The organism is Bifidobacterium sp. CP2 (genome assembly GCF_018555635.1).
GTDB classification, from domain to species: Bacteria; Actinomycetota; Actinomycetes; order Actinomycetales; family Bifidobacteriaceae; genus Bifidobacterium; species Bifidobacterium saguinibicoloris.
Genome location: NZ_JAFEJX010000006.1, coordinates 114596 through 170767, shown reverse-complemented (window position 1 = coordinate 170767; position 56172 = coordinate 114596). Strand labels below are relative to the sequence as shown.

Below are 56172 nucleotides of genomic sequence, written 5' to 3'. Positions count from 1 at the left end.
CAGCCGACGAACGGCGCCACCTGCCCGACGAGCACATCCGACCAATAAGGACTGATCGGATACCAGAAGTAGTACACGTACCGGGTCACCTCGCCCGTCAACGGCAGCAGCATCCAATTCGCCAACAGCAGGATGGCAATCAGCACCGGCAGCGTCCGCGAGAACGGCAGCCCGCAGTTCGCCAGCAGCAGCACCAGCAGCGACACGGCCACGCACATCATCACCGTCTGCACCGTCAGCATCGCCGTCAGCGACAGCGAGCCCGGCTCGAACGGCCGGCCGAGCAGGACGAACTCGGTCAGTGCGAACACCACACCCGAGCACGCCCCTGTCAACAGGCCCATCAGAGTCAGCCACGCGAGGTTGTGCCGCAACTCGTTCCTCGGATCGCGGCGCACCCGTTCGAACGCGCCATACCTCGCACTGCCCGCGCCCACCGCGATCAGACACGGCGGCAACGAGCACAAAGTGGCGCCCACACGCATGAACCCGATGTAATCGTCGTGCAGGGATGGGGCCAAGCCCCCGTATAGCAGACTCACGGCGCATACGGCGCCGATCAGGGACACCAGCCCCACTGCGATACGCATCACCCGTGGCGCGGTCCGGAACGGATGGAACAGATCAGAGCACATCGCGGGCCTCCTTCACCCGCGCGAGCACCAGCGAGCAGACCGTCATCCCGACCGTCATCAGGAGCATCCCCAAGTAATTGCGCCACGCGGTGCCAGGCGCATCCCAATGCGAGAAATTCAGGAAGATGATCTGGCTCCACTCGTCGGGAACCAGGCCACCGGTCAGCGCGGGCAGCATCCACCACACCAGACTCGCCACGAACGGGACCAGCAGCTCCACATGCCTGCGACGGATGAACAGGGACGAGCCCAACGCCAACAGGGCGAACGCACCCGACAAGACAAACACCAACAACAGGATCACCGCAATCAGCAACGGCTGACTCATCCTGTACAACGGATACGCCCACGACGACGAATCAATCAGTACATATTTAGGCAGCATCATGCCATTCTCATCCGCCGATGTACCTTCGATGAACGACAACTGTGGTGTCCGAACAGCCGAAACCAACAGGTTGACGATCAACGGCAACACCCCACCCAAGCCACCCAGCACAAAACCGGACAGCATGCTTGTATGCAAAAGCGCGGAACGTCCCTCGCGCGGAAGCATGTTCAGCAGGCGACCGCTACGCTCCTCCACCGCCCACACGCTCCCACCCATCAGGGCCGCGAAGAACGGCAGCAAATACAGATACAATGTGGATGCCGAACCATACTGGTTGAATAGCATCACATCCTTCAGGAGCGATGGCGCACTTTCCCTGATTCGATACCCCGCGTGGTACGTGGTCCAATACTGCACCGCCATCAGCATTACAGACATAGCCACGACAACCAGCAAACGAACACTGCACACGTTTCGCGCCAACTGCCGACGGAATACAAATCTATTCATGCTTTACTCCCTACTCCCATATCGTTCTAATGACGATGTGGGTGACGCCGAATATGTGGCACCACCCACATCGTTATTAGTCGTTATCAGTTAGAGTCCGGACTCCAGACACCATACGCAGACGTTGCAGAGATGTAGTTCTCTACATTCTGCATACGCAAATGAATTTGCTTGGGGCCGTTCTTGAAAGCGTTATTTGATACAAGAGCACTCTTATTGCTGCGCAGGAATTCAACGCTGGATGACACGTCATCATTGCTGTATCCAAGGGCCCATACCCTAATGGTACGATTCCCAGATACATTATCAGCTCGCACGAAGGAAGCTGAGCTATTCTGCTTCTGCCGGTTAGGGGTATCGAAGGTAGACCAGTTCTTGGCATATCCGCTCCAGCTGCTGCTGCTCACGTTGCCGGCGATTGCCGGTGTTGCGAAGCAGGCCATAGCCAGCATCGGTATGAAAACGCCAAGAAGCTTGCGCTTGACGGTGTTCATGATGACTCTTTCTCTTTTAAGGGTGTACGTCTGACGAGGCTTCACCAGACGCTGAGGATTCATCAACGTCTTTGTGATGAACCTCACATTTATACTGGCACTTTATTCAAAACGCTGCCTGTGAAAAGAGGGGTTTGTCATCTATAGATGACAAACCTTATTGCTAAGGAACGGCGGTATGCCTCTGAGTAGGTAGATGCACTGGTTGGCAGGTATGCGTCCGAGTTCGTCCGGGGTGAGGAGTTTTCGGGCGTTCTTACGGGTGCTGCGCGTCCAGCTGCCGTTGAGGCCTTTGGTTTCGCTGGTTTCGATGACGTCGATGGTCTGGTCTCCGAGTCGGTCGCTGATGTATTTGGTGGTGCTGGGTTCGTTGCCGCCGAGGAAGAGCTGGCTGTCGCAGTTGCCGGCAATGGTTTCCCAGTCATCCCGATAGAGGCTCTTGCCTTGGCTGACGGTCTGGAGGATGATGCTGCAGCTGATGCGTCGGCTTCGTATGGTGGCGATGAGCCTTACGAAGTTGGGGATTTTGCCGATGTTGGCGAATTCGTCGAGCATGCAGTGCACGTCGCGGTCGAGCACGCCGTCGGGTTTGGCGTCGGCTTTGCGCACGAGTGTTTCGAAGAGGCATTGGTAGAAGACGCTGGCGATGAAGGAGAACGTGGCGTTGGTGTCGGGCAGTTCGAGGTAGATGATGCGTTTGCCTTGGTCGAGGGTTTCGAGCCGGATGTCGTCGCCGTCGAGGATCCGGCGTACCTCGCGCACTTGGAGAGGTGAAAGGTGGACGCCGGTGGTGATGATGATGCTTTTCTTGGTTTCGCCGGCGCCTTTGAGGAACGTGTTGTATTGGGCGCATGCGAACGCGAGCCCGTCGAGCATGCTCCGGGTCTCCTCATCGTAGTCGTCGGGGTGTTCGCGCATGCGGTGGATTTCGGTTTGGGCTTCGGCAAAGAGCGCATCGATGATGTATTCCTTGTCTTCGTCCTGTTCGCTGGCTCCCATTCGGTCGAGTGTGTCGGTGACTTGGTTGAGGGTGGGGTTGTTTTCGGTGTAGTAGGTCCATGCGATGAGGGCGCATAGGAGTGCTTTTTCGGCGTCCTGCCAGAAGCTGTCTCCGGTTTTGCGGTCTCCGTTGGCGTTGGTGACGAGGTTGTCGGTCAGACGCAGGATCGCGGATTGGGGTTCTTCGGGGTCGATGTAGCGCATGGGGTTGAACCGGTCGGACCGGTCGAGGTGGATGAGGTCGAGCGTGTTGACTTGGTATCCGCGATCGCGCATGGCGTGTTCCGTGTCACGTTTGAGTTCGCCTTTGGGGTCGGTGACGGCCCAGTTCATGTCCACGGACAATAGGTTGGGTTTGACGTAGTAGCGGGTTTTGCCGGAGCCTGATGAGCCGAGCAGGAGCGCGTTGAGGTTGCGCAGGGTGCGTCGCGTGTCTATGGAGAGCCGTTCGGTCGCGGTGAATCGAATGTTGCGGGATTCCACGGGGTCGATGAACGGTTTGATGTCCTTCGGAGTGCCCCAGTGGGCGGAACCGTGTTCCTCGCCGCTGCGCAGGTTCAGGCGCGCCGTGTACTTGTATGCCCAAATCAGCAGGCCGACTCCCATTGCGGCGAGTCCGCACAGCAAATCGGTATGGTTCGTGGATAGGTGGAATGGATGGTACAGGTCGAGCCAGAATCTGTTCATCAGGTCGATCACGCTCGTGCCTTCATCCAGGTCGGTGCGTATCTGGTAGCCGATCTTGTCGCCCAGCCAGAACAGTGTGAGCAGTCCCATGGCCGCGGGCAGTATGGCCTGTAGGCGTTTCATTGGTTTCCCTTGTCTCCTCCCACGCTGACGCGGTGCTGCGTCATGGTTCTTCGTATGTCATCTCCAACGAATGCTTCGGCCGCTTGCGAAATCCGACTGTTGATGCGGTGTTCGGCGCGGACGCGGATGTTCGTGAGCGTCTGTTCCCTAGTCCATGGCGGATCGTCGGCCGCGGGCTGCATGACGGCGGTGTCCGCTTGCAAAGGCTTATCGCGTCCGAGTGCCGGCTGTCTGTTTCCCGCGTCGGCGGCGCTGGTGATGCGCGTGAGACCTTGGCGGTTCTCGATGGTGTCGCCTCCGTCGCACATCGCGGCAAGGATGCGTCCCACGGGTGTTTCCGCATCGTAGATGGCCGAGTTCCCGCGTGTGATTGGAGTGCCAACGGTTTCCTCGCCTGCATCGATGATCGTGATTGTTCGCGCCGTGTTCACGGGAGTGTGTCCTTGACGCTGGTGTGCAGGGCCATCTCGTCGGCCAGGATGTACACTTCGTCGGCGTTTTCCTCTTCGTGGATGATGCCGTGGACGATGAGTCGTCGTCCCTGCAGTGCGCTCTGTTCGCGCAGGTATGTCGCATGGTCTCCGGCCGCGTGCACGCGGATGATGAGCGGCGTGTCCATGGTGCCGGCGTTCACGGTCAGGGTTGCCGTCGTCCTGCCGTCGCCGTCGGTGTGGAATCTGGCGTCATCGGTGAGGATGCCGCGCGCATAGGCCTGCGGATGTCGGGCGTCGATCATCGGCTCGGCCTGCGTTTTCTGATGGGTTTGTCGATGTTCGGGGCTTTGCCTTGGACGGCGTTGATGGCGTCTCGACCGATGGCGCGGGCGTCGCGGCCGCCTCCGGTGAGCGCGTCGGATTCGGCGCGGGCCTTGGACACCCGAACGTGTTTGGAGGCGAGCGTGTCGAGGGCCTGTTCCCGTGCGGCCATGACCCGGATGCTCCACGGGTCCCGGTAGTCGTCGATCGGCTGGCTGATGCGGGTGCGGTCGGGCAGTTCGTTGCGTCGGGTCTTGCGGTCCACCGGGTAGGAGCGGCATGCGGGGTTCGCGGATTGGATGTAGTGGATTGCGGTGGCGAGGTCGGCGATGCGTTCCTCCGCCGTTTTGTCCATGTCGATGAGCACGCGGCCTTGCACGTGTTGTTCGTCGCATACGGTGCGCGTCCATGTTTCGTAGTCGCGCACGTCAACGGTGTCCCGTTGTTCGCTGTCGTGCTGGTATCGCGTGGCGTCGAACCGGTAGGTGATGTCGTGCGGGTGCACGTCGGCCGACCATTCGGGCAACGGTTCGATGGGGATCTCGCGCAGGGTGACGAGCCGGTACGGTGGTTCGATGTCCCCGTAGGAGCCTTGGGGCTGGAGGATGCCGAAGCCTTCCATGCGCAGCTCGTAGCCGAGGCGTTTGAGTTCGTCCTGCAGTTGCCGGTAGGCGGTGTCCATGGTGGTCATGCTGGTCTCCTCGGCGGCTTATCGGTTGCGGGTCTTCGTCCGGTCCGGTGTGGACGGATGGGCTGTGGGGTCGTCGGCGCGCTGGCTGGCCCGTTGGCGTATGCCGTCGAGCACCGTGTCCCTGCCTTTCGACGTGTTCGGCTCTTCCTCTTTCGCCGATTTGGGGTTGAAGGAGGTGATGGGTGCGGGCAGCGCGTATCCCTGGTCGATCGGGGTGATGCCGTCGGCGGGGTCGAGTTCGCCGGCGGGTCTGGCGCCCATGGTTTCGGCGAGTATCGAGGCGGCGTCGCCGCGCCCGGTCCGGTCGGCGATGATGCGTTGGAGGGTGTCCTCCAATCCGGCGCTGATGTCGGTGGAATCGGCGGGCATGATGCACTGGTAGACGGGTGCTCCCCAGTTCGTCGCCGTGCCGGCGAGCGTGTATTCCATGATGCGTTCGCTGGGTTCGAGCAGTGATTCGAGCCGGAACGGTTCCCGTGCCGGCATCTGGTCGGGATTGGCGTGTTCTGCTGCGTGTTCGGCGACGAGTCGGGCGAACGTGGCCGAGCCTGAGGGCATGTCGCCGTCCAGCTGGTCGGCCACCGGTTTGACGAGGCCTTGGACCTGTCGGCGCAGGGTGTCGCCATCGGTGTCGTTGGCCTGCATGATGCGTTCGGTGATGCGTGTGGCGTCGTCTGATCGCATCACGTTGTCGTGCGTGTCTCCCCAGCGTTCGATCATCCGCATCGCGTCGGGGGTCGACTGCGTCGTGGCGTCGAGACCGGGCTCGTCGTCGGTGTAGGCGTCGATGATCTGCTTGAGTTCCGTGCCGGAATACCGTTTGGTGTCGGGGATGGTGGAGTCGAGCAGGAACCCGTGGTCGGCGAGGGTGACGTTGTCGTTGATGACGGCGTCGCGCCCGTATTTCGCCACGTCGAAGTACATGCCGTATGGTCCGTCAAGGAGTTTCGCGAGTTCGGTGCTTTGGTTGACGCAATGCCAGCCGTACATCTCGTCCAGGTCGGGCGTGTTCTCCTGTGTGATGCCTTGCGGCGGGTCGTAGGTCATGTATTCGATGTCCTCGGATTGGACGAGCAGGTTCGCCAGTCCGATCGGGTCGTGCACGCCGTTCATGTCGGCCGCCAGCCGTACAGCCTCCAATGCTTCGGGCTGGTCTTGCGCGAAGATCCGGGCGGCTTGCGCGAGCGTGTTCAGGGCGTGGAGGTCTTCGTATTCGCCGGGCCGGTAGTCGAGTGCGGCGAGCAGGCCCGTGTATTCGTGGTCGAAGATGCCGTATTCCTCATAGGTGACGCCTCCTTGGCGTCCGATCTCATAGGCTTGCTGCGCGTCGAGCGTCAGTCCTACCTGTTCGGTGAGGAACCGGTCGATCCGCTGTTCGTCCGTGGGCAGGCGCAGCCATCCGCCGATGAGCGTGCCCTCGTTGTATCGGCCGAGGTTGCCTACCCATACGTTGATCGTCAGATCGTCTTCCGCCATCATCGGCTCCTTGTCTGTGTTTGCGTCTGCGTTCTTGCCTGCGCGGTGGATGGTGTTTGCGCGCGGAGCTCGGCCCTGTCCTTGATGGCGTCGAGCGTCCGGCTCTTGCCGGCCGGCCGGGATTGCGCGGCCGTCTGTTCGGGGTTCTCCGGATCGGCTGCTGTGGGTGGTTCCTCGCCGGCTGGGGTGGCGGTGGTGGCGGTGACCGGTTTGTTTTCGGCGCGTTGCCTCGCATAGGCCATGCGTTGCGTTTTGACAGCGCGGCACAGCTGCCATGCGTCGTCGATGCGCATGGTCTCGCGTTGCTCGCCTTTGCCACGCCACAGTTCCACCGGTTCGCCGGGTTTGAAGCTGACGGTCACGTCGCGCCCGTTCAGTTTGGCGTCCCTCGCATGGCCGGTCAGGAAGCGGTCGAGCTGCCATCCGGTCAGGTCCACGCCGCGGATGCTGGTGCCTTGCGGTATCGCCACGCGCATCTTGTCGAACGTGCGCCCGTCCTTGGAGGTCATCCGGTACAGGTGCACGTAGCTGTTGGGGAAGTTCACGCGCGGCCAGATCTCCCTTGTTCTTCCACCGGCCGCGGGTTGCGTCGGCCGCTCGCCGCCGGGCCGGCCGACAGCTGTCTCGTTCCGCCTCGGCTCCGGGACCGGGACCTGCGCGTTCCCGGGCTGCTCGGGCTGCCATCGCGTCGGCGTCTGCATGGCGTCGGGCGTGTTCCATGATCGTGCGGCCTGCGTGCGGATGCGTTGGGCGATCTCGTCGGAGGCCTGATCGAGGTCCGGCACAGGGAAGCTGATTGAGGCGTCGGGCCATGCCTGGTTGTGGCGTCGGATCGCGTCATCGACGACCATGCGGGCGACCTGGCCCAGCCGATTGTCCTGCGGCATGCCGGCGGTCGCGTATTGCTCGCCGCGTCGTGCGATGTCCGCCAGGGCCTGCCGGTCGTTGTCGATGAGGTTGTCCATGAGCCAACGCGCGTTGGCTGAAAGCTCGGGCATGACGATGCTCCTTTCCGGTCATGGTCGTCGCGCATCCGTTCACCGGGTGCGGGTGCGTTGCTTCGAGGGCGCGGTGCGGCGTTGGCCTTCGATGCGTTTGCCGGCCCGCGTGCGGATGTCGTTCAAGGTCTGCTGCTTGGTTTTGGGGCGGCGCACGCCGCCGTCCGGGGCGGGGATGTCCATGCGGCTCCAGTCCAGGCCCCGTGAGCGTGCGGTCAGGGTTTCGATAGTGTCGGCGATGCGTCTGGCCTGGCCGGCCGGGTAGGTGAAGCGCACCGTGTCGTCGGCGACCCGTTGCGTGTGGTGGGGTATGTGGAGCCGGTCGAGCTGGTCGGTGATGATCGCAGCGTCGCGGTCCCAGGGCACCGTGCGGAAGTCGAACCGGCCGTTCGATGGCGATTCGGCGTCGAAGGCGAGGCGCAGCGCGTCGTCGGAGGGTTCGAGGAACGGGTTCGGCTCCTCTCGTTCCGGTGTCGGCATTGTCTCCGTGGCCGGCCGTGCGGGGTCGGCGTCGCCGGGTTCGGGAATCGTGGCGGTCTCCTGCCGGGCGAGTTCCCGGTTGAGGCGTTCGACGATGCGTGAGACGACGTGGTTGACCTCGTCGGCGTCCTTGCCTTGGAAGTGGAGGAAGGTGCGGCCGGTGTCGCGGTCGTGCTCGATGTGGAAGGTGATGCCGGCCTTTTTCAGGTCGTGTTCGAGCTGTCGGGCGTATCGTCCGGTGACTTCCTGCACGTTGATCGGCTCGCCGGTGCGATGCAGGGTTTTGCTGTCCACTTTGCCGGTGGTCCTGATCTGCCGTAATGTCTCGCCGGTGGCATGCACGCCGATGCCGAGCAGGTGCAGCGCCTTGTCGAGCCCGTATTTGGTCACGTCGATGATGACGCGCGTGCCTTGCTCGCTGACGCGCATCATGAGTTCCTGTGCCTGGTCCTCGGCCGCCATGGGGTTCTCCCGTCATCCGTCGTGGTTCGTTGCGTTCCAGCTTCCGCCGGCTCACCGGTTCCTGCGGCGGACACGATGCCCGTCATCGCGGCGTTGTTCGCGCCGTGCGCCGTCGGAGCGTTCGGCGGTTGGCGTGGTGCGGGCGATGAGCCGGCGCAGGGCGAGGGCGTCGGAGGCCAGGCCACGGGTCTCCTGCTCCTCGATGGCGAGCTGGGCCTCCAGTCCCGTGGCGTCGGCTCCCTGATCATGGTTGTCGGCGATGAGCGCGATCAGGGCGCGCATGTGCTTCGCGTTGCGTTCGACGGAGTCGGTGAGTCGGCCGAGCGTCGCCAGCCGGCCGTCGCCTTCGTCGATGACCTGGGCGAGCACCTTGAGCTCGCGCAGGCTGTCGGCGAGCCGGTCGCAGGCGATTGCCTGACGCAGCGCGCGTCCGTTCACGCCGATCAGGTCCTGGCCGTCGAACCGTTGACGGCAGTAGTCCTCCAGTCGCAGCGTGGGCCGCGCGAACCATGCGTACAGGCCCTCGCAGTCCGTTGAACGTGCATAGCCGCCGTTCTCGTCGGTGAGCACCTGTCTGATGTCGTCGGACAGGTAGGCGTGCCAGATCCTTCCGTCACGTACGAGCCGGTCGCACGGTATGGTCAGGTGCAGGCGTCCGTGCGTGCCGGGCACCCGAACGGTCACCGCCGTATCCGTCCGACGGGTGATCATGGCCTCGTGGAAGGTGATCTCGCTGAGTGTGCGCCGGTGGATCTTGCCCATGATGGCGAGCATGTTGTATGCCACGCCCAGTCGCCGGTCTCGGATTCCGCGGGTCTGCCCGCATGGCGTGTAGGTGATGCGTCCGCCGCGCACGGTCGCGTTGACGCCGAGCGTCGCGAGTTCGCGGCGGAAGCCCGCGAAGTCATGGGCGTTCATGCAGGCCGTGTCGATGCCGGTGCGCAGCCGGTCCTTGATGTTGCCGCCTCTGGCGCTCAGGTGGAGTTCCCCGATCGACGGGGCCACGCGCCCGGACTGTTTCGGCATGAGGGTGTGCAGCCCGTATTCGCGGCATAGCCGGTCGCTGATCTTCCGCCATTCGCCCAGGGTTCCTTTCCTCAGACGCAGGGCCTTGCCCGTGATCCGGTCTGCCGGGCAGATGAGGATGTGGTTGTGCATGTGGGACCTGTCGGTGTGGGTGGCGATCACGTAGTCGTGCGTGCCTCCGGTGATCTCCCGGACGAACCGTTCCCCGATCAGATGCGCCAATCGGGGCGTGACCTGGTCGGTGGGATCGAACGATTGGATCACGTGCAGCGCCAACACGGCCCCCTGCCGGCGTGAGCCGCCTTTCGTGGCGTCCAACGCACGTTCGAAGCCAAGGGCGATGGACTCGACGTCCGTGATGTCATCGCCGACGGTGGTCGAGGCCCACCGGTAGCCGTCGGTCTTGGCCGGGTTCGTCACGTAGGCGATGCTGCGGGCGAGCGTGCTTTTGATCTTGCCGATCTTGACTACAGCCATTCGGGCACCCCTTTGGGGTCAACGTCGGTCTCCACCCGGATGCTCAGGCCCGCGACCAGCCGTTCCGCTTGGCGCAGCTCGTCGAACACGCGCGAGAGCATGGCCAGGTCTGTCTCCCGCGTGGTGTTCGCGTGACGGGCGATCTGGTTGACGTTGTTGCCGATCCTCGCCAGTTGGGCGCTCACGTCATGCAGGTTCGCGGGCACGGTGATGCTGACGCGGTGGGCGCATCTGATCCGGTTGCGGGCGAACGCCATCCATCCCACGGGCCTGAGCCCGGCCTGGATGCGCTGACGGTTCTCCACTTTGAGCGAGTCCGCCACCCACCGCCATTCCTCCTCGCTGAACGTGACTGTCTTGCGGATCGTCCTGGAACGGTTGCCTTTCCAACCCATCGGCGCCTCCTCATATCGGGTTCCACGGGTGTCCCGCGATCGGCCCCGAGCCTCGCGGGGCCGCGCCGGTGTACGTACACCGGCGATGCTTGCTACACACCAACCGCCCCTCCGGGGAGGGGATGGTTGCGCACCGGTCAGTTTCGCCTGGGCGCCACGCCATGCGCGGCGGACTTCAGGTCACGTTTCGCATGCCGACGCCGGTTCCGTTTCGTGTCCGCCGGCATCATTGCCGGCGTCGTTCTACGATGCGGAGCAGTGAAGAACAATCACCGTGAGGAGACCGTCATGGCGAAGCCGAGGGAACGCAACCGGGCGATGCGCGCCATCGCCGACAACGCATTGGATGCCGAGTTGGAGGCGCTTCGGCGCAAACGCGGCGAACTGTCGCGTTTGGGTATCCTGCTGGACGATATGCGCTGGGCCGCGGAACGATTCCGTGACGCCGCCCAATCGTTCTGCGACGACCATCACATGCCTCGCGCCCAGCTCGTGCGCACGCTCAGGATGGAGCCAAGGGAGACGGGCATGGCGTTCCATGCCGTCACGCCCGACTACGGGCAGGCCAATCCCGCCGATAGTCACGGCGAAATCCATGATGACGAGGATTCGTCCCTCGAATCCGACGGCCGACCGGCATCCGCCGTCGATACGCCGGAGATTGCCCTGACGGAAGGCAACGCCGCAACGGCGAATGCGGCCGATGCCGGTGACGCCGGAGAATCCGGTTCGATTGGATTGGACCCGGAGGGATTGCGATTCGGTTTCCCGCGTCCTGGCGGCTACGCTGGATGACATTGGCTACATACGGGAGGTGACGGCGATGCCGATGCTGCTGGTGATGCTTGGCCTGTCGCTGGCGACGGGCGTGATACGTATGCTGATGCGTGGCGTGGCCTCGTGCCTTGCCCTGCTCGCGCACCCGTTGCGGCTCGTGGTGTTCCTCGCGAACTCCGTGTTCACGGCGTTCGCCATGCTGTCGGGATTGCTTATGCTGGCGTTCCTGCTCATGCATTTCCTCGCCGGCTCGGACGCTCCGGCATTGGACGGCTCGTTCGCGTTGATCGTCGCCGCGTTTCTCACGGCCGTGCTTGCGAGCATGCTCATGGATTGGTGCGACGCGCGGCTCCGACGACGCTCCTCCCGCCACGGCTGAACGTCATCCGCCGCCGCTTGGCTCCGGAAGGCGCGGGCGCGCATGCGCCGTCACGTTTCGCCATTCGCCCCCGTCCGTCGCTTATTCGGCGTCGTCCGGCTCGCCGGATGCGTCGTCGGCTTGCGACGCCCCAGCGTCATCCGGTTCGTTGCCCTGCCCTATGCCGGTATCCCTGCCATTGTCGTCGTCATCGATTGGTACGAGGGAGCCGTTGAGGGCTTCGGCTTCCGTGTCCGAGGTGCGGTAGCCGAGTGTTTCCAACGCCTCGTACAACGGTGCGGCGTGTTCCGCGATGGTCGCCGCGTCACGCCACGTTTCCCAGCTGACGCGCTCTTCGGCCAAGGCGTAGAGCAGTCCGAACGCGGCCCGTTGCGGGTCGCCGGCAATCATCGCGGTGACGGACTTGCGTAACGGGTCTTCGGCCTCGTCCTCCGGCTTTGCTTCATCGGCGTCGTCGCCCGCCGTGCCGATGCCGGTGATTTGCTCCCAGACGTCCTCGGCATGACTGTTCCATTGGTCGAATCCCTCGGTGAGCGTATCGAGCGCGAATCTCGCGGACAGCAGGGCGACGGCTTTGCCGATGCCCTTCGGCTGGGATTTCAGTTCCATGAGATGCGTCACGAACGCGATGCGCAAATCACGGCTTGCCCGCGCGAACTCCTTGGCCGGTGCCGTCTCGCGTTCCTCGCGTTCCCGTTCCTCGCGCCAACGCGCCTCACGCGCCTCGCGGGCCGCGGTCTCGGCCTCCTCGTCCACGGTTTCGTACAGGGCGATGCCGCGCGCCCATGACGCGCCTTCGGCCCGCACTCCCACGACGGGCGTGGCTCCGTCATGGGAGTCGCGCCATGCGTCGATGGCCTTGGCGATGTCGCCCGTGGTCAGCATCGTGGTGCGACGCAATCCCTTTGGCGAGTCATACCAGTTGTCCGTGTTCGGCTGTTCGTCGGCCGCGTCGATGCCCATGCGTTCCAATTCGGCTCGCGCCGTGTCGAGCCATTCGCGCCATGTTCGCTCCTGCCGGGCGTGCTTGACGGCCATGTTCCAGTTCTTGCCGCCTGCCGCCTCGGCGAGCCGTTCCTGAAGGTCTGGATGCCGGTCGAAGTCGGCGATGGTCTCCCAGTCGTCGATGCTCAGCTGGGCTGTTCCGGCCTTGCTTCGCGCGTTCTCGCCGATGGCGGCTATCTTCAGGCGTCGGCGCACCAATGACGTGGAACGGCCGGTGCGTTGCGCTGCCTCGTCCACGCCCACGCCCAAATCGAGAAGCCCCTGATAGCCGTCGGCCTCCTCGATGACGGTCAGGTCGGCGCGCTGGCTGTTCTCCACGAGCATGAGCTCGCGTTGCTCCCGTTCCGACAAATCGGCCACCACGGCGGGCACCCGGCTCAATCCGGCGAGTTTGGCGGCGGCGAGGCGGCGATGCCCGATGACGAGCAGGTAGCGTCCCTGCGGCGTGGGAGTGACGAGCAGGTTTTGCCGGATGCCCTGCGCGCGTATCGAATCCGCGAGTTCCGACACATCGCCTACGTCACGGCGCGGGTTCGCGGGGTTCGGATCGATAAGTCCCACGTCCAGCATGACGATGTTCGATTCCTCCATGCCTTCGTCGGCCGATACGGGACGTTCGATGATTGCGGTTTCCATGATTGTCTCCTTGAAAAAACAGATGATTGGGGATTGGCTGGGGCTTCCGGAATCGGAAGCCCCAGCCAGATGAATCCACGGCCGACGCTCAGTGGCGGCGGCGTTCCGTCCACGCGGGGCGGATGCCGTGTTCGCTGGCCGCGAGCACGAGGGATGCCAACGAGCAGTCGTCGTCCAAGGCCAAGGCCTTGAGCGCGCGCACCGCGGCGGCGGTCGAACGGTCGGCCATCCACAGCAGGTACGCGCACGACGCCATCGGCTGTGCCTTGTATCCGTCCGGGGCGTCGGCCGTCACCGATTCCAGCAACGCCGTCGCGCGTTCCCCGCGTCTCGTGTCCGGCTGGTAGGCGGCGTCCTTGAACGCCCGTGACAGTTCGCGCATGACCACGGCCGCCGACTCCATCGAATGCGGCTGGGCGTACAGCATGTGCAGTTCGCCGCCGCCCATCTCGCGCAAAGATGCGAGTATCAGCGCGTCCCGCATGCTCAGGCACTCGGTCATCAGCACCGCCAGCGTGACGCGCTCCTCATGGGAGAAGCCTCCCTCGTCGCGCGACAGCAGGCCGTTCCACCTGTCCATCAGGGGCGCGAACCACTTGTCGGCCGCTTCCGCCGGTCCAAGTTCACGCCGGTCCTGAAGGAACCCGTCGCGTACGCGCTTCGCCAGTCCGGTTCCCGCCGTGCGGGTATCCACCATGTCGTTCATGTCCATCGGTCCTTTCCGTGTGGTTTCCATTTCGGACACCACCCGCCTGCCATGCGCGCAGGCGGAGAGACCGGAGGCGTGGACCGCGACGATCCGGGCCGTAGCGAAGACGGCATGCTGGTTCGCCGTCGTAGCGCAGGCACGGGAGCGGCGCGGGACACGGCGCAGGGAACGCAGACGGAGCGCATGGCATGCTGGTGGTGGCCGCAAACCCTTCGTCAGATTCCGCGCGGCCCACCGCCGCGAGCATGCGAGCGGCCAGACAGCACGGTCATGCGCACAGCGCATGGCCCGGGGCCGCGTTCCCGCGCCGATTGCGGAGAGTATGTCGAACAGCCCCGCCTGGAGCATTCTCTCCACAAGCGGCGCGGATGTCATCTATAGATGACATAGCATCCCAAAACGAACTATCAAGAAGACACACCTGGCATCATTTGACGTAAATCAGTTTCATTTACAGGAGGGGATATGACTACTGATTCTTCCGACAAAAGTGCGCTTTTTGATATCCACACAGCACCAGCAAAAGCGATGAAATATCTACGGGAATTTGACGAAGCTGTTCAAAGCAAGGGGTTCCCGTGTATTTTTGTACCATTGGCGTTCCGACACAATGATTTATTGTTTGGTCTTGCTGATGTTTCAGCAGGATATCAGCAAATAGTACTGTTGTTCAATGCGGCAGTTCAATCAATCATGGAAAATTCGAATCAGACAATTGTTCTTTGGATTGAAGGAGCGGGTACCAATAATCTTGAAGAAGATAAGAATTTAGCTTCCGCTATTCTCAAGGAACTACTAACAGCGGATCAGACACCTTGGCCTGCTTCCGCACCTACCAATCCAAACGATCCCAATTGGGATTTTTGGTATGGAGGTGTTGATTTCTTTATCAATTTCAGTACCCCACATCACGTTAAACGCCGTAGTCGCAATCTGGGAAGTGCTTTCACGCTGGTAATTCAATCGCGATCTACTTTTGACCATATTGGTAAGAACCCGATGCAGATACGTCATCGTATTCGTGAACGTATTGCACAATATGACGCAATTTCAATTTCCCCGGCTTTAGGAGAACACGGTAACGCTCCGGAATTGCCGCAGTTCTTCCTAGGCGACGATAATATCGAGGCATCCATGCTGCTGACCGAACAGGATATTCTCAGCCGAATCAAACGATGAAATCTATAAATACCCGAGACAAAATACTGCTCGCAACAGGCATGGTGACAGTCGGCTCGTTGGGCATCCAGACCTCTTCGTCCCTGTCGGCGTCGTTGTTCGATGCGTTGGGGCCGATTCCGGTCAGTTCGATGCGTATGCTTGTCGCCGCGGTCGTCATGCTCGCGCTCATCCGTCCGAAACTCGCGGGCCGGTCGAAAGGCGAATGGTTGGGCATCGTGGTCTACGGGCTGGCGATGGCGGCGATGAACGTCTGCCTGTACTCGGCCATCGACCGCATCCCGATGGGCGTGGCCGTCACCCTGGAATTCCTCGGCCCGTGCGTGGTCGCCCTGGCCGGATCTCATCACTGGCGCGAGGGACTGTGCGCGGTGGTCGCGCTGGTGGGTGTGGGATTGATCTCGTTCACGCCGGGAGGCTACTTCAACCCGACCGGCTACCTGTTCGCCTTGGGTTCGGCCTGCTGCTTCGGCCTGTACACGCTGTTCGCCGACAAGGTCGGCAAGGGCACCGGACTGGACGGGCTCGCCCTGTCGGTCACGGTCGCCGCTCTCACCACGCTGCCGGTATCGGTCAGCCACGCCGCGCATGCGACGCCCGCCCAATGGGGCGTCATCGCCGCGTCGGCAGTGCTGGGAGTGGCGATTCCCTACACGATGGACACGCTGTCCGGGCGCATCACGTCGGCGCGCGTGGTCGGCACGCTGTTCTCCATCGACCCAGCCATGAGTGTGGTCATCGCCGCGCTGATCCTGCACCAAACCATCACTCTCACGGCCGTGTTCGGCGTCATCGTCGTCTCCCTCGCCGGAGCCCTGCTCGTATGGACAGCCGATAAAGCGTAAAAAACAAGCACAAGTGGCTGGCAAGAACAAACGCCTCCTGTCAGCCACTCTATTCCATCATTGAACGCTAAATCCTTGATCTGCGGCATAGTTCTTTAAAGCCTTTTGCCACTTGTCAGCGGCAGCCTTGAAAGTCTCCTTGCCGGAGAAGAATGATCCCATATTGTCGTTGTAGATGGAGCGGGCATAGGGTTCGAAGGGCAGGAACTCCCATTTGCCGGTGACGTCCTTGGCGGCCTGGGAGAAGACCTCGTTGTATTTCTGGCCGCCGAAGAACTCGTTGTCGCTGCCGTCGGCGTTTCTGAGCGTGGTCTTGGCGAGGAAGTCCTTCTGGTTGAGGGTCTTGGTGGTGGCGGGGAAGCTGCCGTTGGATACGCGGGCGTCGATGCCTTCGTCGTTGGTGGTAACGTATTCGACGAACTTTTTGGCGGCGTCGAGTTTGCCGTCGGGGATCTTCTTGGTGATGGCCAGTCCGCTGCCGCCGTATTCGCCGTTGATGGGCGTGCCGTCGATGGTGGGCAGGAGGGCTACGCGGAATTTGCCGGTGGCTTGGGGCACGCCCTGCAGGAGGTTGTTGGCCATCCATGCGCCGCTGATGAGGCTGGCGATGGAGCCGTCGCCCAGTGACTTCATCCAGTCGTCGGTCCAGGTCTTCGTGTGGACGTCGATGAGGTCTTCGTCGCGCATCTTCTGCCAGAGGTTCATGAACCGCTGGGCGCCTTTGTCCTTGGTGATATTGATGGTCAGTTTTTCGTCGTTGAGTTTGTAGGCGTGGCCGCCCATGGCCCACATCATCGCGTTGAACAGGCCCGCGTCGCCGGAGTCGGAGGTGATGTAGGAGCCGGTGGCGCGGATCTTCTTCGCGTCCTCGTAGAACTCGTCCCAGGTGGTCGGTGGTTCGCTGATGCCGGCTTTGTCGAACACGTCCTTGTCGTAGAAGTAGGCCATGGGGCCCGAGTCGGCGGGCATTGCGTACAGGCCGCCGTTGATGTTCACGGAGTTCCATGTGCCGGGGGTGAACGTCTTCTTGAGCTTGACGGTGTCGTAGATCTTGCTCAGGTCCATGAGCGTGCCGGAGTGCACGAACTGCGGGATGGCGAGGTATTCGATCAGGGTGACGTCGGGCAGGCCGTTGCCGGCCTGGGCCGCGTTGTTGAGCGCGGTGTAGGTCTCCTCGGTGCTGCCGACGTTGCTCACCTTCATCGTGATGTCGGGGTTGGCCTTCATGAAGTTTTTGGCGGCGCGATCGATGCTGGCGTCCCATGACCATACCGTCAGTTCGGTCTTGCCCGAGCTTGTGGTCGTGTTGCCGCATCCCGCGAGCGGGATGAGCAGGGCTCCGATGGCGGCCGTGGCTATGGCTGCGCGTGTGGTGTTGTTCATGTTGGTCTTCTTTCCGTGCTTGACCGTCTTTGGCCGTATGTCGCAACTATTTTGTTTGGATGTCGAACATGATTATGTACAGAGATGGGAAACTTGTCAAAGTGCCGGGGTTTTCATATTGTCAGTCCCCTGATGGGTGTTATTCTGAAAGCCGTTCGAGGATGACGCCGGGATGTCCGTCCCGATAATGTGATTCCGCATTTCCGCAATCGTCTCACCCGAGGAGGGCTCCCATGTACGCTAAATCCAATCCCAGCGACGCAAGGGCCAACAACCGTAGACTGTTGTTCCGGCTGCTGTTCCCCGACCGGCAACTGTCGCGCGCCGACCTATGCAAGGAGACGGGGCTCTCGCGCGCCACCGCCACGGATGTGACCGGCGAGATGATCGACGACGGCCTGCTACGTGAACTGGGGTCGGGGAAACGGGATGGCCGCGGCAAGCCGGGCACCTTGCTGGCCATCGATACGGACGTGCTTCGTCTGGTGTGCATCGATCTGTCGCGCCCGTATGTGATGACCGGCGCCGTGATGGATCTGCGGGCCAGAATCGTGGAGCGTCGCGAACGTGTGCTTGATGATGGCGATCGGGTCGATCTCGACGACGTGCTTTCGCTCGTCGGTCAGATGATCCGGCTTGCCGGTTCGGGGCTTGTCGGCATCGGCGTCGCAGTCCCCGGCGTGGTCTCCGGTGCGGGGAGGGTGATATCCAGTTCCAATCTCGGCTGGGACGACGTGGAGCTTCGCGACATGCTCGAAGGCGAGTTCTCGTTGCCGGTCCGAGTGGACAACGACGCGAACGCCGCACTGCTCGCCGACCGCTTCCTCGGGCACGGCAATCCCAACTGCCTGCTCGTGCAGATCACCCGGGGCATCGGTGCGTCGGTGCTGCTGAACGACGAGTTCGTGGATGGCGACGACCATGCGGCCGGTGAGATCGGCCATGTTGTGATCGACCCGAATGGTCCGGCATGCACCTGCGGCAAGCGCGGCTGCCTGGAGACCTACGTCTCCGCCATCGCGTTGCGCGACCGCATTCGCCAGGACCCGAATCGGCGCGCGGACATCCTGGCCGAAGCTGGCGCGAGGCTCGGCGGAGCTCTGGCCATGCCGGCGAGCCTGCTGAATCTTCATGACATCGCCGTCTACGGACCTCCCGACATCGTCGGCGAGACGCTGCTCAATGCATGCGACGAGACCGTCAACTCCTTGTCGCGGAACGACTACCAGAGCAGTATGCGGGTGCGCCGGTGTGAGCTCGGTGACGACGCCACTCTGCGGGGGCAGGCGGTCTCCGTGCTGCGCGAGATCGTGGGCAGGCGCGGGCTGTCCGCGGCGGCCTCGTCCTGACGCCACGTGCGTCCCGCCGCCAAGCGCGCGTGGCGTGGTGTATCATCGCTTCCCGAATCCAATATGTAAGGATTCCGAACATAATGGCGGGCGGACGAAACAGGAGTCCGCCCTCGGGAACGGAGATCGTCATGACGATGAATGCCAGTGGTACGCCGGAAACAGAGAACCTGCGCGTCGGCGTGGATGTCGGCGGAACGAAGATCGAGGCGGTGCTGACCGATGCGGCCGGCACGGTTCTCGCATCCGCGCGCAAGGCAGCCCGGAAAGGCGGTGACGAGGTCGTGGAGGATGCGGTCGCCATCGTGCGGCAGGTGGCCGGAATGCGGTTCGATGAGGTGAGATCGGTGGGCATCGGCATCCCCGGGCTGGTGCACCGCGACACCGGGCGCGTGGAGAACGTGGTCAATCTCGGAATCGAGAACCTGGAGCTGGGAGGTCGCGCATCCGGCATGCTCGGCCTTCCCGTGTGGGTGGACAACGATGTGAACGCCGCGGCGCTGGGAGCCTATGGAACACTACCCGACCGACTCAGGCGCGGCAGGATGGCGTTCGTCAACCTAGGGACGGGGCTGGCGGCCGGCTTCGTCCGCGCCGGTCTCGTCGAACGCGGCGACACCGGCGCCCTCGGGGAGATCGGCCACCTGCCGGTGGACCCCAACCGCATGGCGTGCCAATGCGGTCAGCGCGGATGCCTGGAGACCGCATGCTCGGGAGGGGGCCTGCGGCGCATGTGGCCCGTCGCGGATCCTCCGCTGCCCGACAATCTCGCGAGGGCCGACGGCGGCGATGGCGAAGCGGAACGGGTTCTCGGCATCGCGCTGCATGCCCTCGCCGACGTCGTGCAGATCGTCGCCCAGGCCGCGGATCCTTCGGTCATCGTCATCGGAGGCGGTGTTTCCCGCGCCGGGTCCCCGTTGCTTGATGCGCTGCGCGGGGAACTGTGCAACAGGGAGGCCTCCAGCGGATTCATCGCGGGTCTGCGGCTGACGGAACGCCTGCGGCTCGCCGATGCGTCGATTCCGATTGGCGCGCTCGGAGCGTCCCTCATCGCCTGCTGACCAGACCCCGGTGCCGACGGACCATCGGCGCGCCGAAACCAGATTCCTTAAACTCCGACAGACGGGGTGCACCACATCCATTATTTTGTTCGACTGACTTGCAAAAAAGGTTAAGGCGTCATATCCTTGGCTTTCAAGGAGGTTGAAACCAACTACAGGAATTACGCAAGGCTTGCTAACAAAATATCCGGTCTTGCTGCGGCGCGATGCCCAGAAGTGGTGTGGCGTCATGTTCCTCGGTATCGCTACGGACGTCGGCAACGGCGTCCGTAGCGGCATCGCCCGCGCATGGCAGCGCGGGCGGATACGGACCCGGGACCGTCGTGCGCAGCGGCACGTCGCGCCATTCCTCCGAACGACGGCGTCGGGCAGGCATTCCAGGAAAAGGAAACCATCATGAGAACGAAGAGGATTTCAGCGGCCATCGCCTTGGCGGCCGCGTCGGCGCTCACCCTGTCGGGATGCTCGATGGGAGCCCCGTCCGGCGGCTCGCAGCAGGATGCGTCCGCAGGTGGCAAGCTGACGGTGTGGATCATGCAGGGCGACCAGAGCGAGGACACCATCAAGGCGATCAACGAGCGGTTCACCAAGGAGACGGGCGTCAAGGTCGATGTGCAGACCCAGGTGTGGGCCGATATCAATACGAAGGTGACGACCGCGCTGTCCACGGACACGCCGCCGGACGTGATCGATCTGGGCAACACGCAGGTCGCAGGGTTCGCCGTGAGCGGCGGCCTTTTGGATCTGACGGACAAGGCCGACGACATGAGGCAGGGGCACACCTGGCTGTCCGGCCTTGAGGAGCCCGCCACCATCGACGGCAGACTGTATGGCATTCCCGCGCTGGGAGCCGCCGGCGCCGTGATCTACAACAAGAAGATGTGGTCCGCGGCCGGAATCGACAATCCTCCGAGCACGTACGAGGAGCTTGAGACCGATCTCCAGAAGCTCCGGGATGCGAACACCGACAAGGATTTCTCCCCGTTCTATATGCCGGGGCGTGACTGGAAGTCGGCGGCGCGGTGGATCTGGGATGCCGGCGGCGATTTCGCCGAACAGCAGTCGGACGGAACCTGGAAGAGCACCTTGTCGAGCGACGCCTCGCTCAAGGGCATCGACCAATGGCTGGAATTCCAGCACAAGTGGTCCTCCGAGGCATCCCGCTCGCTGGACACCGGCAACCCCGATTTCAGCCAGCTGCTGGCCGAAGGCAAGACCGGTGCGATCCTGAACAACAGCGCCGGCATCCGCACCATCCAGCAGTACAACCCCGACCTCACGACCGACGATCTGGGATCGTTCCCCATGCCCGGCGCCAGCGGCAAGCTCCAGCCGGCAATGATGGCCGGATCGGTGTGGGGCGTCGCGCAGAAGAGCAAGCGCCAGGAGCTGGCGCTCAAGTGGATCAAGATCGCCGCGAGCCCCGAGATCCAGAAGGACTACGTGTTCGCCAAGGACGGATGGATGCCCAACTACGTCGAAGGCCTCGACGAGGTCATGAAGTCCGCGGACTTCCCGTCCTACCTGACCGGCTTCTTCGAATCGGCGAAGGACACCAAGGCCACACCGGCGTCCCCGCAATGGCTGACCATCGAGAACGACAGCTCCCTGAACTGCTTCGGAGACATCGCCACCAGCGCGACCACGGCCAAGGCCGCGGCCAAGTCGTTCGACGAGCATGCGGACTCCCTGTACGCGAAGAAGTAGGGGAAGCGTGATGAGCAATGCGCAATCGACGGCTGCCGCCGTCCCCGTGGTGAAGCGGCGTCGCAATCTGACGCCCCTGTGGCTGCTGACGCCCGCCGGCGTGATCATCGTCGCGCTGGTCGTGGTGCCGTTGATCTTCCTGGTCTTCACGTCGTTCACGGACTTCAACCAGAAGACCCTGTTCACGGGCTCGTTCAACATCGTCGGGTTCGACCAGTACGAGAACGTGCTGACCGACCCGGAGTTCTACAAGTCGCTGGCCCGCACGTTCGGGTTCGCGGCCGCCCTCGTGGCCGGCAGCGTGCTGATCGGCATGGGCGTGGCCCAGCTGATGACCAAATTGGGGCCGGTGATGCGCTGGCTGGTCACGTTCGTGCTGATCTTCGCGTGGGCCATGCCGAACGTCGCCTCGTCGGTGGTGTGGAAGTGGCTGTTCCAGCCGGGGTACGGCGTGGTCAACTGGCTGCTGACCCAGACCCGTCTGTTCGGCGACGTGACGAACCTGTCGTGGACCGACAACACGTGGCTCGCGTTCCTGGAGATCTGGCTGCTGGTCGTCTGGCAGGCCGTCCCGTACATCGCGATCAACCTGTACGCGGCGACCACGCAGGTGGACAAGTCCTGCCTTGAGGCGGCCCAATTGGACGGCTGTTCGAAGCTGCGCTGCTACTGGCAGATCGCCGTGCCGCTGATCAAGCCGAGTCTGATGGTCATCACGATGCTGTCGGTGATCTGGGACTTCAACGTGTTCAACCAGATCTGGCTCGTCTCCCAGGGAGGACCCCGCGAGACGACCGCGACGATCGGCATCTTCACCTACAAGAAGGCGTTCGTGTCGTTCGACATCGGCACCGGCGCCGCCGCGAGCGTGCTGGTCACGCTCATCCTGCTCGCCCTGACGAGCGTGTACATCCGATACCTGCTCAAATCCGGGGAGGACCTGTGACCATGAATAGGGCAACCGCAAACCACGGCATCGCGCCGCGCGCCAAGCGCAGCGCATCGGCCGAGCTGCGCCGCGTCGGCACGATCGTATTGGCCGTCGCGTTCTGCATCGTGTGGATCTTCCCGGTCTACTGGATGTTCGTCACGTCGATCAAGCCGCGCAACCAGATCATGACCGTGACTCCCGTGTTCTGGCCCGCGAAGCTGTCGATCGACAACTTCATGGTGGCCGTCACCCAGACCTCGTTCCTGACGAACCTGAAGAACAGCGTGATCGTGACCGCCGTGTCGATCGTCCTGTCGATCGTCCTCGCGTTCTTCGCGTGCGCGGCCCTGACCCTCTACCGGTTCCGCGGCCGCAAGGCGATCATGGTGTTCGTGCTGGCCATCCAGATGACCTCGGGCGGCATCATCCCGCAGTTCATCATCTTCAACCAGTTCGGCCTGCTCAACAAGTACAGCGGCCTGATCCTCGCGTACATCGCCATGGTCCTGCCGTTCGCGATCTGGAACATGCGCGGCTTCTTCCTGAACATCCCGAAGGACATCTTCGAGTCCGCGGCCGTCGAGGGGGCCAACGACTGGCAGATCCTGTGGAAGATCACCTTCCCCCTGGCCGCGCCCGGCATCGTGTCCACGTCCGTGTTCGCGTTCATCAACGCCTGGAACGACTACATGACCGCCTACACGTTCATGAAGGACCAGTCCAAGTACACGCTGCCCGTGTGGCTCTCCTCGTTCTCCACGCCCACCATGGGCACCGACTTCGGCGGGCAGATGGCCGCATCCGTCATCTTCTCCCTGCCCGTCGTGATCTTCTTCATGATCATTCAAAGGAACATCATGAAGGGCGTCACCACCGGAGCCGTCAAATAACCCAAACGGAGCGATAAACAATGCGTGCGGCGCCGGGACCATTTCCGCGAGTGGTTCCGGCGCCGCGCGTCATCTCGGAACCCAAAACGCAATATAGCGCAATCAAAGGTGAACCACTGAGAAAGGACTTCCATGAGCGATCAAGCAACCCTGAAGGGATGGACCATCATTCCCAAGCCGCAGACCGTACAACACAAGGCGGGCGTCTCACTGCTGCCGATGTGCGGCCGAGTCAACGAGCCACGTGCGTTCGGAGACGAACGGCAGGTACTCGCAACACAACTTGCCGACGACATCCGTGCGGTTACGGGATTGGAATGGGACATCGCCACGGGTGACCGTTGGCCTGGATTCATCACATTGACGACACTGGACGATCTCCATGCGCGTCCGTCCGGCGCGTACACGCTCGACGTCACCAAGGACGGCGTGACCGTCAGGGGTGCGGACTTCGAGGGCGTGCGCAACGGTGTGCAGACCCTGCGCCAGCTCATCCGCCAATGCGGCGCCGCCTTGCCCTGCCTGCGCATCGAGGACGAGCCCGCCTTCGAAACGCGTGGCTACTACCTCGACGTGACCCGCGGACGCGTCCCCACCCTCGACTGGCTCAAGACCTGGGCCGACAAGCTCTGCCTCTACCGGTACAACCAGCTCCAGCTCTACGTCGAACACACCTTCCGCTTCGACGGGATGAGCGAGACCTGGCGCGGCTCCAGCCCGCTCGCCCCGCGCGACATCCTCGAATTCGACGGGTACTGCGCCGAACGGGGCATCGAACTGGTGCCGTCGGTCTCCACGTTCGGGCACCTGTATATGGCCCTGCGCACGCAGGGTCTGCGCGACCTCGGCGAATTCCCGGAGGACGCCGACGAGCCGTTCGGGTTCATCGACCGCATGCGCCACCACACGTTGAACATCAGCGACGACCGCGCCTTCGACCTGTCGTGCCGGCTCATCGACGACTACCTGCAGTTGTTCCGCTCGGACAAGTTCAACATCTGCGCCGACGAGACCTTCGACCTCGGCAAGGGCCGCTCCAAACCCCTCGCCGAGCGGATCGGAGTCGCCGCAATGTACGCCGACTACGTCACCCGCCTGTGCCGCCACCTCGAAACCCAGGGCAAGAAGCCGATGATGTGGGGCGACATCGCCCTCGAACACCCCGAGATCCTGGAACGCCTGCCCGAAACCGTCACGCTGCTCAACTGGCAGTACGATCCGCAGGTCGACGACGGGAAGATCCGCACCGTCGCCGAATCCGGCGCCACGCAGATCGTCTGCCCCGCTGTGTGGTGCTGGAACGCGCTCCTGCCGCGCATCGACGACGCCTGGAACAACATCGTCCGTATGGCCCGATACGGCGAGCAATACCATGCGCAAGGCATGCTCGTCACCGACTGGGGCGACCTCGGCCACGTCAACGACCCGCGCATGGCCATCCCCGGCATGATCATCGGCGCACAGGAATCATGGAACCCCGGACGCATCCCCGACGAAACCGACATGCTCCGCCGCATCTCCCGACTCGAATACCACGACGCCAGCGGCGAACTGCTTGATATCCTCACCCATGCCAGTCATGCGGTCAGCTTCGAATGGAACCATCTAATCACATGGCTGGAACTTGATGACGGACGGGGCGGCGTCAACACCGGGGTCCTGCAAACCATCCCAGGACTGCTGCCGGAAGACGAACGACCGGACGACGTGGTCCGCGCCCTTCAGGACGGAAGCCGGGCACCGTCACTTGCGGAATCCCGACGGATGCTGCTCCGCTATCTGAAGCATCACGTCACGCTCGGCGAAACCGCAGATCACCTTCTACAGACCAGTGCCCGTCGAATCTCCGCAATCGCCGCGACCTCAGGACCTTGGGCCAACGGGGATGCCGCTGCATTTCGCGTAGCCATCGAGGGGCAGCGACTTCTGAACCGAGTTGGCCTCCGACTCGCGTCCGAGACCGGGGTCATTGGCACTGAGGCGATTCAGCATGACGACGCGGCGAACCTTGCCGGAGCATTGGAGATCTGGATGGAGGCGTATGCGGCGCAATGGCGTACTCTCAGCCGAGACTCCGAACTCCGTCGGCTGCAAGATACGGTGTGGGAGTTAACGGACTATCTGCGCTTCCAATCCGTCTGATGCTGCGATTGTGAGACTTCGACCAGTCAGATACCGAAATGCCGTGAGGGACCAGATTCAGATCCCTCACGGCATTTCCTATACGAAGGTGAGTCACGTATCGCGATGGTGCATCACTTTGGTCTAGAATTCACGCCGCTGGATACCGCTCATAAATGATTCGGCAAGCTCGTCAACCACTTGACTCTGATGTGAGGCGACGGTGAGCTGGTAGTACCGGATGGCAACCTTCTCACTGACGTGTCCCAATTGATTCATGACTTCCCGCAACGTTCCACCCTGAATCATGAGTAATGTTGCATGGCTGGCTCGTAATGCTTGGAATGTCAGATCAGGGCGTCCTGCTTTCAACCGGGCTTTGGCGAACTGGCCGTCCAGCGTTGTCTGGGACATGATTCTTGCACGTTTGGGCACGAACACCGGCGAATCCGGTCGGGTCAGATCGCAGTAATCAGAAAGGTGCTGTCGAATAAGAGAAATCAGCGTATCCGGGATGTGTACGTTCCTGATGCTGGATTCCGTTTTCGTCTTACCGAATTGGAGATCCCCTCTGTCAGCGTCACCGCGATTCACGGAATGCCGGACGTGAAGTATCTGCCTGTTCAGATCGATGTCTTGCACCTGCAGCCCACATAGTTCGCCACATCGCAGACCACCCACTAAAGTCGAGAGGAATACGGACAGTCTGGTGTAATCGGGCATGGCATTCGCCAGCAGGATCAATTCGGAAGGAGTCACCGGCGGCACGTTGATGCGGGCGGGCTGTGGCGCTGGCGGAATATGGAATATGAAGGGATTGAAGGACAGCAATGGCTCCGAACCATCCAATCCGCCACGGGTGGCTGACTCAAGTACCGCCTTCAGCCGCATGCATGAGCGTCAGAATGCCCACCGGCCTTCCGGGTGAGGCGCATCATACCAAGCCTTGATGATGGACGGAGTGATCTCGTTAAGCGGCAGGTCTCCAAGACTTGGCAGAAAATGGCCAATGTCCAGATAAAGATTGCGACGCGTGCCACCGGCGATGCCATTGCCGTCGGGCAGCCGGTATTCCTCGGCCCATCGCATCACATAGTCGCGGAACAACATATTGCGTTGTGTCTGGCTCTTTTCCGCGACGGCTTTTCGTCGGCTTCGTTCTGTTGGATGAACCCATTCGGCGATGCCGTTACGATGGAGGCTGACAAGGTACTTTTCGGCTTCCAGCCATCTACGGGCTTCGAGCTCCTGATCCGGCTTGAACTGGCGTTGGACGCGTTTGCCGGGTTCTAATGGATTCGGATATCGAACCTGCCATGCGATTAGCATGCCGGTTCTGTCATAACGGGCCAGCACGGTTCCCCACTTGCTTCGCGGCGGCTTCTGCGGATGGTTTCCATGGGAATGCCTGATTTTCGGCATATTGATCTCCCTCGATCGCGAAAAGGCGCACCCTGCGTGCGCCTTGTGGGGAGATTGAAACCAAGGAACAGTGTAAGTGAATATGCTGAAAGAGCCGTTGTTTGTTTTTGTCATCTTGAGATGACAAAAACAAACATAATCAGTATTAGGTTGGCTATAGAAGCAGCTAGTTGTAGCTTTCCCCTTCTCCGATTGACGTATTGCGAGTCATCTCTAGATGTCAATAACTCCTTCTCTGATTGTTTCTATCTCGCTGGGGTAGAAGACTGGATCTTGCAAGACGAAGCCATAAGACTTCGGCATCTAGCAGAAAGGAAAGTAATTATCATCTAGTTTTTTACGCATGTCTTTACACATTCCAAATTTTCCAACAAAGGAGTAATCATGATTGTTCGAAAGAAATTTACGGCAATTGTCCTTGCGGCAATTCTGGGTATCGCTGGCATCGCATTGCCTTCTACCGCTTTTGCCGGCGGTCCGAATTATGGACGCACATGGGAAAGCAGCATTGGCGGCATCAAGGTGAATGGCTACGTACAGATTCAGGCTTCCTATAATGATGGCGGGCGTCACGCGCGTCGCGGATATCAGCGTTTCACCCGACAGGCCGGCCCCAGCTTGGATACCGGACGACTGTATACATCAGCCGCTTCCTATTCAGGAGACACTCAGGTTCGAAGCAGGACGGACTCCGTCTGGGATTCCGTATTGTGGGGCGATAAGTACGTCACGCACTATTACTGGGGTGTTGAATACTTCTGACGCATTTCTTATTGCACCCATCTAGAAATACCGTGATTGGAAAGATACGGAATGCTAAAAATTACCCGTCATCTAAAGTTTTTTTCTACATCCATTTGCGCAATATCGTTGCTGTTGGGGATGTTGTCTTCGTTTCTTGCCTGGGCGGTGTACTGGAGCGTTCTTGATTGGCGTGGCTCGCAATGGGGCATGTCCGACGCGAAGACGCAACTGGTGCTGACCGCCTCCGCGGATACCGGGCACGACGACGGAAAGAATCTTGAGGCGACGCGTGATCTGGCCGAGTATCTTTCCGGTCACGGTATTTCCCTGTTGGAGGGTTCCGTGGGGGACGGTTGGCCGGCGATCGTGTTCCAGTCGTCGGGGGCCTCCATCGGATGGGCCGATGCGCTTCCGCAAGAATGCCGGAACATGAACAGTCGCGCGGCCTGTGTGATCGAGTCGTCGTTCTCGGCCGGGCAATGGCGTGAGCATGGGGATGCACCGCTATTGCCCGCCGGGTTTTCCGTCGGCGGTGTCGTCAGGGTTCCGGGGGCGAACGTCGGCGGCAACCTGCAGTACGTGCTCCCGTTGGGGGCGGTTCCCTTGTTTCCCGGCAGCGTGTACGTGAACACGAGCGACCCGCAGCGGCTCCGGGAGATCTCGGACCTGTTCGCGCGCTGCGGCATGGACGTGACGCAGCCGCAGGCGCAATCGTTGTGGTCGTCCCTCGCCGGCGACTCCTTCGTGGGCATCACCTTGCTGTTTCTGGTACTAGCGTTGGTCTGCGCCTGCGTGTGCGTCATGACGATGGAGACGACAAGGAAGGCCGACCTGCATGTCAGACGGCTGTTCGGCGCCACCGGCAGGCAGGTGTGGGCGGGCCGGGTGCGCGAGGCCGTTGCCCCGATCGTGGCCGGCGTGCTGGCAGGAACGATGTTGAGCGCCGTGCTCATCACCGTGGTGTCGGGCAGGACCGGCATCGGCCCGGCGGCCGCGTTCGCCGCAGCTTTTATCAGCGGCACGGTCCTGACGGCGCTTGTGACGGCGTTGGCTGAATGGCTCGGCATACGATCGAATGACGAGGTGGAACGATGATCCATGAACTGATGACCGGCATCCGCATGGGATTGAGGCGATGGGGATCGATCCTCGGCATCACACTGCTCGTCGTCTTCGCGGGAAGCGTGTTCACGATGACGCTCAGCGACGTGCTGACCGAATCCAGCGTGATCAGCGGCGAGGCTCGTCTGCGGGCCGCCGACGCGGTCACGTTCTCCCCGCAATACCTCCTGCAGTCCCCGAGCAAGACGAGTCCCAAGGTGACGGATAGTTTGCGGGACATGCTGGAACAGGGCAGGGGGTACGCCGCGATCGTCAACAACGTCGAGATCGACGATCCCGATTTCGCCAACGGCATACCGGCCATCGTCCTGATGGGCAACGTCGATGACGTGTTCCCCCGGCTGGGCCTGTGCTCCCACGCGCCCTGCGCGTCCATCGGCTACCGGGTGGACCGGGCGCAGGCACCCGACAGCGTGCATATCGCCGGCGTCGACGTCAAGGTAACCGGCACGCTGCCGGCCTCGGCAGCCATATTCGACCCGAACACCGCCGGCATCAACCTGGACCGGACCATCGTCATCCGACTCGACCCGGGCTCATTGAACCGGCTCAACGACATCGAACTCGAAGAGGCGGTGACCAAAACGGTCATGTTCAACCCATCCCGAACCCAGCTCGACAGTTTCATCACGGGAAGCCGCGACGCCGGCCTGATACTCGTGCCGCACCGGCTGAACACGGAACAACCCCAACGCGACAGGGACCTCATCGTGCGCGCGCTGATGTACCTACTCGGACTGTCCGCCTTCCTCGCGCTCACCGTCATCGTGATCATCCGGACACTGTCCGTGACCCTCGCACGGGAACGGCCGTCGATGCTCGTCCGCAGGCTCTACGGCGCCACCGCCGTAGACGAGGCGATCCGCGTCGCCGGACTCATCCTCATCATGCTGCTGCCCGCCACCGTGGTACTGGCATGCTTCCAGCTGATAGGCGAACCGGTGGCCACCGCATCCCGGACGATGATCGCCGTCATCCTCGCCATGGCGGCCCTGGTCTGGACGATCGCCGCACGACGCGCAACCACACACATCCAATGAAAGAAGCACCGACCATGCCACAGACGACCATAGACGCCCGAAACCTGACCAAACGATACGCCGACGGGCAGGCGCAGCTCCTCGCCGTACACGACATATCCCTGCAGGCCATGCCCGGGGAGTCGATCGCCATCATGGGACCGTCCGGATGCGGCAAATCCACCCTGCTGCGCATGATCGGCCTGTCCATGAAACCCACCTCCGGCTCCCTGCTCCTGCAAGGACACCCGGCACCGGAAAACGACAAGGACCGTTCCGCATGGCGCAACCGCATATTCGGCTTCATCCCGCAGGACTACGCAATCCTCGAAGACGAGCCCGCATGGGCCAACGTCGCCATCCCCATGGAATACGCACACCCCAAGGTCGGACGCGCCGAACGCAAGCAACGCGCCACGGCCGCACTGGAACAAGTCGGCCTCGCCGGCAAGGCGCAACGCATGCCCGGGCAACTGTCCGGCGGCGAAAGGCAACGCATCGCCATCGCCAGAGCGACCGTGATGCACCCCGCCATCATCATCGCCGACGAACCCACCGCAGCACTCGACACGCACACCGCCGACACCATCATGACCATGCTCCTCGCGCAATGCAAGCAAGGCGCCACGCTCGTCCTCGCCACGCACGATCCACGAGTCGCAGCCCAATGCGACACCACCCTCACCATGCGAGACGGCGCATTCATCTGAAGGTTTTCGCAAGGTACAACTGGATCTGCAAGAAAAGGAATTGCCGACAATTACCATGTGGCGAGCGTTTCAATAGTGTCGAGCCCGTCTTGACGGTGTGATTCATCGAGGTTGTCCCAGTACGGGGAATCCTCGATGAGCTTGTCGTGCAGGAGTCTGATGCGTTTGCGGTCGGTGCCGCTGTGCAAGCGTGCGAGCTCCGCATCGGGATCCGGGATGAGGGATGCGAGCATGGCTGCATCATAGAGGTGACGGTCACCGTAGCCGGCGTGGTCGGCGCTGTAGGCCGCGCTCTTGAGTATCAGCGCGCCGAGCAGGTCCGGGATGCGAACCACGACTTCGGCGCCGTCCTTGTCATCGATGAGTTGGACCTGCATGCTGCGTTCCACTGCCTGCGCGCCGCCCGGCATGGATAGCACCGGTGTGCCGGCGATGGTCGCGTCAGCCCCAAGGAACTTGGGAAGGTGATCGGCGACCAGCAGGTCCACGACGTCGCCGTTCGGCGCGATCATGCGGGTCGTGTATCCGGTCAGCGTGCCCGGCTGCGTCTCGAACCCGCGAGAGGTGAGAATGCCGCGCAGTCTGGCGATGCCGCGTCGATCCGCCATGAGGTCGGCGAGCAGGTCGGCGTCGGTGGTGGGTCGTGCTGTCAATCCGCCCATGATGGCGTGCAGCTGGACCATGAGCCCGCCCGTAAGCAGCCATGATTCCGGGATGTTCGCCGCGGCGACCGCGTACACGGTATTCCACGGATGGCCCGTGTTGGGGATGCGGATTGTCGGAATCATGCCTGATGCTCCTTGCGATGATATTCGTCGATCAGCTGTTGAAGGGTTTCCATGCCGGCGCGGCGTTCTCTCGGGTCGTTGGATTCGGCCAGGTCGGCCGCACGTACGCCGAGAGGCATAGGGCCCTCACCGGCGGGAAGATCGTCGGTGACATGGAGCCGTACCCGGACCGGAGTCGCGCCTTGCTTCAACCGGCATTGCCGAATGGCGTCGTTCAGAGCATCGGCGGTGACGTAGCCTTCCACCACGTCTGTGGCGGTCAATTGGAACGAGGCGGCCAATGCTCCGGTGGCGGCGGAGGGACGGATGAGGGTTTCGACCTTGTCGAGGTTGGAGTCCCTGCACCAGTATTCGACCGTCGTCGCACGCCTGCGCGCGAGACGGGTCAGATTCTCCGCATCCATCTGCCTCAGGTATCCCCTGAGCCGGTATCGCTGCTGCCGGCCCAGCCATGGCGCGTCGAGCCCGCTGAGCATGTATAGCGCCCCGAACGCCATGTCTGGTGAATAAGGACGCCCATCCGCACCCTGCCACTGTGCTTGGCGACGTACGGAATCCTCCGTAATCAGCGAGCCGCCTCCCACGGAAAGAGATTCAAGCCGGCCAGCAGCGCGAAGCGCGCTGACCCGTCGCTCGCTCACTCCGAGCCTACGGGCGACTTCCCGCCGTGTGAGCAGCGTCCGATTCGTTCTGATAGCCATATTCCTATTGTATACAGAACTATTCCAGATTGGGAATAGTTCTGTATACACCGGGCAACAGGGCGTCTCAATCCGTATTCGTCTGCATGTGGTCATTGCGCTGCTTTGATGAAGTCTTCGGCGAGTTGGTTGACGATCTGGTTGCGGTGTCGGGCGACGATGCGCTGGTAGTGCTTGATGGCGACCTTCTCGCTGACGTGGCCGAGTTCGTCCATGACTTCCCGCAGAGTGCCGCCCTTGAGCATGAGCAGGGTCGCGTGGCTCGCTCGCAGGGATTGGAAGGTCAGGTCGGGGCGGCCGGCTTTCTCCCTGGCTTTGCGGAACTGGGCCTCCAGGGTGGTCTGGCTCATCACCGAGGCTCGTCTGGGGCGGAAGACCATGGCTTCCGGGTCCGTCCATTCGCAGTGCCTGAGCAGGTGGTCGTGAATCAGGGGAACGAGTCCGTCGGGGATGGGCACGGTGCGCCGGCTGGAGTCGGTCTTGGTCCTGGCGATGCGTGTCGAACCGCGATCCGCATAGCCCCTGTTGACGGAATGTCGCACGGTCAGGCGTTTGGCCTTCAGGTCGATGTCCTTGATCTGCAGGCCGCACAGCTCGCCGCAACGGAGGCCTCCGACGAGCGTGGCGAGTATCACCGCCAGTCTCGTGTAGTCGGGCATGTTCTCCGCGATCAGCTTGAGTTCCAGCGGCGTGACCGGTGGAACGTCCTCCCTGGCGGATCGTGGCGCGGGTGGTATGGGCAGGATGAACGGGTTGTCGCGGATCAGCGGCGGGGAGCCGTCCATACTCATCTTCGTGGCGCTGGCGAACGCCGCCTTCAGGCGCATGCATGAGCGGCGGAACGCCCATTGCCCCTCAGGGTGCGGCGCGTCGTACCAGCGTTTGATGTCCTTCGGCGTGATCTCGGTCAGGAGCTTGCCCTTGAAGCCCGGCATGAAGTGCGCGATGTCGAGATACAGGTTCCGGCGCGTGCCGCCGGCTATCCTCTCGCCGTTCGGCAGCCGGTATCCTTCCGCCCACCGGGTCACGTAATCCTCGAACGAGATCAGGTTCGCGCGCTTCCTGCGGCGGCGTTCTGACGGATGGACCCATTCCTGGATGTTCTTGCGATCCAGTTCCACCAGATGCCGTTCCTCTTCGAGCCACTGGTGCGCCTCGTGCTCCATGTCCGGCTTGAACTGACGCTGGACCTTCTTGCCCGGTCGTTTCGGGTCCGGGTACCGCACCTGCCAGGCGACGAGATTGCCTGCGGTATCGTAGCGCGGCGTCACGGTGCCGAACCTGCTCCGCCGTCCCGGCGACGGCCCCATACTGTCCTTCTTCGTCCTCGCGGACATGATGATGCTCCTTGTGCTGAATCCAAGATCGATGGCATGGCATAACGGCCTCGGAAAAATGCCACCAAAAATGCCACCAAGTGGCCGAATACGCTCTCAGTGAGCCATTGCACCTAAAAATGCACCTCTAGTGCCTTAGGCCTTGCAATCATTGAGGTTTAGGCTGATTCGATCACTCGTCACAGGTCGTTTCGACCATCAGCCGCATGAAGATGACGATAAGGAGCAACACTGCTTGCGTGTCTATTGGAAGAAAGCGGGAACCGTTGCTATGATTGATTTTGTAAGTAATGAAGGTAAATTTATTTGCCCCCGGAGTGGTGGAGATGGACCTGTACGACGCTGGGCCGTATCCCCCTCTCTGGGGGTACCACTTAAGGACCGGTTTCGCGCCGGTCCTTTTTTCGTTTCCCCACGACGTCCGCCCACGTCACGCGACGGACGGCGTCCTTCCGACGTCCGATACACGATGGCCCCGCGCCGGAGGAGCCATCGCTCCCCCGGCGCGGGGTCATCGAACACGTGGGATCATCGGACTCGCCAGACGCCAGCGCTCCAACCGGACCCAGCGTCCAACCAGACGTCAGCGCTTCGAGATGGCCCAGAAGGTCGGACTGCTGTCCCAGTTGAACCCGACGCCCTTCAACCCCTTGACGGTGGCGCTGGTCGCGTTCGTGTTGTAGATGGGGATGGAGGGCAGGTCCTCGAGAAGGATCTCCTCGGCCTGCACGTACAGCTTGTCCGCGTCGTCGGTGGACGCGGCTGCCGAGGCCTTGGCGAGCAGGTCGTCGAACTCGGCGTTGCTGTACTTGCCGTAGTTGCGGCCGCCGAGCGCGCTGCTCGCGTAGATGGGCGTGAGGTAGTCCTCGACGGACGGGTAGTCGGGACCCCAGATGTCGTGGTACGCGGAGGTGATCTTGCCGGCGTACGCGTTGGTGATGTACTCCTTCTGGGTGGGGATCGGATCGGTCTTCGCGTCGATGCCGAGCGTGTTCTTGAGCTGGTTCACGATGGCGTCGTACGTCTCCTTGTAGGTGCCGTCGGCGTTGTAGGTGATGGTGAAGTCGCCGTCCCAGGGGCTGATCTCGTTCGCCTGCTCCCACAGCTTCTTGGCTTCGGCGGCGTCGTGGCGGAGCACGTCAGCGCCCTTGAGGCTGCCGGAGTACGGCTTGAACACCGGGGAGGCGAAGTCGGTGGCGGGGCTCGCGAGCCCGTTCATGATCTTCTCGGTGATGGCCTTGCGGTTGATGGCGAGGCTGATGGCCTTGCGGCGCAGCACGCCCTCCTTGCCGGAGAAGTGTTCGAGGTCCTCGGGGATGCCGAGGGCGACGCGCACGGGGCCGGGTTCGCTGTACGCCTTGACGGTCTTGTCGTTGAGGAGGTTCTTCAACGCGCTGGACGGGATGGCGCTGGTGATGTCGAGGTTGCCGGACTGCACGTCGGCGTACTGCGCGTTCGTGTCCGTGTACATCCGGTAGGTGATGCCGTCGTTCTTCGGCTGGTAGTAGCCGGTGTAGTTCGGGTTCGGCACGACCTCGATCTGGCTGTCGTGCTTCCAGGACTTGAACTTGTAGGGGCCGTTGCCCACCGGGTTCTCGCCGAAGGCCTTCGGGTCCTTGTAGAAGGATTCCGGCAGCGGGTCGTAGGCCATGAAGGTCAGGACGGTCGGGAAGACGGCCGAGGCGGCGTTGAGCGTGATGGTGAAGTGCGTGTCGTCCTGCACGGAGAGTCCGGAGAGCTGTTCGTCTCCTTTCAGCCCGTCCTTCTGCAAGTCGTCGTAGCCCTTGATGTATGCGAGGTATCCGGCGTTCTTCTGTGCGTTCTTCACGTTGGCGGTGTACGACCACGCCTTCACGTAGCTTTCGGCGGTGAGCGGGGTGCCGTCGGAGAACTTCAGCCCCTTGCGCAGGGTGACCGTGTACTGCGTGTTGTCGGCGTTCGGCTCGATCTTCTCGGCGTTCTCGTTGACGATGCTGCCGTCGGCCTTGGTCACGACCAGGCCGGTGAACAGGACGCGGTTGAGGACGAGCGCGCCGTTGCCTTCGTTGGTGTCGCCGGGGACGAGCGGGTTCTGCGGTTCGCCGATGCCGAAGCTGATGACGTTGCCGTCCGCGGCGTTCTCCCCGTTGGAGGCGACGCCGCAGCCGGCGAGCATCGTGGCCGCGGCGATGGCCGCGACGATGGTGCGTGTGATGCGTGTGATGCGTTTCATATGCTGTTCCTTCTCTTTCCTTTGGTGCGTTCGATTCGATGTACGGTTGGTTCGATGTACGGTTGGTTCGCCCACGTTCGGTTCGATGTGCATTCGGTTCGCCCGCGTCCGATTCGCCCGCGTCCGGCGTGACCGCCGTCAGGCGGCCCAGCGGGTGGGGAACGGGTCGTCGACCAGCCGGTCGAGGGTGAAATCGCCCCGCTCCATCATGTAGATCTCCGTCAGCGCGAGTCCGATGCCGGCCGCGCCGCGGAAGAGGCTGTGGGGGCGGGTGATGTCGTCGGGCTTCTGCCGCCAGAACGCGATGGGCCAGTCGGCCCGCCCGTCGCCCAGGTCCTCCTTCATGCCGAGGATGACGTTTCCGCAGCGGATCGCGAGGTCGTGCCAGCGTTGTTCGCCGGTGGCGAGGTACAGGCCGACGAAGTAGTGGACCAGTCCGGCGTGCCCGCAGCACAGCGTGTCGATGTTCCACAGTCCGCGGGATTGGTGTTCGGGGGCTCCCAGGGATTCGAACCCGTCGGCGAGCGCGTGGAGGAATGCCGCCGCGTCCTCGTCCCCGGCGATCCGGTGGAGCAGGTATGGGAACTGTCCGGTGCCGGCGATGCCGTGGCAGTGGCCGAGCGGGAACAGGTCGCGTTCCTCGGGGGCGAGGCTGCGCGGGATGAGCACGCCTTTGGTTTGGGGTACGGCGACCGACTTCAGGTAGCGCAGCTGGTCGCGCGCGGCGTCGAGGTAGCGTTGTTCGCCGGTGAGTTCGTACAGCTTGAGCAGGATGTATCCGCTGCCGGCCGCGCCGAACTCCCAGTTGGGCATGTTGTGGTCCATGTGGAAGACGACGCCTTCGAAGGTGGCGGTGCCGCCGAAATGGCCGTCGAACACCAGATGCCCTTCGGCGTCCGGCTTGCCTTCGGCGAGATACTGTTCGCCGGCGCGGCGGACGACGTCGAGGACCGCGGGGTCGTCGAGGTGCCGGCCAAGCGCGAGGAGGAACAGGATGACGCCGCCGTCCTTCACCCATGCGGTGTTGCCGGTCCAGTAGGGACCGTGTTCGCCCGTCTTGGAGTGGGACAGGTACCGTTCCGCGAACCGGAGCGCGGTCTGCGCGTACGTGGGGTCGTCGAACACGTCGGCGGCCTCCAGCAGCATGAGCCCGTAGCAGCTGTCGAACCCTTCGAGCGTGGTGACGGGCGCCTCGTCCACCTTGGCCCGGATCCACTGCGCGGCGCGGCGGGCCGTGTCACGGTATCCGGGGTCGCCGGTCACGCGGGCGAGCTGGATGTAGAAGTGCATGATGCCGGCGGAGCCGTCGGCGTATCCCGGGTTCGGACGTTCGCCGCCGACGCCCTCCCAGTAGAGGCCGTCGGCGTCCTCGAGCTGGAACCCGCGGATGTAGCGCTCCGCCTGGCGGGCGGTGTCGAGCCATTCCTCCGTGCTTCCGGCCTGTCTGATCCCATATGGTTTGCCGACGCGGAACGACCATCTGTCCTCCTCTGCCGGCCGTTCCGTGTCTGTGTTCGCAACGCGCATGGCACCAACACATACCGGAGGGACGGCCGCGACACGACCGTCCCCCTATAGATGTTTCTTGGTGCCCGTTATCATCCTCGCGTCGGCGGCGTGACCGGCGCGCCGCCTGTCGAGCGCAGGTGTCCGGCGATCGCATACACGACGTCCTGCAGCCGGCGGAGTTCGGATTCGCGGCTGACCGTGCGCCATTGCGCGGCGTACGCCTCCATCCAGACCTCCAGTTCGCCGGCGAGGCGCGTCGCGTCGTCGCGCCGCGCCGCCGCGTCCGCCCATGGGCCGTCGAGGGTTCCGGCTTCGGCCGCGAGGTGCAGTCCGATCCGGTTCAGTAGCCGTTGTCCTTCGATGGCGATGCGGAACGCCGCGGCGTCGCCTGCGAGGCGCGGTCCCGCGGATGCGGCGGTCGCGGCGATGCGGCGGGCGAGGTCGCGAAGCGTACGGTCCGCGGCATCGGTGGAGGCGAGACGTCGCGTCAGGCAGCGCATCAGCATGCGTCGGGCCGCGGCGGGCGACGGCGTCGGACCGTCGTCCCGGAGGGCGAGGGTCTCGACGTCAGGCCGTTCGTCCTGCGACAGCAGTCCCGGGATGGCCTGCAGCACGTCGGCGGCGACGCCGCCGTGTCCGTCGTCGAGTTCCAGCCACGCGATGAGATGCCCCCATGCGAATGCGGCCGCGTGTCCGGCGCCGTCGAGGATGTCCGGCAGTGCGCCGCCGGCGTCGTGGTATTCGACGTGCGAGATGCGGCGGAGCATCTCGCCCTTGTCGGCCACGCGTCCCGGAGCCCATGCCTCCTGCGCGCCGACGATCATGCCGGGGATGGCCATGCGCGGGTCGTTGACGTGGCCGAAGTCGCCCCAATCGGTGACGAGCATGCCTTGCGCATGGTATTGCTCGCCGTATCGGGCCATACGGACGATGTTGTTCCATGCGTCGTCGAGGCGCGGCAGGAGCGCGTTCCAGCACCACACAGCGGGGCAGACGATCTGCGTGGCGCCGGATTCGGCGACGGCGCGGATCTTCCCGTCGTCGACCTGCGGATCGTACTGCCAGTTGAGCAGCGTGACGGTTTCGGGCAGGCGTTCCAGGATCTCGGGGTGTTCGAGGGCGATGTCGCCCCACATCATCGGCTGTTTGCCTTGGGTCTCGAGGTGGCGGCACAGGCGGGTGACGTAGTCGGCGTACATTGCGGCGACTCCGATCCGCTCGGCGAGGGGTTTGGAGCGGCCCTTGCCGAGGTCGAAGGTCTCGTCGGCGCAGATGTTGAACTTGTCCGAGCGGAACAACTGCAGGTAGTCGTCGATGAGCCGGCACGACAGGTCGAAGGCGCGGTCGTCGCTGATGTTCAACGTGTGGTGGCGCATGCGGTCGATGAACCCGAACGGCTCGTCGGCGTCCTCGGGGAACTCGCCGAGGTCGCGCAGACCCTGCGTGCGCAGGGCCATATACAGGTGCCCGAACGTGGAGACCGACGGCACCAGTTCGATGCCCCGTTCGGCGCAGTACCCGTCGAATTCGAGGATGTCCTTCGGAGTGAGCGGGCTGCTGCCGCGCCAGGTCTCGCTCATCCCGTCGAACGCGAAGGTGTGTTCGACGTAGAGCTGGAGCTGGTTGTACCGGTAGAGGCAGAGCTTGTCGGCCCAGGTCTTGAGCCAGTCGAGGGTGGGGACGCGTCCGCGGGTCACGTCGAGGTAGTAGCCGCGCGTTTCGAAGGCGGGCTCGTCCTCGATGCGCAGGCAGGGCAAGGCGGCGCCGCATTGGCGGATGAGCTGGCGCAGGGTCTGCACACCGTTGCGCACGCCCTCGAAGTCCGCGCCCGCGACGGTCACGCCATCCGGCGTGACGTCGAGCGTGTACGCGCCGGGGCGGCGCGTGCCGTCGGCCGCGTCGCCACCGATGGTCAGCGAAATGGCGCCGGGCCACCGGTCGCCGGTGGCGACGTCCCAGTCCAGTCCGGTCGTCTCGCGGATGTCGTCGACGAGCTGCGCGGCGAGTATGGTCCGGTCGTCGCCGATGTCGCGGGATTCGTTGATCCGGCCGAGCATCGGCAACAGCAGTGTGCCGTCCATGAGCCGCATGGTCCTGGGCTCGGGGATGATCGTCCACGTCGTCGTGGTCGTCTGGTCGTTCATGATGCTCCTTTCCTGTCGCCGGCCGAGCGGGGTCAGCGTGCGATGAGGGCGGCGCCGATTGCGCCGATCGGCACGGACGGGTCGACGAGACGCAGCCGTTCCGGCAGCCCAAGGCTTGCGATGAAGCCGCTGTCGGCCTCCCTGCCCCGCAGTTCGCCGCGCAGCGCGTCGAGCAGCGGGGTGCCGGCGTGCGCGACGCCTCCGCCGATGACGATGACCGACGGGTCGGCGGTCTGGGCGATGATCTGCACGACGTCGGCGAGGGCGTGCAGCACGATGCCGCGCACCCGAGTCGCCGCGGCGTCGCCGCGCGCGGCCTTCGCGAGGATGTCGGGCAGGGGCGGATCGGCGGCGGGCCACATGCGGCGCATGCCTCCTCCCGAGCAGGCGGTCTCCAGACATCCGCGCTGGCCGCACGGACAGGGCATGCGGTTGGGGTCCACCGGCAGGTGGCCGATCTCCCCGAGGGCGCCGGTATCGCCGTGCTCGAGGACGCCGTCATGGACGAGGCCGGCGGCCAGGCCGGTGCCCAGGTTGACGAACGCCATCCTGCCGCGCCTCGATGCCGCGGGCAGGGTGCCGTAGGCGCCGAGGGCCGCCACGTTCACGTCGTTGTCCACCTGCACGGGCAGGCCAAGGGCCGCGGATGCGCGCTCCCCCAGTTCAAGCCTCTCGATGCCGAGATTGACGACGTTCTCGACCAGTCCGGTGCGGTGGTGCACCAGGCCGGGGATGCCCACGCCCACCGACCGCACCTCGCCGGCGCGCGCGCCGGCCACCCGCGGCACGAGGGCGGCCACGTCCTCGACGACTTCCGCGCCGCCCGGCCGGGCCGGCACACGCGCGGACGCGAGGACCACGCCGTCCGCGTCGACGAGCACCGCCTCGATCTTCGTGCCTCCGACGTCGACGCCGACGCGCAGGTCCTTCGCTCCGGCGACATTGCTGGCGCATGTTTCCATGATTGGTCTCCGTTCCCATCAGGAGGCGGACCTCCGCTTTGTCCGCCGCCTATTATGTTTGGAATCCTTACATATTGACTTCTCCAGCGATGATACACCATGACGCGCGGGGCCGGCGCCACGGAGAGGCGAGACGTCAGGACGCGGCGGGCGCGGACGGCCCACGGCGGCCCACAATCGCACGCAGCACGCAGACCGCCTGCCCGCGCAGGGTGGCATCGTCGCCGAGCTCGCACCGGCGCACCCTCACCACGCTTTGGAAATCGCTGCGGGACAGGGAGTTGATGGTCTCCGCGCAGGCGTCGAGGAACGCGTCCCCGACGAGCTCGGGCGGGCCGTAGACGGCGATGTCATGCAGGTTCAGCAGGCTCACGGGCATGACCAGCGCGCCGCCGAGCCTCGTCCCGGCCTCGGACAGGATGTCCGCGCGCCGCCCGGGCTCCCGGCGGATGCGTTCGCGCAGCGCGACGGCGGAGACATAGGTCTCCAGGCATCCGTGCTTGCCGCAGGCGCACGCCGGGCCGGACGGGTCGACCACGACGTGGCCGATCTCGCCGGCCGCATGGTCGTCGCCCTCCACGAACTCGTCGTTGAGCAGCACCGACGCGCCGATGCCTCGGGTGACCTGCACGAGCAGGCAGTTGGGCTCGCCGCGTCCGAGGAAGCGGTCGGCGAGCAGCGCGGCGCTCGCATCGTTGTCCACGCGGACGGGCAGCGAGAATTCGCCTTCGAGCAGGTCACGGAGCTCCACGCCGCTCCAGCCGAGGTTGGAGCTGGAGACCACCCTTCCCGAACCGGAGACCACGCCGGGGACGGCGACGCCGATGCCAACCAGACGCGGACCGGCGAGCCGGACCATTTCATCGACGAGCGACAGCACGTCGCCGGGGTCGATCCGGTCGCCGTCGTCGAGCACACGTTCGCGGCGTTCGACGATTCTGGCCCGCAGGTCCATCACGGCACCGGTCATCACATACGGGCGGGACAGGTCGACGCACACCAGACGGAGCGCGTCCGTGTCGATGGCCAGCAGGGTGCCCGGCTTGCCGCGGCCGTCGCGGCGCGCCGCGCCCAGCTCCCTCAGCAGGCCGTCCTCGATCATCTCGCCGGTCACATCCGTGGCGGTGGCCCGGGAGAGCCCGGTCCTCTTGCACAGGTCGGCGCGGGACAGCTGGCCGTCGGGGAACAGCAGCCGGAACAGCAGCCTGCGGTTGTTGGCCCTCGCGTCGCTGGGATTGGACTTGACGTACATGGCAGACGGCCTCCTTGCGCGGAATCGATGGCGGGACATGCGACGGAACTGCGTCGGGACGGCCTCCCGCGCCATCCGCGAACGGCTTCAGGATAGCACCCGCAAGGGGTCTGACATTATGCAACCCGCGCCGTCTTGACAAGCTCCCCACGCTTGCGTACAATCATGTTCGACATCCAAACAAAATAGATGCGACATCCGACCAACGACGGTCGGGCGCAGAAAGAAGTCGATATGAACAACACCACGCGCACCGCCATAGCCACCGCCGCCATCGCCTCGATGCTCTTCCCGCTCGCCGCCTGCGGCAACACGACCGCGACCAGCAGCTCGGGCAAGACCAAGCTGACGGTGTGGTCGTGGGACACGAGCATCGATCGCGCCGCCGAGGCCTTCATGAAGGCCAACCCGGACATCACGGTGAAGGTGAGCAACGTCGGCAGCACCGACGAGACCTACACCGCCCTCAACAACGCCTCCCAGGCCGGAAGCGGTCTGCCCGACGTCACCCTCATCGAATACCTCGCCGTCCCGCAGTTCGTGCACTCCGGCACGCTCAGGGACCTCAGCGACCTCTACGACACCGCCAAGCTCAAGAAGACGTTCACCCCCGGCACCTGGAACTCCGTGAACATCAACGGCGGCCTGTACGCCATGCCCGCCGACTCCGGCCCCATGGCCTACTTCTACAACAAGGACGTGTTCGACAAGGCCGGCATCAGCGAACCGCCGACCACCTGGGACGAGTTCTACGAGGATGCGAAGAAGGTCCGTGCCACCGGCTCCTACATCACCTCCGACTCCGGCGACGCCGGCCTGTTCAACGCGATGATGTGGGCCATGGGCGGCCAGGCCTACAAGGTCGACGGCGAGAACCTGACCATCGACGTCACCGGAGACAAGGGTGCCCAGCGGTTCATGGACCTCTGGCAGAAGATGCGCGACGAGGACCTCATCGACGTCCACACCAAGACCTGGACCGACGACTGGATGAAGTCCCTCGGCGACGGCTCCGTCGCCAGCCTCATCAGCGGCGCCTGGATGGCCAACAACCTCCTGCAGGGCGTGCCGCAGGCCACCGGCAAGTTCCGCGTGGCCCTCCTGCCCACCGTCGACGGCAGCACCGTTAACGCCGAATACGGCGGCAGCGGCCTCGCCATCACCAAGGAGGTCTCGGACAGCAAGCTCGACGCGGCCAAGAAATTCGTCGAATACGTGACCACCAGCGACGAGGGCATCGACGTCCGCGTCTCCAACGGCAGCTTCCCGGCCACCACCGCGACCCTCAACCAGAAGGACTTCCTCGACAAGACCACCCTCAAGAACTCCGACGGCAGCGACAACGAGTTCTTCGGCGGCCAGAAGTACAACGAGGTCTTCTCCCAGGCGGCCGAGAACGTCACCGGCAAGTGGGAGTTCCTGCCCTTCGAGCCGTACGCCCGCTCCATCTACAACGACTACATGGGCTCCTTCTTCTCCGGCAAGTCCGACATCAAGTCCGCTGCCGCGAAGTGGCAGAAGGCCATGAAGGACTACGCCAAGGACCAGGGCTTCACCGTCAAGTGAGCCGCTGATCTCCCGACTGTCCCGTCCGTCCCCATGAAGGCGCGGACGGGACACCCTCCATCACTTCCCTTCCTTTCTCTCTTCTCTCCCGTTCTCCTTCAACGCGTGGGGCCCGGCACTGTTCAGTGCCGGGCCCCACGCGTCTTCGGGGATGTCAGCGTCCCTCCGTCTCCAACCTCTTCGCCACCCAGTCGACGATGTACGGGGCGACCTGCTCGATCTGGTCGATGGCGACCTCGAACTCGTGCGGACCGCCGTACCACGGGTCCACCAGGTCGATCTCGCTTTCGCGGCCGGCCGGCGGCTTCGGCAGGTCCGGGTCGAAGCTGCGGTACATGTGCACTTCGGCGCGTTTCGCCGGCGGCAGCATGCGCAGCAGCGCGCGCATGTGCGAGGCGGTCATCGGCAGGAACAGGTCGGTGCGGGCGATCTCGTCGCGGCTGATCCGGTGCGCGAAATGGTCGCGCGGGATCTCGTCGCCGTAGCCGCGCTCGCGCAGCACGTGCACGGCGCGCGGGTCGATGGGATGGCTCCACTCCTCGTCGGAGACGCCGCTGGATTCGACGTCCACCTTGTCCGCGAGGCCGCGCTCGTCGAAGAAGTGGCGCAGGATGATCTCGCCCATCGGCGAACGGCAGATATTGCCGGTGCACACGGTCATCACCGTGTACTTGTGCGGGGTGTCGCCGTGCTTGTCGGCCATGGTTCACTCCTTGTGAGGTCGTCTTGGTGAGGTCGTCTGGCGGTCGGTATCGGGTTCAGCGAGTCTCGCCGTCGACGCGGCCGTAGGTGACGAAGCGGTATCGGGCGATGCCGGTGTCCGGCTTCCTCGGCTCCAGCCACGGCGTGCGGTCGATGACCTCCCACTGGCCTTCCTCGGCGAGCGCGGCGATGTCGGGCGCGTACGTGTCGGCGTCGACCTGGGCGTCGAGCAGGGTGACGTACACCTTGTTCGCCTGCGGCAGCACCTCCTGGAAGAGCTGCGCGCCGCCGATGACCCAGATCTCGGATCGGTCGAGCCCGTCGTCCGGGATGGCCTCCTGACGGGCCAGGTCGAGCGCGTCCTCGAGCGAATCGACGACGGTGGCTCCCGGCGCGCGGTAGCCGGTGTCATGCGAGACGACGATGTTGTCGCGGTTGGGCAGCGGTCGGTACTTCGGCCCGAGCGATTCCCACGTGCGTCGTCCCATGATCACCGGGTGGGAGACGGTGAGCTCCTTGAAATGCTTCATGTCCTCGGCGAGGTGCCAAGGCATGCCGCCGTCGAAGCCGATGGCGCCCGTACGACCTTCCTTGTCGCGCGCTTCGGCCCAGATCAGGTTCACCGAGAATGTCTTGGGGAAATCGTCGCCCCAATCCTCGACCTCGTCAAGCCCGGCGTCACCGGGCTCGGGTTCGTGATAGCCGCTTCGGCTACTGTCGTGCTCCATTTCATTCACTCCTTGGGTGAGTTGGACTAGAGGGAAGTCTAGTGTCACACGGCGACCGTCATACGGCGACGGGCGCCTTGATGGTGGGGTGGTGGCGGTAGTCGATGATGTGGAAGTCCTCGTACGCGTAGTCGAACAGGCTGTCGGCCTTGTCGATGGCGATCCGCGGGTACGGGTACGGATCGCGGGAGAGCTGTTCGAGCACCTGTTCGATGTGGTTGTCGTACACGTGGCAGTCGCCGCCGGTCCAGACGAATTCGCCGGGTTCCAGTCCGGCCTGCTGGGCCATCATCAGCGTGAGCAGGCTGTAGGAGGCGATGTTGAACGGCACGCCGAGGAACATGTCGCACGAGCGCTGGTAGAGCTGGCAGCTGAGGCGTCCGTCGGCCACGTAGAACTGGAACAGCGCGTGGCAGGGCGGCAGGGCCATGTGCTCGACTTCGGCGGGGTTCCATGCGGAGACGACCATGCGGCGCGAGTCGGGATGGTTGCGGATGAGGTCCATCACGTTGGCGATCTGGTCGATGGTGCGGTCCGGGTCCTCGGGCGTGGGCGCGGGCCAGCTGCGCCACTGGGCGCCGTAGACGGGTCCGAGGTCGCCGTTGGCGTCGGCCCATTCGTCCCAGATGTGCACGCCGTGCTCCTGCAGCCAGCGCACGTTGGTCGAGCCTTTGAGGAACCAGAGCAGCTCGTAGGCGAGTCCCTTGAAGAACACGGTCTTGGTGGTGAGCAGCGGGAATTCGCCGTGGGACAGGTCGAAGCGGATCTGCTGGCCGAACAGGGAGATGGTGCCGGTGCCGGTGCGGTCCGATTTGAGGGTGCCGTGCTCGAGGATGCGGCGCACGAGGTCCTCGTACGGCATGGGGATGTCGGTGTCGGGTCGTGCGGGGATGCGGTCACGTATCGCCGCGAGTTGTTCTTCCGTCAAAGCCATGCGTCCCAGTGTAGCGTGAGGCGTCCGGGGCGCGGTTCGCGCACGGCGCACGACGTCGACGCGCCGCGCGTCCGTCGTCGGCGGAATGTCCCCGCCGCACGTGCGCGGCGTGGGCTAGATTGGACGTAGCGCGACGCGGCAGGCGCGTCGCGGATGACACGAAGGAGTCAGCATGGGCAAGCGACTGTGGGTCGAGCGCAACAAGGACGGTTCCTGGGACGCGTTCAGCGACGACGGCGCGCACATCAAGTTCGGCAAGGACCGCGGCCAGTTCACGCCCGGCGACCTGATGAAGATCGCGCTGGCCGGCTGCGCCGCGCTGTCCAGCCAGTTCGCCATCGAGCATACGCTGGGCGAGGGCAAGGGCGCGAAGATCGTCGTGGACGGCACGTACGACGCCGACAACGACGCGTACATCAACTTCAGCGAGCAGGTCGTCGTCGACGCCTCCGAGGCGGGTCTGAGCGACGAGGACGCCGACAAGCTCAAGGAGCGCATCACCCGTCACATCGACAAGGGCTGCACCGTCAAGCACACGTACGTGCAGGAGACCCCGGTGCGCATGGAGGTGACGGTCAGGCACTGACCGTCACGCCGGCGTGCGTCCGCGCGGACGCACGCCGCCATGCATGGGAAAGGCTCCCGTCGCATCCGATGAGGATGCGACGGGAGCCTTCGTCGTCCTGCCGGACGTCCGATCGTCCGAGCCGTCCGGTTCCGACGTCCGTCAGTGTTCGGGATCGATGGTCTGCTCGATCTTCCGTGCCACCTCGGGTTCGGCCGTGGGCACGGGGACCTCCTCGACTCCGCTGATGTCGTCGAGCGGCTTCGGCTTGACCTCGGCCGGGGATCCCGGCACGGTGTCGAGACGGGATTCGGCGGCCTCGACATACTTGCGGGGCACCACATAGACCGGTCCGGCCGCATGCTGCAGCAGCCCCTGGCTGATGGAGCCGAGGAGCAGGCCGGTGAAGCCGCCGCGGCCGCGGGAGCCCACGACGACGACGTCATGGTCGTAGCTGGCCTTGGTGAGCGTGTCCACGGCGGAGCCGGGCACGATGCGCTTGTTGATGACGAGGTCCGGGTACTGTTCCTCGAGCGGCTTGACGCGGGTCTCGAGATCCTCCATGTAGGACTCGTAGACGGCGTCGTCGGCGCCCTTGACCTGCGGCGCGGCGGAGATCACGTCGAGTTCGGCGCCCCACGCGTGCGCGAAGTCCGCGGAGATCTCGAGGGCCTTGAGCCCCCACTTGGATTCGTCGGAGCCGACGGCGACCTTGGTGATGGTGTTGTTGAGGTGCATGAGGTTGCCGTCGTCGTCGGTGTAGGGCACGACGACGATCGGGCAGTACGCGTAGGCGGGCAGCGAGGAGGACGTGGTGCCGAGCAGGCGTTCGGCCAGTCCGCCCTTGCCGCGGTTGCCTATGACGATGAGGTTGTAGTTGCGGCTCAGCTCCACGAAGACGGACGCCGGATCGCCGGTGACGATGAGCGTGGCCGCCTCGACGCCCTGCTCGTCCGCGATGGCCTTCGCCTTGGAGAGGATCTCCTGGGCGTCGGAATGGGCCGCGTTGTCGTCCCCCATGGCGGTGTAGGTGGCATCGAAGCTCACCGCGGCGTAGCTGGGCAGCGAGTAGGCGCAGACGATCTGCAGCGTGAGCCCCGCGTGCTTGGCGTAGTTGGCCGCCCACCATGCGGCCTTGTAACTGGCGTTCGACCCGTCAACTCCGACGAGAATAGCCTTGTCATTGATCATGACGACCTCCTTGACAGTCACTGCGGCGGCGCGTAGGCGTCGTCGCTCCCCTGTGCCTTCCAAGGATACCCCGCACCGGGCGTTTGGTCCGTTAACCGACACGAAAGTTCACGACCGGCATGTTCCGGGAGTGCCCGGATACGCGAACGGCGCCCTCCCCGCGGGGAGGGCGCCGTTCTTCATCTTCCGTCGAAGACTGCTGGCGGAATCGGTGCGGCCGTGGCGGCCGGCGGACTACTTGAGGATGCGGTAGTACTCGAAGGAGCTGCTGTACACCGGGGCGTAGCGCACGGTGTCGCCGGGCTTGGTGGCATGGACCATCATGCCGTTGCCGGCGTAGATGCCGACGTGGCCGGGCTTCCACATGAGGTCGCCGGGCTGCGGGTTGCTCACGAGCGTGCCGTTGGCCTGCGCCCACGCACGCTGCTGGGCGTCGGTGCGCGGCAGGCTGATGCCGAACTGGGCGAACACGTACTGGGTGAAGCCGGAGCAGTCGAAGCCGGCCGTGGTGGTGCCGCCGTAGACGTACGGGATGCCCTGGAACTGGAGGGCGTAGGAGACGAGGCCGGAACCGTTGGAGCTGGTAGGCGCCTCGATGGCCTTGGCGGACGTGGACGCGGAGGTCGAAGAGGAGGACGAGGACAGGGACTGGCGGGAGGCGGAACGGCTCGCGGCGGCGGCCGCGGCGGCCTGACGCTCCTGCTCGGCCTTGGCTTCGGCGTCCTTCTCGGCCTGGGACTTCGTCTTCGGCACGTCGAGGGATTCGATGCCGCCCCAGTTGGAATCCTGCTCCACATCGGTGGAGGTGGCTTCCTTGAGCACGTCCTTGCGGGCGGTGGCGGTCTTCGGGAACGAGCGTTCGGAGGAAACGACGCTCGGCTGGTCCGCGGCGGTGGCCGCGGGCGCGACGGTGACCAGGGTGGCGACGCACGCGGCCCCGGCGAGAATCATGGATGCAGTCTTCGTAAAGGTATTCATCGGTTCACCACCGTACCATCCGCAGGTAACAGCCGCCAAACCCTGACGTTCTCCCTTAGGGGAATGACAGGCGACACGCCGTGATGTGCGGTTGTGACGGATTGTTCGGGAATGTGTGGATCAGTAGTGGATGTACTGGAAGTCGGAGACGTTCGTGAACGTGCGGGAGACGGTGCGCCCCTGCAGCGAGGAGCCGCATTCGGAGGTGGTGACGGAGCCGTCCGGGTTGATGCTCTCCACGATGGCCACGTGGCCGTACACGGCGCTGGCGCCCTCCTGGCCGGTGCGGAACACCATGATGTCGCCGACGTGGCGAGGCGTGTTGTCCACCCAGTAGCCGAGCGCCTTGGCGCTGGCGGCCCACTGCGCGCCGTTGCCGAAGTGCGATCCGACGGGCAGGCCCAGCTGCTGGCGGCGCGTGTACGCCCACCAGGTGCACTGGGAGAACTCGTAGGCGAGGCCGACGTCGCCGGTGGCGTGGTTCGGGTCGAATCCGGCGGGCAGCAGGTCGGCGTCCTGGTCCATGAGCTTGGCGACGTTCTCGTTGTTCGCCAGGGAGCGGGACATGAGCTTGGAATCGAGTTCGGTGCTGTCGGCGCCGAGCGTCCAGGAACCGTTGTTCGTGGTCTGCTGGGTCCGGGAGTCGTCCACGGACGTGGCGGTACGGTCCGTCGTCGTATCCGCGGCAGTGGAGGATTCGGCGGTGGTGTCCTCGAGCGGGGTGCGCGCGTCGGAACGGGAGGCGGCGGCGACGTGCTGGATCTGCGTGGTGGTGGTCGGGTCGTCGGCAAGCGGCATGTCGACGTCGTCGGGGCTGGCGAAGGCCACGGCGGTGGCGGCGGTGCCGGCCAGCGCGGCGAGGGACGCGGATCCCATGATGAAATTGCGGCGTTCGGCGGCCTTGGCGGCCTCTCGGATGGAGCGGCGGGTCATCGGGGCGATCTCGTTGAGCTTCTGTGCGACGGCCGGCTCGAGACCGAGCACGGCGCCGCCGCCCTCCACCATCTGCATGGTGCGGACGCTCCGGTAGGAATGCGAGCCGCGCGCGGCCGTGAACAGCCCCCCGGCCCCGTTCGATCCGTTGCGGCGAACGGTGCCGTTGGTGGCTTTATGCGCAGCATGCCTCATACTTCGATACTCCTTGGGGGTTGGGACGACGCCTCTGCAGCCGGCGTCATTCGCCTTCACAATGCGATACCTTACATCCCCCTAGGGTCTTCGGCCAAATCACCCAGGGGTGTCGAACCGGTTCGACCCTCAGTGCGGCCCGGCATACGGCCACGCACCGTGGTTCGGCATACGGCCGCGCACCCCGTCCATCCGCATGGGCGGCTAAGGTGTGTGGCCATGGCCAATTCTGTGAACATCCCCCAAGACATGCTGCCCGAGGACGGACGATTCGGCTCCGGCCCCAGCAAGATCCGCCCCGAGCAGGTCGCCGCGCTCGAGGCCAGCGCCCGCACGCTGCTCGGCACCTCGCACCGGCAGACGCCGGTCCGCCAGGTCGTCGGATCCATCCGCGAGGGACTACGCGCCTTCTTCTCGCTGCCCGACGGCTATGAGGTCGCCCTGGGCAACGGCGGCGCCAGCTGCTTCTGGGAGATCGCCTGCGCCTCGCTGATCGCCCGCCGCGCGGCGTTCGGTGCCTACGGCTCGTTCAGCGCCAAGTTCGCCGCCTCCGCGGCGAACGCCCCGTTCCTCGAGGACCCCGCGGTCTACGAGGGCGAGCCGGGCACATACCAGCTTCCCGAGTGGACGGAAGATGTCGACGCATACTGCTGGGCGCACAACGAGACCTCCACCGGCGTGGCCGCCCCCGTGGACCGCGTGCCCGGCAGTGTGGAGCAGGGCGCGCTCACGTTGGTCGACGGCACGTCGGCCGCCGGCGCGCTGCCCGTCGACGTGAACCGGACCGACGCCTATTACTTCTCACCGCAGAAGGCGTTCGGCTCGGACGGCGGCCTGTGGGTGGCCATCCTCTCCCCCGCCGCCGTCGAACGCGCCGAACGCATCGAATCGAACGCGGGACTGCCGGGCGCGAGCCGCTGGGTGCCGCCGTTCCTCTCGCTGACGAAGGCGCTGTCCAACTCCCGCAAGAACCAGACGCTGAACACGCCGGCCGTGGCCACGCTCATCATGATGGAGAACCAGATCCGCTGGCTCAACGACAACGGCGGCATGGACTGGGCGACGGCCCGCTGCGCGAAGTCGGCGTCCCTGCTGTACTCGTGGGCGGAACGTTCGGAATACGCGCACCCGTTCGTCGCCGACGAGGCGGCGCGGTCCCGCGCCGTCGTCACCATCGACCTCGACGACGCGGTCAGCGCCACGGCCGTCGTCGCCGCACTGCGCGAGAACGGCATCGTGGACACCGCCGGATACCGCAAGCTGGGACGCAACCAGCTGCGCATCGGCGTGTTCCCCTCGGTGGAGCCCTCGGACGTGGTGGCGCTCACCAAGTGCATCGACTACGTTGTCGAGCATCTGTAGACGGACGCCATGACGGGTGCGGCGCGCCCGGACGGCATGCCGCACCATAATCGGACATACACAGAACCTACACGAATGGAGGATGCGATGCTGAGGATCGCCCCGATCATCGACCCGGCCGTGCGCCGTCCCGCCCCCAAACCGGTGCGCGTGGACCTGCGCACCGTGTTCCTCGCCGGCACCGCGCTCTGGAGCCTCGCCCTCATCGTCTGCCTCGTCCTCAACGCGCTGGACTTCCCGGTGGGCGAGGCGATCACCGTCTGCGGCGCCGGGGTGACCATCGGCGTGCTCATGCTCATCTGGGAGCATTTCGACCGCTGGGACTACCGCCGGCTCGGCCAGTAGCCGCGCCCGCCCGGACAGGACGGAATCAAAACGGGACCAGGACGGGGAACGCGCCGGAACGCACCTATCGGGCCAGTGGCAGGACGAGACTGAACGTGCTGCCCTGGCCGGGAGCGGACCACACCGTGACCGTGCCGTGGTGCGTCAGCGCCACATGCTTGACGATGGACAGGCCGAGCCCCACGCCGTCCGCGGTGCGCTCGCTCTGGTCCGCACCGCGGTAGAACCGCTCGAAGATGCGCGACTGCTCCGATTTCGCGATGCCCTTGCCCTGGTCGATGACGCGGATCACCGCATGCGTGCCCGTCTCGTCCAGACCGGACGACACGCTGACCACCGCGCCACACGGCGAATAGGCGATGGCGTTCTCCACCAGCTTGGTCACGGCCGTGCGGATCTGCCCCCGGTCGCCGTTGATGACGAGCTTCCCGTCGCCCTCGACACGCAATCCCACGCCCGCCCGCTCCGCCTGGGGCATGAGCGGCGCGGTCACGGCCTGCAGCTGCTCCATCACGTTCAGACGGTTCGCGGCGGACGGCGTGATCGGCTCCTGCGCCTTGATGAGCAGCAGCAGATCGGAGACCATATGGTTGAGATGGTTGCTGGCCGTGCGCACCTCGCGCGCGTCGGCGCGGACCTGCGCGGGGTCCGGACGCTCGTGCTCCAGCCGGTCCGCCAGCCGCCCCAACGCCTTCGTCGGCTCCAGCAGCTGCTCGGACACGTTCACGATGAACGAATCTCGGATCTGCGCGAACCGGACGGTCTCGCTCACGTCGTCGAACAGGACCACGACGAACCGCTCGTTGACGCGTCCCACCGTCACCTTCAGCCAGTTCGGCCGCTTCACGCCCTTCGCCGACGTCCCCTCGCCGTCGTCGGACGCACGGGACGAGACGAACCGCTCGGGGGTCTGCGTCTCCAGATCGAACCGGCGCCTGCCGCCGTGCTCGCGCACGGCGTGCACCGCCTCGAGCACCTTCGCGTCGACGATGCGGTCGTCCTCCATGATGCCGAAACGGTAGGCCTGCGGGTTCGCCCGCACCACCTCGTCGTCGGTGTCGACCACCAAGGACGCGCTCGAAAGGATGGAAAGCAGCGACTCGGCCGACGCGTCCAGGCCGTCGTCCACGTCGTCGTCCGCCTTGGAACGGCGCCAGCGCCGCAGCATCCCGCCCACGTGGTTGCCGAGCCATTCGACGAGGGACGCCCCTCCCAGCAGACGCTCCACCACCGGTTCGATGTGGTCGATGAGGAACAACGCCACGGCGAGGACGATGGCGACGCCGATCACGCCGAACACCGAGGAGACGATGAACGACGGCATAGGGGAATCAAGCATGGGCCCCATTCTCCCACAGCGGACATCGACATGACGGCGACATGCCGGGAACCTGAATGGAAGGTGAACGGCTCCGTGAACGCTCGACCAACTTCAGATGGCGATTTCGCTACGTTGTCGAAATTGTGAGGCGGGAATAATACACTGGTACAGGTTGCTGTAGGAGTTTCACGACCAGAAGATGAAAGGCTGAAATGACAATGCGCGTTATCTTTAACGAGGAGATGAAGGCCGTCGCCGACGACCTCGACCGCATGGTTCAGGGCGTGCGCAAGTCCATCCGCGGAGCGGGCGACGCCCTGCTCAAGCAGGATGTCGAAGCCGCTCAGAGCGTTATCGACGGTGATATCGAACTCGACGCCCTCGAGGAGAGCGTCATCGACCAGTGCGTCAAGCTGCTCGCCAAGCAGACCCCTGTCGCCACCGACCTGCGCATCGTCGTCTCCACGATGCGTCTGGCCACCACGTTCGAGCGTATGGGCGATCTCGCCAAGCACGTGGCGGAGACCTCCCGCCGCGCCTACCCCGCCTCCCCGCTGCCCGACGTGGCCAAGGAGACGTTCCAGCAGATGCAGGACTTCCTCGACAAGACGTCCGACGATCTGGTGAGCATGCTCGCCGACCGCGACGCCAAGACCGCCGAGCGCATCATCGCCGGCGACGACGAGCTGGACGCCCTGCACCACAAGACCTTCGAGCTGGCGCTCGACGAGAACAACGACATCACCCGCCAGCAGATCGTCGACGTGGTCCTGCTGGGCCGCTTCCTCGAGCGCCTCGGCGATCACGCCGTGTCCGCCGCGCGCCGCGTGGTGTTCATCGTCTCCGGTTTCGACCCGTCCAAGGAGCCGAGCCGCGACGAGGACGGCGCCATCGAGTGAACCGTCGGACGTCGTCCGGGCTCCCCGGCGGCGCATGACGGACCGGACGGTCTGGGATAACCGAAGACTTCTCCCCACGGGGAGACCCGAAACGACGCAATGGCCCTGCGCGGGTCTTGCGTCGTTTTGTTTGTATGGAATCATTGCGCATACATCTTGCAACACTTTAAAGAACAGCGACGGGCTCGGCATGGCATAATAGTCGTAATCGGCATTGACGCCGAGTCTTCGACAGCGAGGTTGACATATGAACACCTTTCGCCATCATATGACCCGCGCAGCCGTTGTTAATCCGCTTTCTTCCACCCCCAACGGTTCGTTGATGAATCATGGAAGAAATAGAAGCGCCATCGGATCACCGACATCATATGACGTCACCTACGTGAAAAGCTGCTACTGATGAACACGAACCATGTCATAAAACGCGTGATGCTACGCACCGTGCCACTGATCATGCTCTGTGGAGCGCTACTCGCAACTGGGTATCTCATGTCTTCGCACCACGAGCCCACGTCACACGTCATACAGGCGGATTACCCGCAATACGCCACCCTGTCGGAATCCGTACAGGCGGCTGACGTCATCATAGTCGGAACCGTTCTTGAGTCCAGGGAGGAATTGTCATATCCGCACATCGACACGACCAATGGCGATGCCGCAACGAATCCGCAATATGGCCTTGTACGCCAGGCAATCAACAAGGGCGCTCTGGCGGTACCGGTCACCGTGACCGATGTGAGGGTACTCGAGGTACTCAAAGGAGCCGTCACACCGAACGAGGTCATCGCAATCACACAAGTAGGCGGACACATCGACGGGCAAGAAGTGCGCGAGGAACACACGGTACTGCTCAATGAGACGGACCACAACGAATTCCTATTGCTGCTGCATACCTATAACGATGAAAGCTACGACGCGATCAATCCACAGGACGGCGTGCTGGCCGTTGATGACCATGGAACCGTAAGCCGTCTATCATCCGTCCCGATCCAAGGCGCATCAATCGGTTTGACGCTGGACGACTACCGTAAGGAAGTTCAGAAGGCCGCATCCTGACACGATAATCAAGACCGCCGATTGGTTCGGCGGAGTGCCGATCCCCTCAGCACAACCAGCACGATTGTAATGACACGGGCACCGCAAATATGACGACAGGGGCATCCCGAATGCATTCGGGATGCCCCTGTCGTCATATTGATCCGCCGAATCCGCTACATCGGACCGACAATCCGATCGGACCGGCGGACCGGAAGGCTCACTTCTGGCCCTGGGCGGCGACGGCGGCGGCACCGGCGGCGGCGGCCTCCGGATCCAGGTACTCGCCACGCGGCTTGATCGGCTTGAAGTCCTCGTCCAGCTCGTAGAGCAGCGGGATGGCGGTCGGGATGTTGACCTTGGCGATCTCCTCCTCGGACAGGTTGTCGAGCATCTTGACGATGGCACGCAGCGAGTTGCCGTGGGCGGCGATCAGGACGGTCTTGCCGGCCTTGAGCTCGGGCTCGATGGCGGACTTGAAGTACGGCTCGACGCGCTTGACGACGTCGGCCAGGCACTCGGCCTCCGGCACCGGGTCGCCGGTGTAGCGCGGGTCGTGGTTCTGCGCGTACTCGTCGTTCGGATCGATCTCCGGCGGCGGAGTGGCGTAGGAGCGGCGCCACAGCATGAACTTCTCGTCGCCGTACTCCTGACGGATCTCCGTCTTGTTCTTGCCCTGCAGGGCGCCGTAGTGGCGCTCGTTGAGACGCCAGTTGCGCTCGACCGGGATCCACAGGCGGTCCGCGGCGTCCAGCGCGATGTTGGCGGTGTTGATGGCGCGGCGCAGCAGGGAGGTGAACACGATGTCCGGAAGGACGTTCTTCTCCTTGAGCAGCTCGCCGCCGCGCTTGGCTTCGGCTTCACCCTGCTCGGTCAGCGGGACGTCGACCCAGCCGGTGAACTGATTGGTTTTGTTCCATGCGCTCTGTCCGTGACGGAGCAGTACTAGTTTGTAAGACATACGGCCAGTCTACCGCCCCGGTATGCCGGACACGAGTAGCCGTTCCATGTTTTTTCGCCGACGTTCGGGCGATGTTCACCCGTCGGCGCCCGTCCGTCGCCGCCGAACCTCCCGGGCATCCGCCGGATTCACGCCCCCATCAGGTAGGCGCATCCGAAGACCAGCGCCACCGCGGGCGAAAGCAGCCCGGCCATCGGCAGCGCCCTGCGGTACGCGCCACCGCGCAGCGCGCGCACCGCGGCCACACACAGCGCGATGGCCGCGCACAGCATCGCCGTCCCCGCGAAGGCCGCGGTCACATCCCACCACGGCATGCCGGCGCACGCCACGTGCCCGGTCGTGTCGGACGCGCCGTCGAAGACGGTGCCGCAACGCGGGTCCGCCGCGAGCCGCGCGACCCGGATGAGCGGCGCGTAGGAGACGTACGACATCGCCGCCATCGCCGTGGGGACGATCAACGCCGCTTCGGCGGCCACGAGACCGCGGCCGCGGCCCAATCGCACCATCCACGTGCGTTTGCCGTGGAGCGCGTCGTCGTCGACGTCGCGCAGGTTGTTGACGCACAGCACGCCGACGGCGACGAGGCCGAGCGCGACGGCGGTCCAGACGACGAGGAACGGCACCTCGTCGGACAGGGCGTACGACGTGCCGCACGTGGCCACGAGACCGAAGAACACGAACACGGCGAGCTCGCCGAACCCGTGGTATCCATACGGATGACGACCACCCACATAGCACCAGCCGGCCACGAGGCAGACGAGGCCGAGCGCGATGAACCACCAATGCCCGGTGAGGACGGTCACGGCGAGCCCGCACACGCAGGCGAGCGCCGCGCTGACGCCGGCGGCGAGCAGTACGCGCTTCGGCGAGACCAGACCGGAGGCGGTGAGACGCCGCGGCTTGCCGCTGACCGCCTCGTCGCCGCCGCGCGTCTCGTCCGCGCCGCGGATGCCGTCGGAGTAGTCGTTGGCGAGGTTGGCGGCGATCTGGAGGAACAGGGCGACGCCCACGCACAGCAGCGTCA

General features: G+C 64.1%; 54 protein-coding genes (2 of these 54 only partly in view). 20 read left to right on the top strand and 34 right to left on the bottom strand.

From position 1 onward, the window contains the following. The 12 genes from JS531_RS06550 to JS531_RS06495 all read right to left on the bottom strand — a co-directional run. Positions 1 to 635: the 5' portion of a hypothetical protein gene (locus JS531_RS06550; RefSeq protein WP_055427671.1), read on the bottom strand. Its footprint begins 64 nt before the window's first position; 635 of the gene's 699 nt are visible here — the first part of the coding sequence; its start codon is at positions 633 to 635; the stop codon falls past the left edge of the window. Continuing rightward, the gene (locus tag JS531_RS06545) at positions 625 to 1476 is read right to left on the bottom strand and encodes a hypothetical protein (RefSeq protein ID WP_094667176.1); all 852 of its coding nucleotides are present in this window, start codon (positions 1474 to 1476) and stop codon (positions 625 to 627) included. Before JS531_RS06545 ends, JS531_RS06550 begins: the two co-directional genes overlap by 11 nt. An 86-nt stretch (positions 1477 to 1562) precedes the next feature. Further along, positions 1563 to 1970: a hypothetical protein gene (locus tag JS531_RS06540; RefSeq protein WP_174514764.1), complete on the bottom strand. Its 408-nt coding sequence runs from the start codon at positions 1968 to 1970 to the stop codon at positions 1563 to 1565. Positions 1971 to 2111: 141 nt separating this feature from the next. Then, positions 2112 to 3779, bottom strand: a complete 1668-nt coding sequence (locus tag JS531_RS06535) for a type IV secretory system conjugative DNA transfer family protein (RefSeq protein ID WP_094667175.1) — start codon at positions 3777 to 3779, stop codon at positions 2112 to 2114. Beyond that, positions 3776 to 4210, bottom strand: coding sequence for a hypothetical protein (locus tag JS531_RS06530; RefSeq protein ID WP_055427659.1), 435 nt, complete (start codon positions 4208 to 4210; stop codon positions 3776 to 3778). Before JS531_RS06530 ends, JS531_RS06535 begins: the two co-directional genes overlap by 4 nt. Then, positions 4207 to 4515, bottom strand: coding sequence for a hypothetical protein (locus JS531_RS06525; protein ID WP_055427658.1), 309 nt, complete (start codon positions 4513 to 4515; stop codon positions 4207 to 4209). The genes JS531_RS06530 and JS531_RS06525 overlap by 4 nt, the downstream gene beginning before the upstream one ends. After that, complete coding sequence (locus JS531_RS06520; protein WP_094729293.1) at positions 4512 to 5225, bottom strand: hypothetical protein; 714 nt, start codon at positions 5223 to 5225, stop codon at positions 4512 to 4514. The genes JS531_RS06525 and JS531_RS06520 overlap by 4 nt, the downstream gene beginning before the upstream one ends. Positions 5226 to 5243: 18 nt before the next feature. Further along, entirely contained in the window at positions 5244 to 6704 is a 1461-nt protein-coding gene (locus JS531_RS06515; protein ID WP_214314287.1) for an antirestriction protein ArdA, read from the bottom strand. Next, a complete protein-coding gene (locus tag JS531_RS11075; protein WP_240542083.1) occupies positions 6701 to 7699 on the bottom strand; it encodes a hypothetical protein in 999 nt (332 codons plus the stop codon). Before JS531_RS11075 ends, JS531_RS06515 begins: the two co-directional genes overlap by 4 nt. A 39-nt stretch (positions 7700 to 7738) precedes the next feature. Next, positions 7739 to 8641, bottom strand: a complete 903-nt coding sequence (locus JS531_RS06505) for a PcfB family protein (RefSeq protein WP_214314285.1) — start codon at positions 8639 to 8641, stop codon at positions 7739 to 7741. A 51-nt stretch (positions 8642 to 8692) separates the two neighbouring features. Next, the gene (locus JS531_RS06500; protein ID WP_214314282.1) at positions 8693 to 10144 is read right to left on the bottom strand and encodes a relaxase/mobilization nuclease domain-containing protein; all 1452 of its coding nucleotides are present in this window, start codon (positions 10142 to 10144) and stop codon (positions 8693 to 8695) included. Further along, a complete protein-coding gene (locus tag JS531_RS06495; RefSeq protein ID WP_214314280.1) occupies positions 10135 to 10539 on the bottom strand; it encodes a MobC family plasmid mobilization relaxosome protein in 405 nt (134 codons plus the stop codon). The genes JS531_RS06500 and JS531_RS06495 overlap by 10 nt, the downstream gene beginning before the upstream one ends. A gap of 288 nt (positions 10540 to 10827) precedes the next feature. Between JS531_RS06495 and JS531_RS06490 the strand changes: the two genes are divergently transcribed. Together JS531_RS06490 and JS531_RS06485 are read left to right on the top strand one after the other, a co-directional pair. Continuing rightward, on the top strand, positions 10828 to 11334 hold the full coding sequence (locus JS531_RS06490; RefSeq protein ID WP_214314272.1) for a hypothetical protein: 507 nt from the start codon (positions 10828 to 10830) through the stop codon (positions 11332 to 11334). A 28-nt stretch (positions 11335 to 11362) separates the two neighbouring features. Continuing rightward, on the top strand, positions 11363 to 11695 hold the full coding sequence (locus tag JS531_RS06485) for a hypothetical protein (protein ID WP_125981157.1): 333 nt from the start codon (positions 11363 to 11365) through the stop codon (positions 11693 to 11695). Between the two features lie 81 nt (positions 11696 to 11776). Here the strand turns inward: JS531_RS06485 and JS531_RS06480 are convergent, their stop codons facing one another. Both JS531_RS06480 and JS531_RS06475 read right to left on the bottom strand, forming a co-directional pair. Continuing rightward, positions 11777 to 13336, bottom strand: a complete 1560-nt coding sequence (locus JS531_RS06480) for a ParB/RepB/Spo0J family partition protein (RefSeq protein WP_214314270.1) — start codon at positions 13334 to 13336, stop codon at positions 11777 to 11779. Positions 13337 to 13424: 88 nt separating this feature from the next. Next, complete coding sequence (locus tag JS531_RS06475; RefSeq protein WP_214314268.1) at positions 13425 to 14042, bottom strand: DUF4192 family protein; 618 nt, start codon at positions 14040 to 14042, stop codon at positions 13425 to 13427. Positions 14043 to 14510: 468 nt separating this feature from the next. Between JS531_RS06475 and JS531_RS06470 the strand changes: the two genes are divergently transcribed. Together JS531_RS06470 and JS531_RS06465 are read left to right on the top strand one after the other, a co-directional pair. Then, positions 14511 to 15224, top strand: coding sequence for a YqcI/YcgG family protein (locus tag JS531_RS06470; RefSeq protein ID WP_214314266.1), 714 nt, complete (start codon positions 14511 to 14513; stop codon positions 15222 to 15224). 41 nt (positions 15225 to 15265) lie between these two features. Then, entirely contained in the window at positions 15266 to 16069 is an 804-nt protein-coding gene (locus tag JS531_RS06465; RefSeq protein WP_240542082.1) for an EamA family transporter, read from the top strand. 57 nt (positions 16070 to 16126) lie between these two features. On the opposite strand, the gene JS531_RS06460 is transcribed toward JS531_RS06465, so the two are convergent. After that, entirely contained in the window at positions 16127 to 17452 is a 1326-nt protein-coding gene (locus tag JS531_RS06460) for a sugar ABC transporter substrate-binding protein (protein ID WP_214314263.1), read from the bottom strand. Between the two features lie 233 nt (positions 17453 to 17685). On the opposite strand from JS531_RS06460, the gene JS531_RS06455 reads away from it, so the two are divergent. The 6 genes from JS531_RS06455 to JS531_RS06430 all read left to right on the top strand — a co-directional run bounded on the left by JS531_RS06455 (position 17686) and on the right by JS531_RS06430 (position 25532). Beyond that, positions 17686 to 18801 carry an ROK family protein gene (locus JS531_RS06455; protein WP_094729296.1) on the top strand — a complete coding sequence of 372 codons (1116 nt, stop codon included), beginning with the start codon at positions 17686 to 17688 and terminating at the stop codon, positions 18799 to 18801. 131 nt (positions 18802 to 18932) lie between these two features. Continuing rightward, positions 18933 to 19862 (top strand): ROK family protein, encoded by a 930-nt coding sequence (locus JS531_RS06450; RefSeq protein ID WP_214314255.1) that lies wholly within the window; start codon positions 18933 to 18935, stop codon positions 19860 to 19862. 396 nt (positions 19863 to 20258) lie between these two features. Next, the gene (locus tag JS531_RS06445; protein WP_214314253.1) at positions 20259 to 21569 is read left to right on the top strand and encodes a sugar ABC transporter substrate-binding protein; all 1311 of its coding nucleotides are present in this window, start codon (positions 20259 to 20261) and stop codon (positions 21567 to 21569) included. 10 nt (positions 21570 to 21579) lie between these two features. Further along, complete coding sequence (locus JS531_RS06440) at positions 21580 to 22515, top strand: sugar ABC transporter permease (RefSeq protein ID WP_240542081.1); 936 nt, start codon at positions 21580 to 21582, stop codon at positions 22513 to 22515. Between the two features lie 2 nt (positions 22516 to 22517). Then, entirely contained in the window at positions 22518 to 23390 is an 873-nt protein-coding gene (locus JS531_RS06435; protein WP_214314251.1) for a carbohydrate ABC transporter permease, read from the top strand. A gap of 132 nt (positions 23391 to 23522) precedes the next feature. Further along, positions 23523 to 25532 (top strand): glycoside hydrolase family 20 zincin-like fold domain-containing protein, encoded by a 2010-nt coding sequence (locus JS531_RS06430; RefSeq protein ID WP_214314242.1) that lies wholly within the window; start codon positions 23523 to 23525, stop codon positions 25530 to 25532. A 123-nt stretch (positions 25533 to 25655) separates the two neighbouring features. Here the strand turns inward: JS531_RS06430 and JS531_RS11070 are convergent, their stop codons facing one another. After that, on the bottom strand, positions 25656 to 26402 hold the full coding sequence (locus JS531_RS11070; RefSeq protein WP_240542080.1) for a site-specific integrase: 747 nt from the start codon (positions 26400 to 26402) through the stop codon (positions 25656 to 25658). Between the two features lie 9 nt (positions 26403 to 26411). Then, positions 26412 to 26933 (bottom strand): N-terminal phage integrase SAM-like domain-containing protein, encoded by a 522-nt coding sequence (locus JS531_RS11065; RefSeq protein ID WP_240542079.1) that lies wholly within the window; start codon positions 26931 to 26933, stop codon positions 26412 to 26414. Between the two features lie 384 nt (positions 26934 to 27317). Between JS531_RS11065 and JS531_RS06420 the strand changes: the two genes are divergently transcribed. The 4 genes from JS531_RS06420 (at position 27318) to JS531_RS06405 (ending at position 30528) form a co-directional block, all read left to right on the top strand. Beyond that, positions 27318 to 27695: a hypothetical protein gene (locus JS531_RS06420; RefSeq protein ID WP_094667167.1), complete on the top strand. Its 378-nt coding sequence runs from the start codon at positions 27318 to 27320 to the stop codon at positions 27693 to 27695. A gap of 189 nt (positions 27696 to 27884) precedes the next feature. Beyond that, the gene (locus JS531_RS06415; protein ID WP_214314240.1) at positions 27885 to 28772 is read left to right on the top strand and encodes a hypothetical protein; all 888 of its coding nucleotides are present in this window, start codon (positions 27885 to 27887) and stop codon (positions 28770 to 28772) included. Continuing rightward, a complete protein-coding gene (locus JS531_RS06410) occupies positions 28769 to 29839 on the top strand; it encodes a hypothetical protein (RefSeq protein WP_214314238.1) in 1071 nt (356 codons plus the stop codon). The genes JS531_RS06415 and JS531_RS06410 overlap by 4 nt, the downstream gene beginning before the upstream one ends. A 14-nt stretch (positions 29840 to 29853) precedes the next feature. Continuing rightward, positions 29854 to 30528 (top strand): ABC transporter ATP-binding protein, encoded by a 675-nt coding sequence (locus tag JS531_RS06405; protein ID WP_214314230.1) that lies wholly within the window; start codon positions 29854 to 29856, stop codon positions 30526 to 30528. A gap of 50 nt (positions 30529 to 30578) precedes the next feature. On the opposite strand, the gene JS531_RS11060 is transcribed toward JS531_RS06405, so the two are convergent. From JS531_RS11060 to JS531_RS06365, 8 genes are all read right to left on the bottom strand, one after another. Next, positions 30579 to 31316, bottom strand: a complete 738-nt coding sequence (locus JS531_RS11060; RefSeq protein WP_240542078.1) for a hypothetical protein — start codon at positions 31314 to 31316, stop codon at positions 30579 to 30581. Continuing rightward, positions 31313 to 32017 carry a helix-turn-helix domain-containing protein gene (locus JS531_RS11055; RefSeq protein WP_240542077.1) on the bottom strand — a complete coding sequence of 235 codons (705 nt, stop codon included), beginning with the start codon at positions 32015 to 32017 and terminating at the stop codon, positions 31313 to 31315. Before JS531_RS11055 ends, JS531_RS11060 begins: the two co-directional genes overlap by 4 nt. Before the next feature lie 92 nt (positions 32018 to 32109). After that, positions 32110 to 33354, bottom strand: coding sequence for a site-specific integrase (locus tag JS531_RS06390; RefSeq protein WP_094667163.1), 1245 nt, complete (start codon positions 33352 to 33354; stop codon positions 32110 to 32112). A gap of 583 nt (positions 33355 to 33937) precedes the next feature. Beyond that, on the bottom strand, positions 33938 to 35566 hold the full coding sequence (locus tag JS531_RS06385) for an ABC transporter substrate-binding protein (RefSeq protein ID WP_214314228.1): 1629 nt from the start codon (positions 35564 to 35566) through the stop codon (positions 33938 to 33940). A gap of 138 nt (positions 35567 to 35704) precedes the next feature. After that, complete coding sequence (locus JS531_RS06380; RefSeq protein ID WP_214314226.1) at positions 35705 to 37093, bottom strand: lanthionine synthetase LanC family protein; 1389 nt, start codon at positions 37091 to 37093, stop codon at positions 35705 to 35707. Positions 37094 to 37164: 71 nt separating this feature from the next. Next, complete coding sequence (locus JS531_RS06375) at positions 37165 to 39219, bottom strand: glycoside hydrolase family 20 zincin-like fold domain-containing protein (RefSeq protein ID WP_214314224.1); 2055 nt, start codon at positions 39217 to 39219, stop codon at positions 37165 to 37167. A gap of 32 nt (positions 39220 to 39251) precedes the next feature. After that, positions 39252 to 40181, bottom strand: a complete 930-nt coding sequence (locus JS531_RS06370; protein ID WP_214314222.1) for an ROK family protein — start codon at positions 40179 to 40181, stop codon at positions 39252 to 39254. A gap of 136 nt (positions 40182 to 40317) precedes the next feature. Continuing rightward, on the bottom strand, positions 40318 to 41433 hold the full coding sequence (locus tag JS531_RS06365) for an ROK family protein (RefSeq protein ID WP_214314220.1): 1116 nt from the start codon (positions 41431 to 41433) through the stop codon (positions 40318 to 40320). A 234-nt stretch (positions 41434 to 41667) separates the two neighbouring features. Between JS531_RS06365 and JS531_RS06360 the strand changes: the two genes are divergently transcribed. Further along, the gene (locus JS531_RS06360) at positions 41668 to 42999 is read left to right on the top strand and encodes a sugar ABC transporter substrate-binding protein (protein ID WP_214314218.1); all 1332 of its coding nucleotides are present in this window, start codon (positions 41668 to 41670) and stop codon (positions 42997 to 42999) included. Positions 43000 to 43153: 154 nt separating this feature from the next. On the opposite strand, the gene JS531_RS06355 is transcribed toward JS531_RS06360, so the two are convergent. From JS531_RS06355 to JS531_RS06345, 3 genes are read right to left on the bottom strand one after another with little or no spacing between them, the layout of a single operon-like run. After that, the gene (locus JS531_RS06355) at positions 43154 to 43702 is read right to left on the bottom strand and encodes a low molecular weight protein-tyrosine-phosphatase (protein ID WP_214314216.1); all 549 of its coding nucleotides are present in this window, start codon (positions 43700 to 43702) and stop codon (positions 43154 to 43156) included. A 55-nt stretch (positions 43703 to 43757) separates the two neighbouring features. Next, on the bottom strand, positions 43758 to 44429 hold the full coding sequence (locus JS531_RS06350) for a dihydrofolate reductase (RefSeq protein WP_214314214.1): 672 nt from the start codon (positions 44427 to 44429) through the stop codon (positions 43758 to 43760). A gap of 58 nt (positions 44430 to 44487) precedes the next feature. Beyond that, positions 44488 to 45363 (bottom strand): thymidylate synthase, encoded by an 876-nt coding sequence (locus JS531_RS06345; RefSeq protein ID WP_214314212.1) that lies wholly within the window; start codon positions 45361 to 45363, stop codon positions 44488 to 44490. 172 nt (positions 45364 to 45535) lie between these two features. On the opposite strand from JS531_RS06345, the gene JS531_RS06340 reads away from it, so the two are divergent. Beyond that, complete coding sequence (locus tag JS531_RS06340) at positions 45536 to 45949, top strand: OsmC family protein (protein ID WP_214314210.1); 414 nt, start codon at positions 45536 to 45538, stop codon at positions 45947 to 45949. A gap of 141 nt (positions 45950 to 46090) precedes the next feature. Here JS531_RS06340 and JS531_RS06335 read toward each other — a convergent pair whose 3' ends face one another. The 3 genes from JS531_RS06335 to JS531_RS06325 form a co-directional block, all read right to left on the bottom strand. Next, positions 46091 to 47119 carry a universal stress protein gene (locus JS531_RS06335; protein ID WP_214314202.1) on the bottom strand — a complete coding sequence of 343 codons (1029 nt, stop codon included), beginning with the start codon at positions 47117 to 47119 and terminating at the stop codon, positions 46091 to 46093. Between the two features lie 234 nt (positions 47120 to 47353). Further along, positions 47354 to 48097: a C40 family peptidase gene (locus JS531_RS11260; protein ID WP_276313204.1), complete on the bottom strand. Its 744-nt coding sequence runs from the start codon at positions 48095 to 48097 to the stop codon at positions 47354 to 47356. 120 nt (positions 48098 to 48217) lie between these two features. Continuing rightward, positions 48218 to 49225 (bottom strand): CHAP domain-containing protein, encoded by a 1008-nt coding sequence (locus JS531_RS06325; RefSeq protein ID WP_214314200.1) that lies wholly within the window; start codon positions 49223 to 49225, stop codon positions 48218 to 48220. 219 nt (positions 49226 to 49444) lie between these two features. Here JS531_RS06325 and serC point away from each other — a divergent pair, with 219 nt between their 5' ends. Then, positions 49445 to 50587, top strand: coding sequence for a phosphoserine transaminase (gene serC / locus JS531_RS06320; RefSeq protein WP_214314199.1), 1143 nt, complete (start codon positions 49445 to 49447; stop codon positions 50585 to 50587). Between the two features lie 90 nt (positions 50588 to 50677). Next, complete coding sequence (locus JS531_RS06315; RefSeq protein ID WP_214314342.1) at positions 50678 to 50932, top strand: DUF2530 domain-containing protein; 255 nt, start codon at positions 50678 to 50680, stop codon at positions 50930 to 50932. A gap of 64 nt (positions 50933 to 50996) precedes the next feature. On the opposite strand, the gene JS531_RS06310 is transcribed toward JS531_RS06315, so the two are convergent. Next, a complete protein-coding gene (locus JS531_RS06310) occupies positions 50997 to 52100 on the bottom strand; it encodes an ATP-binding protein (protein WP_240542091.1) in 1104 nt (367 codons plus the stop codon). 371 nt (positions 52101 to 52471) lie between these two features. Between JS531_RS06310 and phoU the strand changes: the two genes are divergently transcribed. Next, positions 52472 to 53152: a phosphate signaling complex protein PhoU gene (gene phoU / locus JS531_RS06305; protein ID WP_214314196.1), complete on the top strand. Its 681-nt coding sequence runs from the start codon at positions 52472 to 52474 to the stop codon at positions 53150 to 53152. Between the two features lie 399 nt (positions 53153 to 53551). Beyond that, complete coding sequence (locus tag JS531_RS06300) at positions 53552 to 54208, top strand: hypothetical protein (protein ID WP_214314193.1); 657 nt, start codon at positions 53552 to 53554, stop codon at positions 54206 to 54208. 199 nt (positions 54209 to 54407) lie between these two features. Here JS531_RS06300 and JS531_RS06295 read toward each other — a convergent pair whose 3' ends face one another. Both JS531_RS06295 and menA read right to left on the bottom strand, forming a co-directional pair. Then, positions 54408 to 55148, bottom strand: coding sequence for a phosphoglyceromutase (locus tag JS531_RS06295; RefSeq protein ID WP_034525883.1), 741 nt, complete (start codon positions 55146 to 55148; stop codon positions 54408 to 54410). Between the two features lie 128 nt (positions 55149 to 55276). Then, positions 55277 to 56172, bottom strand: the 3' portion of a protein-coding gene (gene menA, locus JS531_RS06290; protein WP_240542076.1) for a 1,4-dihydroxy-2-naphthoate octaprenyltransferase. Its footprint extends 229 nt past the window's final position; only the last 896 of its 1125 coding nucleotides appear in the window; its start codon lies beyond the right edge, outside the window; it ends in the stop codon at positions 55277 to 55279.

Bases quoted from the DNA above. Each gene is read 5' to 3' on its own strand.
- JS531_RS06545 (WP_094667176.1), bottom strand. From the start codon at position 1,476: ATGAATAGATTTGTATTCCGTCGGCAGTTGGCGCGAAACGTGTGCAGT.
- JS531_RS06540 (WP_174514764.1), bottom strand. From the start codon at position 1,970: ATGAACACCGTCAAGCGCAAGCTTCTTGGCGTTTTCATACCGATGCTG.
- JS531_RS06535 (WP_094667175.1), bottom strand. From the start codon at position 3,779: ATGAAACGCCTACAGGCCATACTGCCCGCGGCCATGGGACTGCTCACA.
- JS531_RS06525 (WP_055427658.1), bottom strand. From the start codon at position 4,515: ATGATCGACGCCCGACATCCGCAGGCCTATGCGCGCGGCATCCTCACC.
- JS531_RS06520 (WP_094729293.1), bottom strand. From the start codon at position 5,225: ATGACCACCATGGACACCGCCTACCGGCAACTGCAGGACGAACTCAAA.
- JS531_RS06515 (WP_214314287.1), bottom strand. From the start codon at position 6,704: ATGATGGCGGAAGACGATCTGACGATCAACGTATGGGTAGGCAACCTC.
- JS531_RS11075 (WP_240542083.1), bottom strand. From the start codon at position 7,699: ATGCCCGAGCTTTCAGCCAACGCGCGTTGGCTCATGGACAACCTCATC.
- JS531_RS06505 (WP_214314285.1), bottom strand. From the start codon at position 8,641: ATGGCGGCCGAGGACCAGGCACAGGAACTCATGATGCGCGTCAGCGAG.
- JS531_RS06500 (WP_214314282.1), bottom strand. From the start codon at position 10,144: ATGGCTGTAGTCAAGATCGGCAAGATCAAAAGCACGCTCGCCCGCAGC.
- JS531_RS06495 (WP_214314280.1), bottom strand. From the start codon at position 10,539: ATGGGTTGGAAAGGCAACCGTTCCAGGACGATCCGCAAGACAGTCACG.
- JS531_RS06490 (WP_214314272.1), top strand. From the start codon at position 10,828: ATGGCGAAGCCGAGGGAACGCAACCGGGCGATGCGCGCCATCGCCGAC.
- JS531_RS06485 (WP_125981157.1), top strand. From the start codon at position 11,363: ATGCCGATGCTGCTGGTGATGCTTGGCCTGTCGCTGGCGACGGGCGTG.
- JS531_RS06480 (WP_214314270.1), bottom strand. From the start codon at position 13,336: ATGGAAACCGCAATCATCGAACGTCCCGTATCGGCCGACGAAGGCATG.
- JS531_RS06475 (WP_214314268.1), bottom strand. From the start codon at position 14,042: ATGAACGACATGGTGGATACCCGCACGGCGGGAACCGGACTGGCGAAG.
- JS531_RS06470 (WP_214314266.1), top strand. From the start codon at position 14,511: ATGACTACTGATTCTTCCGACAAAAGTGCGCTTTTTGATATCCACACA.
- JS531_RS06465 (WP_240542082.1), top strand. From the start codon at position 15,266: ATGGTGACAGTCGGCTCGTTGGGCATCCAGACCTCTTCGTCCCTGTCG.
- JS531_RS06460 (WP_214314263.1), bottom strand. From the start codon at position 17,452: ATGAACAACACCACACGCGCAGCCATAGCCACGGCCGCCATCGGAGCC.
- JS531_RS06455 (WP_094729296.1), top strand. From the start codon at position 17,686: ATGTACGCTAAATCCAATCCCAGCGACGCAAGGGCCAACAACCGTAGA.
- JS531_RS06450 (WP_214314255.1), top strand. From the start codon at position 18,933: ATGACGATGAATGCCAGTGGTACGCCGGAAACAGAGAACCTGCGCGTC.
- JS531_RS06445 (WP_214314253.1), top strand. From the start codon at position 20,259: ATGAGAACGAAGAGGATTTCAGCGGCCATCGCCTTGGCGGCCGCGTCG.
- JS531_RS06440 (WP_240542081.1), top strand. From the start codon at position 21,580: ATGAGCAATGCGCAATCGACGGCTGCCGCCGTCCCCGTGGTGAAGCGG.
- JS531_RS06435 (WP_214314251.1), top strand. From the start codon at position 22,518: ATGAATAGGGCAACCGCAAACCACGGCATCGCGCCGCGCGCCAAGCGC.
- JS531_RS06430 (WP_214314242.1), top strand. From the start codon at position 23,523: ATGAGCGATCAAGCAACCCTGAAGGGATGGACCATCATTCCCAAGCCG.
- JS531_RS11070 (WP_240542080.1), bottom strand. From the start codon at position 26,402: ATGCGGCTGAAGGCGGTACTTGAGTCAGCCACCCGTGGCGGATTGGAT.
- JS531_RS11065 (WP_240542079.1), bottom strand. From the start codon at position 26,933: ATGCCGAAAATCAGGCATTCCCATGGAAACCATCCGCAGAAGCCGCCG.
- JS531_RS06420 (WP_094667167.1), top strand. From the start codon at position 27,318: ATGATTGTTCGAAAGAAATTTACGGCAATTGTCCTTGCGGCAATTCTG.
- JS531_RS06415 (WP_214314240.1), top strand. From the start codon at position 27,885: ATGTCCGACGCGAAGACGCAACTGGTGCTGACCGCCTCCGCGGATACC.
- JS531_RS06410 (WP_214314238.1), top strand. From the start codon at position 28,769: ATGATCCATGAACTGATGACCGGCATCCGCATGGGATTGAGGCGATGG.
- JS531_RS06405 (WP_214314230.1), top strand. From the start codon at position 29,854: ATGCCACAGACGACCATAGACGCCCGAAACCTGACCAAACGATACGCC.
- JS531_RS11060 (WP_240542078.1), bottom strand. From the start codon at position 31,316: ATGATTCCGACAATCCGCATCCCCAACACGGGCCATCCGTGGAATACC.
- JS531_RS11055 (WP_240542077.1), bottom strand. From the start codon at position 32,017: ATGGCTATCAGAACGAATCGGACGCTGCTCACACGGCGGGAAGTCGCC.
- JS531_RS06390 (WP_094667163.1), bottom strand. From the start codon at position 33,354: ATGTCCGCGAGGACGAAGAAGGACAGTATGGGGCCGTCGCCGGGACGG.
- JS531_RS06385 (WP_214314228.1), bottom strand. From the start codon at position 35,566: ATGAAACGCATCACACGCATCACACGCACCATCGTCGCGGCCATCGCC.
- JS531_RS06380 (WP_214314226.1), bottom strand. From the start codon at position 37,093: ATGCGCGTTGCGAACACAGACACGGAACGGCCGGCAGAGGAGGACAGA.
- JS531_RS06375 (WP_214314224.1), bottom strand. From the start codon at position 39,219: ATGAACGACCAGACGACCACGACGACGTGGACGATCATCCCCGAGCCC.
- JS531_RS06370 (WP_214314222.1), bottom strand. From the start codon at position 40,181: ATGGAAACATGCGCCAGCAATGTCGCCGGAGCGAAGGACCTGCGCGTC.
- JS531_RS06365 (WP_214314220.1), bottom strand. From the start codon at position 41,433: ATGTACGTCAAGTCCAATCCCAGCGACGCGAGGGCCAACAACCGCAGG.
- JS531_RS06360 (WP_214314218.1), top strand. From the start codon at position 41,668: ATGAACAACACCACGCGCACCGCCATAGCCACCGCCGCCATCGCCTCG.
- JS531_RS06355 (WP_214314216.1), bottom strand. From the start codon at position 43,702: ATGGCCGACAAGCACGGCGACACCCCGCACAAGTACACGGTGATGACC.
- JS531_RS06350 (WP_214314214.1), bottom strand. From the start codon at position 44,429: ATGGAGCACGACAGTAGCCGAAGCGGCTATCACGAACCCGAGCCCGGT.
- JS531_RS06345 (WP_214314212.1), bottom strand. From the start codon at position 45,363: ATGGCTTTGACGGAAGAACAACTCGCGGCGATACGTGACCGCATCCCC.
- JS531_RS06340 (WP_214314210.1), top strand. From the start codon at position 45,536: ATGGGCAAGCGACTGTGGGTCGAGCGCAACAAGGACGGTTCCTGGGAC.
- JS531_RS06335 (WP_214314202.1), bottom strand. From the start codon at position 47,119: ATGATCAATGACAAGGCTATTCTCGTCGGAGTTGACGGGTCGAACGCC.
- JS531_RS11260 (WP_276313204.1), bottom strand. From the start codon at position 48,097: ATGAATACCTTTACGAAGACTGCATCCATGATTCTCGCCGGGGCCGCG.
- JS531_RS06325 (WP_214314200.1), bottom strand. From the start codon at position 49,225: ATGAGGCATGCTGCGCATAAAGCCACCAACGGCACCGTTCGCCGCAAC.
- serC (WP_214314199.1), top strand. From the start codon at position 49,445: ATGGCCAATTCTGTGAACATCCCCCAAGACATGCTGCCCGAGGACGGA.
- JS531_RS06310 (WP_240542091.1), bottom strand. From the start codon at position 52,100: ATGCTGCGGCGCTGGCGCCGTTCCAAGGCGGACGACGACGTGGACGAC.
- phoU (WP_214314196.1), top strand. From the start codon at position 52,472: ATGCGCGTTATCTTTAACGAGGAGATGAAGGCCGTCGCCGACGACCTC.
- JS531_RS06300 (WP_214314193.1), top strand. From the start codon at position 53,552: ATGAACACGAACCATGTCATAAAACGCGTGATGCTACGCACCGTGCCA.
- JS531_RS06295 (WP_034525883.1), bottom strand. From the start codon at position 55,148: ATGTCTTACAAACTAGTACTGCTCCGTCACGGACAGAGCGCATGGAAC.